Genomic DNA, 47,422 nt, shown 5'->3' with positions numbered 1-47,422 from the left:
AGCCTGATGGCCAACATCGTGATGGCGTGGAATACCTCACAGATGCAGGCGGTCCTGGATCGCTGGTCGAACCGCCGCCAGGTCATTCCACCGGAACTGATCGGGAAGATTGCGCCCACCAGGCTGGAGAGCATCAACTTGCGGGGTGTGTTTCGCTTCCCGGTTGACCGCTATGCTGACCAAATCCTGCCTTCGCGGCCAAATGCATCGATAACTGGCACCAATGGATGAAACCGACCACGGTTTGACGCCACGAATCGCAGATTTGAAAGTGAACAGGAAAGTCAATGAAATCAACGATCTACCAACACCACCTCCGCGCCAGTGCTAGCTTTTCGTACCGTCACTTATTGCACTGAAAACGAGGAGACCCCAACTACACCGAGCTGCAGCGGGCCTACGACCACTTCAACCAGGCGCTGTTCGAGGGCGCGCTGCCGGCATGCCTGATCACCCTGCAGCGAGAGAAGCGCACCTGCGGCTACTTCTCGCACCAGCGCTTCGCGGATCTGGACGGCCGCACCACCGACGAGATCGCGCTCAACCCGGCCTACTTCGCCGTGGTCCCTCTGGTCGAAACCATGCAGACCCTGGTCCATGAAATGGTCCACCTGTGGCAAGCCCACTTCGGCAAGCCTGGTCGCGGCAGGTACCACAACGGCCAGTGGGCCGAGAAGATGGAGGCCATCGGTCTAATGCCCTCCTCCACCGGCAAGCCAGGTGGCCAACGGACCGGCGACTGCATGGCCGACTACGCCATCGAGGGCGGGCGCTTCCTGCGGGCTTGTGAGGAACTGGTGACGGCGGATTTTCGGATCAGCTGGTACGACCGGTTTCCGGCGCCCGAGGTGGTGGCCGCTGGCCAGCAGTGCGAAGCGATGCAGTTGAGTGCGGCCGTCGGCGGCGGCTCGACGCCGGCGCAGGCATTGTCGGTGGCCACCAGCCTGGTGGTGCGGCCGACCGTGACCAACGGTGTGGTCGCCGCGTCGGCCGCGAACAAGTCGAACCGCGTAAAGTTCACCTGCGACTGCGGACAGAACATATGGGGGAAACCATCTCTCCGTGTCCAGTGCTTGGAATGCAACGCCGCGTTCACGAGGGTCGGCAGGGATTCATGTAAAAAACCGCAGAACTGGGCCTAATCACATGATTTCATTGAGAAAATCGCGGATCAGCATCGGCCTCCTTCGCCAGTAACACCAGCCAGCGGTCAGTCGTACCGGGCGCACAGGGCAGAACGGGTCAAAACCGGCCTCACACTGAATAACGCCCAATTATCAAATGTGACAAACCCAAGATTCATCGACCCGCATGAAGCGACCGTGGTATGTAATGGCGTATTACGTAAGACGGTACGACTCCCACCCGTAGGTGCTTGGCGATGCGTTTCAAACAGCTTGGGCGGTTGCCAGTGGCAAGAACAGGGTTCTCGGTGAATCGGGCAGAGTGACGAAGCCATGATGCCGGTAGAAATTTGCTGCCGCATCGTCTTTGGCATCCACCATCAAGGCGTAGGCGGCAACCTCGGAGCGGGCGGCCCGGCCGAGAGCATCTGCGAGTAGTGCACTGCCCAGCCCTTGCCCCTTGAAACCTTGATCGACAGCCAGGCGGCCCATGCGAACCGCTGGCACGGTCGGATAGCGTGGCAGCTTCTTCCCCGTGCTGGCTGGAAGCTCGGCCAGCAGCAGGCTGGCCGATGCCAAGGTGTAGTAACCAGCGATGCGCTTCCCATCGGTCGTGGCCACAAAACAGGCGGCTACGCGACGGCGAACGTCTTGGGTAACTTGCTCACGCAAGTACCGATCCAACGGCGCCGAACCACTGTTGAAAGTGGTCCGATCATGAGCACCATTGAGCAGCGCGAGCTGAAACGGTGCGCGACTCATTCAGCGCGCAGCAGCTGGCTGCGGCGGGCGAACGCACGCTTCAAGGCTGGGGACGGTTCTGGCGGCGACAGCAGCGCCTGAGCAAAGCACTCCTGATCGGCCAGCGACAACCGGATAACTTCTGCTCGCTCGATGGCCTGTTGCGCAGCGTCCTGAACGGCCGAAACCACGAAATCAGTCATGGTGCGCCCCTGGAGTTCTGCGGCGCGCTTGAGCATCGAATGCAGATCGGTGCTGATCCTGGCTTCTAGACGGGCTGTAGAGATGGCTGCGGGCATGGGTTGATCCTCCGGTATGTGATTTTACGGCAAACTGCCGTACAGAACAACAGCCACGAATATTCAATGCTGGCAGGGACTTAGGGCCATTCCTGCGGTTTTTTACATGAATCCCTGCCGACCCTCTTCACAGCCGTGACTTAGATGCCGAATCGCGTGTCTACTGATGTACCAGAGCGTCGAAATCCTAGGCCGATCATTGAGGAGTCACCAAAGCTATGAATGAAGGCGGGCTTCAGTTTATTCGTCCCAACACGCTGCGGCATTTGAAACCCGGCGGTGAAGATTTGGAGTTGCTTCTTCCATCATGGTATGGGGGCACTCACGTGCGCAATCTGAAATACAAGCGTTCAGATACGGCATGGCGCAACTACATCGCGTGGTACCTCTGTTCGTCAGGTCTTTCGACAGCGGACGTTGCGTCGCTCCTCACCCTGAGTGCGTCGCGTGTTCGCGCGGTGGTTCGGCAAACGAGGAAAAAGTGGTTTCAAGGCACGTCGGCTGAAACCATGGAGCTTCTAGCGAAGCACGATCAACTTGAAGACGCCGACCTCGCTGCGCATCTTCTGGTGGGGTACAAAAATGAAATGGCTGCGGCGGAGTATCTGATGACACGCGTACTTGGAACTGGCATCTTGGAGATCAGCTCCGCGTTGCATCTTGGCCGTGCAACGTATCTGAACAAAGTGGCCCGATTGAATGGAAGTCGCTGCAGCTGTCGCACCTGCAGGCTTTTCGGATCGCCTTCATGGGCCTACTGGGAAGATGAAGAAGGGTGAACGAGAAAACGCCCCTTGGTTCGATGGCTGTGCCCAGGGTAGGTGAACGTGTTGCCGATGTCTTGCAGCTTCAATGCTGCGGCCAAGTGGTGTTTGTAGTGCTACGATGACCGCGTGATCTGCCCTCGGGCACCACGCGGCACCTCAACTCCTGGAAGGTGCACGGTCTGACCCCCAAGGTCTGACCCGGAGTTTCTGTCCTTCGTAACCCAGATCGGGATGTTCTCGCTTCCCGATCTTGGCCTTACGGCTGGGCTCGGGTATGCGCGTTCTCCTGGTCTTCAACTGGAGTCCATCATGAATCCGAAACCCGTGACCATTGGTTCGGCCCTGTCCGAACCGCCCCTCTCGCCCCGCCAACCCGCCTCCAGCGCTTTCGCTGCCCGGTTCCAACTGGAGCAGCCGCACTGGAAAGCCGTTCTGGACCACGTCGATGAAGCGCCGACCGCGCTTCTGATCGTGGACCTGTTCGAGCGTCATCCGCACCTGCAGGCCGCGCACCCCGCCGTCTACCTGCGGGCGTGCAGGCGCAAGCTCCAGGTGCAGGCCACTCACCTGCGCCGGCAGAAGCTCCTGGGGGCCTGCCGCTGGAGTGCACAGCTGCCTGTTCGCATCGGTCGGGCTGGCACTGGGCTGGTGCGTGCTGGCCTGCGTTTGCTGAGTGGCAAGCGCGAGGCCGAGCTGCAGTGGCCAACCTTGATCGTTCAGGACACCTGATCGATCCCCCGTACCGCAGCACAAAGCCAACCGAGCAATCGGTTGGCTTTCTTTTTGGTGCCAGATTCCCCCTTGTCTGTCAAGCGAAAACCTGCCCTTTCTGCGGCAGGTTTTCTGATGCGAGGGAAGGGCCTTCTTCGTAGATTGGGACCATGGACCAGCCCGATCCTCACCTCCTTGCCCGCGTCACACCCGAGTCGCCTCCAGCGGCCGCGCAGGTGCGCGAGACCCGCGTTCTCTGGAGCGCCAGCGAGGGCCAGGTCAGCAATGCGGGCGTCTACCTCATCGCCGTTCTCATGTTCTGGCTCGTGCTGCCGGTCCTCTACGCCGGCTACCGCTACCTGCGCACGGCCCGCCACCGCTACAGCCTGACCGATCAGCGCTTCATCGAAGAAAGCGGCATCCTGGTCAAACACGTCGAGTCCGTCGAGCTGTACCGGGTCAAGGACATCTCGGTCAAAGGCACCCTGCTGCAGTCCGTCTTCGGCCGTGGGCAGGTCGTGATCCAGAGCACCGACGCCACCTGCCCCACCCTTCTCGTCAACGCCGTGGCCAACCCGGTTGTCGTCTCGGAACAGATTCGCCATGCCGTCGAGATTCGCCGCTCCGAGCGCGGTGTTCGGGCATTCGATTTCTGACGATCCCAGTTCCAGTTCATCCCCAGCTCACCACCATGAAAACGCTCCACACCTCCAAACTGACCAGATCGCTTCTGATGTCCGTGACGGGTCTTCTCATGGCCTGCTCCGCCCTCGCGCAGAACGCCGTCGCGGAACCCAAGGCCACTCAGTTGCGCGCCACCATCGAGCGCAACACCCAGGGCAAGGTCAAGCCTGGCGCCATTCGCAGCACCCCGATAGCCGGCATGTATGCGGTCGAAGTCGGCTCGGAGATCTTCTACGTGGATGAGTCGGGGCGGTACGGCTTCTCCGGCGCGGCCCTGATCGACATGCAGCAGCGCCAGGACCTCACGGCTGCTCACATGGAGCAGATGCACCGGGTGGGCTTCGGTGACCTTCCCCTGCAGCATGCGATCAAGGAGGTCAGAGGCAACGGCTCCAGAAAGCTCGCCGTCTTCGAGGACCCCAACTGCCCCATCTGCAAGGTGTTCACCAAGTTCGTGGACCAGCTGGACAACGTCACCGTCTACAAGTTCATGTTCCCAGTGATCTCGCCCGAGTCGGTTCCCCTGGCTCGCACCGCGTGGTGTGCGCCGGACCGAGGCGCTGCCTGGCGCGCCATCATGGCCGGCAGCAGACCCATGGGCGGCAAGCAGGACTGCGACACCTCTGGCCTGCTGGCCATCCTCAAGGCCGGTGAGAAATACAAGATCCAGAACACGCCCACAGTGTTCCTGGCCAACGGCAAGCGCCTGGTCGGAGCTACCCCCCCTGAGGTGTTCATGAGCGAACTGGAAGCCGCCAGCTCGCCTCAGTAGAGTGGCGGGTTTTCAGATCAATTCAGCCGGAGGAAACCATGCACCTGACCATCCCGTTCACGCTCCCGTTCGTTGCGCAACGCGGCCTGCGAGCCCTGTTGTCCCTGATGTTCGTCGCGGCCTTGCTCTCGGGCATAGCTCCCAGCGCACGCGCCCAGGGCTCCGAGGTGCGCGCTACGAGCACCGACCAGGTCAAGTTCCCGAACGGGTTGCGATGGGAGACGATGCGCGAGGTCGTGTATTGGTACACGCCAACAAAACAGAAGGAATCGCAAAGTCCGAAGGACGCAGCTCAAGCTGATGCCGTCTGGGCAGACGAAATTCGGAAGGCTGAGAGACAGAACCCAGCAGTGAACTTGTTCGTCTTGTTGGCCAATGCAACGACCTCGACTGGAGTGTCTCTGACCTTCTCGCTGTTGAATCTGCTTGACTTTGAGCGATGCGAGAGGCCGATGGGTGGGAGATCCTCGGTAGATCAGTACTCGAAGTGCCTTGCTCGGGTGGCTGTGAGTTCCCAACAGAAGTCGCATGTGGTTGAGTTCGTCGGGTTCTGCCACTTGAACATCGTGGGCAGTACAGACAATCCCAACGAAAAAAATCACACGGAATTCGCCTTCGACTCGCGAACGAACACCGGATACTTCCGGGTGATCCAGTATGGCAAAGAAGTGTCTGCATGCCGCCGTGCCATCCACCTGGAGGGCGTGTGATGGCAGCGCTCTTATATTGGGTTCGACAAGCGCTCATGGTGTCCACATCGGTGCTCGCCCTAGTGTCCTCCATTGTTTGCGCCCAAAGCAACACGCGGGTCACTGCTGACCAGGTCGCGGCTGCCATCATGGCCTCGCCCAATGCAAGCTCCCAGCTGAGAGGCTATGCCGACGCCATTGGCAGTCTGGCCATGTTCGAGAGTGGCGGTCGGCTCGATGTCTACAACGGCTCGTGCTGCTATGGCATCCTGCAAATGACAGGGACGAACATTCGCGATACGTTGCACATCTCCACCGAGCAGTTTCGCAACCTGCCCTTGCAGGACCAGGTCAACGCCTGGGCGACCGTGATGTCGCAGGCCTTGCGCACCTCGGCCCCCGCGCAACTGGCGGCGATGACCACCTTCGACGGCCGTCCGGTCACCCCGAGCATGGTCCTGGCTTGTGTGCAGCTGGGGGTGGGTAACTGCCTGACCATGATCCGCTCGGGCCGTTGCGAAGGATTCAACGACCGCAACGGCACCTCCATCTGTGAAATGGCCGACCGCATTGATGGTGTGACCCGACCGCCTGTGACCAACCCCTCGCCATCACCTACACCAGGCACCGGGTGGACCCTCACCCCGCAGACCCCGAACACCGCGCTGCAGAACTGCCTGACCGATGGCTACGGCAACTGCATGTCGATCTCTGCGGCCGTGGAAGCAGGCTTCGAGAACGGCTCGGGCGTTTCCATGTCGCAACTTCGGAACACCATCCAGATGCTGACCGTGGCCATCACCTTCCTGATCTGCGCCAGCATGCTGCTGGCGATGTGGAGACAGTACGCCGATGGGCGGATCGCCACGGCCGATTTGTGGATGGGCGTTCGCCAGGTCAGCATGGTTGCCTCCATCATCCTGATAGTTTTGACAGTGGCCTGAACGCTGCAACAACATGGATCGGGTAAGGTTCTGGGTTGCATCAGGGAGGAAACATGATTACTCGCAGACATTGCCTGCTGGGCGCTCCTGCGCTGCTGTCCGGCTGCGTCACCATTCACGGGGAAGACTCGGTCGTCCGGGTTGGCCAGGACATCACCCGGCAGGACTTCAAAGGCGACAAGCAGGTTCTTCGGTCTGACGGAACCTGGGCAAGCGCCGCCTTGCCAGAGGCCAACATCACCCGGCCCACCGTCTGGTACCTCACCGCACAGGAGTCCGGCTTCAAGGCATGGCGCTTCGGGTGGGAGCACGAGCAGAACGTGCGCTACGTGGACCCCCTCTCGCCCATTGTCGAAGTCGGCGGCTTCAGCGCCACCGGTTGGGCAACGTACCTGGTCAAGGGCAATGCCAGCCGCGACTACGTCGTGCGCCGCGTCAACTTCACCAGGTCTGGCCAACCAGAGACCATCGGGCATCTGGAGGGATTTCGGGGGGAGTGGCGATTCACGCCGATGGGTGGCCCGACGGTAGCCGCCTACGGCTACCACCTCACCTCGCGCGGCATCCTCCTTCTGCGCAGCAGCAGCGCATTCACGTATTTTCCGACCACGAACATCGCCTCAAGGCTGCTGCCTGCGGACTGGCACCTGGCATGGACGCAGCGAGGCGACATCGAGGCCTCCCGGCTGGTGGTCGTGCGTCGGCATTCACCTCAGACGTTGGACCCTGCACGCTTCGAGATCGGTTTCTACGACGTCGACAAAGCCCAGTTGCTGCCCACGCGGCTAGAGATGAGCCTGATCAAGGGTTCCGAAGAGCCGAACTTCCGCAACCGCTTCTACCTGTACGACACCCCCAAGGGTCCGATCACGGTGGTCAAGGAGGACGGCATCAAAAAGGTGGTGGTCCGCAACATTCGCACCGGTCAGCAGCGCGTGGCGTTCTCGCGCGATGCCGGCATTTCGCACATCAAGGCCGAACAGACCAACACCGGCCGCATCACGGTCAAAGCCGCCGTGGGGTTTTCCGACGAAACGATCTATGACGCAGAAGACTTTCTCTACAACGGGCGCCTGGTGCCGCCCTCGGCGCACTGACCCAGCCTCGGTCCTCTCCGGGATGATGGGGTGGGTAAAAAATTCCCTGGTTCGCCAACTCGACGAAGTTGCAGCGCGCCGGCACCGCAGTGCATTGCGGGCCGAGGGTGTACCCCTGGAGGTCGCATTGACCCTGGCCAAGGACTCGCGGCCGCGTCACTCCCCGTTTCAGCAGTCCCTGGGTCAGAGCGGGCACCGCGATTGGACCCAGTTGCGCGCTAGCAAGCGCTGGTTGGACGAGAACGACCAGGACAAGCTCGACCTGGTATTGACCAGTCTGGTGCGCACCACCCGCACCAAAGGCGCCGAGTTCGACATCCAGGAAGTCACCAACATCTTGCTCTCCAAAAGCGAGCTGTCGTCGTTCCCCTCGATTCAGGCTTTTGAACACCGCAGTCCCAACAACGAATACCGCCAAGGCAGTCGCGCCGATCTGCAACGCTGCCTGGCCCACGACCAGGTACGGTGCCTCAAAGGCACTCTGTGTGTGGGTGACTCCTTCACCTCGTTCGGCTGGGATGAGCGTTTGCTCCTGAACAATCAGGGCGGATCGCATCACTTGAGCACGGCCCGGCGCATTGCCAGAGAACTGGGCGTCAAGGTTCCCCTGCAGCTCGACCATGAGCACCATGTTCTGGATGCCAATGCGGTGCACTTCATCGAGCAGTCCGTGTCGCTGATCGTGGTCCCTTATCCAGACCTTTGGGATGAGCTGAAGTTCGCGTTGCGCCGCGAACAGATACCGGTCATTCCTGGCTGTTTTCGGGCACCGGCGTGCTACGGAGATGAGGCGATGGTGTTGCCACTGAGCCTTCGCTCGGACTCCGCCACCAGTGCTGCGGCCTACCTGCGGTCCTGCGGCTTCGTCGACCTGGTCGACCACCTGATCGAAGACCTGGGCGCCCAGCAGATGCGCAAAAAGCGCTTGAACTGAGCGCCTCGTTTGACCCGCTATCATCCCTCGGTTTTTTCATCAACAACATTCAGGAGGACATCATGGGCAAGACCCATTCACGCCGTCGCGTCATCGCTTTCTTGGCCATCTCGGCCACTGCCCTTGGACTGAGCGCCTGTGGAGGTGGCGGCGGCGGGTCGGACTCTGCAGATGGAGATCTGTACGCTGCCTTCGACAAGATCGACCAGGGCATGAGCTACGAACAGGTGCGCGACATCGTCGGTTTCGACTACAACGCCGGCAAGGACGATATTGAGGGGCGGCGTATCAACTACAAATGGGAGTCTGGACGTGGGTCGGCCCAGTACGTGCTACTGAGCGTCACCATCGAAAACGGGCGCACATCGGGCAAGATCGTCGGCGGCTACAAGGGCAACAACTCCAAGTTCTGGTAACTCGGTTCCACGTCCGACGAAGGAACGTCGAGCGCGCGCTGCAAGCCGGGCGTGTACAGGCGCCCGCGCGGGTGATGACGCTCGATCACCTCGTGCAGCCGAGGGCTTGGAGCCTGGGTGTACAAGGTGGTGGTGGCCAGGTGGGCGTGGCCCAGCAAACTCTGAATCGTGCGCAGGTCAGCTCCACCTTGATAGAGATGGGTGGCGAAAGCCCGTCGCAGCGTGTGCGCGGTCAGCAGCGGCATGTTGGCCCGCACCGCATATCCCTTGACGCGCAGCCGCAGGGTGCCGTAGCTCAGCGGGGCCGGTGCCCTTGTTGAGGGAAACACGCATTGATCTCCTTTGGCGGGAATCGCCGCGAGGCGGCGTCGCCGCAATAGCCTGGGGTGCACCACTTTGAGGTAGTACGCGAGCCACTCTGCGGCCGACTCGTTCATCACCACAAGGCGCTCCTTGTTCCCCTTGCCAACAACGGCCGCGCGGCGCTCCGAGGGCCACACCGTGTGCACCTGCATGCTCAGGAGTTCCTGCGAACGAACGCCGGTGGCGTACAGCAGTTCAAGCATGACCCGGTCCCGGATTCCTTCGAGCGTGAGGGTGTTGGGCAACTCCAGCATGCGCTGCAGTTGCACATACGAGGGCACGAACCAGGGTGACCGCTGTCGTGGGGATCTCGCCCGAGTCGTCAGGTTCATGGCGAGATTGGCCAGCGCCAGCCCTTCTCTTTGGAGCCAGGCGTACAAGGACTTGAGGTGCCAACGGACCACGCCGATGGTTGTGTCCGCCAAGTGGTGCCGCGCCTGAAGGAACCTGCTCAAATCTTGCGGAGTTGCTTCGAGCCAGGTCCTCTCCAAGGCATTTGCCCGAAGCGACTGCTCCCACGAACGCTGCACCGATGCTGCGGCACGTATTGATCTTGCGGCCAAGCCTCTTTCATGACGAAGAAAATACAGGTACGCCTCCAGCGCTTCACCTGGACCCATGCCCCCCTCCTGACCATCGACTGTCTTTGGTCTGGATTCTGCGCACAGGATCGCAGCCGCCGTGCGGATAAGCCTGTCAATTCATGAGGGTCCGATCCCCAATCGGGGTGTTCGTGCCTCCACTGCCATGGCCCTTGTGCAGAGACAATGACTACTTGAGTCACAAAACTGCATGGGAGTCCCCGTCATGAGAAAAGACTGGACCATCATCCGCCAGATCCTGCTTCGGCTGGAAGAGTCGGCAACGCCCAATACGGTGCTCCGGCCGGACCACTTTGAGAGCCTCCCCGCGCAGGAGGTCGCCTACAACATGCGCCTTCTGGCCGAAGCTGGATTCATTGAGGCGAACGTCCAGGAGCTGCGCGATGGCAGCGGGCAGATCGCAGCGGCTATCGCCCGGCGCCTGACGAATTCAGGCCATGACCTGCTGGACACCATCCGAAACGAGACGGTCTGGAAGAAGATCAAGGACACCTTCCGTGACAAGGGCCTGGACATGACCTTCGACCTGGTCCTCAGTGTTGGCAAGAAGATCGCCGAGCAGCTTCTTTTGAGCTGAGCCGGACTGGCGGGGAGTCCCGCCGCACACCCTTCACCGCCGCGCCGAGAGCCTCGTGTCCAGTGCGAAATCCTCCATCATGGCCAGCTCGAACATGCCGGCAGCCGCCGTGATATTGATCAGCAGGTTCCAGGAGTGCGTGCTGACCACGCTGGGCACAAGCACCAGCGGGTGCACGGCCAGCAAGGCGTCTCCGAATTTCTGCTGATTGCTGCTCACCGCGCCGGGGCGCAACCAGTTGGCATTGGGAACAGTCGCAGTGTCCAGCACATGCACCTTGTCCAACTGCGTGAGGCGAATGCTCAGCAGCTTGTGGGCCACGGCGTCCAAGGCGTCGAACCCCTTGTGCACCGCCACCTCCAGGATGGCGGTTGCAGGGTCCAGCGCGGTGTAAAGCACCCGCAGTCCTGGAGAACTCCAGCGTCCACCCACCTGAAAAGCACCCTCCCCTGTTGCCCAGGTCGAGGCGTACTTGGCGGCGTCCAGCCGCCAAACCACCAGATCGCCTGCTGCCTTCGCGCCGACCAGTGCCGGCGGCAAGGGCGTCAAGCGTAGACCCCGTATTCCATCCGGGTGAGGTGGTCCTTGACCAGATCGGCACCTGGGCGCGTGGAGACCAGTTCAATGGGACGACGTCCATCAAATGCCAGCGCTGGATGGTGGAGCCAGTCCTCTGCGGCCTCGCGGCTACCCAGCACTTCGATGGCCTTTTGCGTTACGGCTATGAGGTCCAGCACCGCGCCAGAGTGCTCGGTGCTCAGAACACCAGCCTTGCGCCGCTGCACGGTGCGGCTGCTCACTCCCACGGCCCCCAACACCTCGGCCTCTCCCAGGCGAACGAACGAGGCAACCACCTTGTCCAGCACCTCGGTCGGAACACCACCTTGCGCCAGCCCATGTTGATCGATGGCAGGCAGATCAATGGTCGTGGCCATCACGTCGTGCCACAAATCACCAGTCCTGGCCAAGGTAAGCCCGCTGGCAGCAAGTGCGCGGGTTTTGGCGGCTATCTGACGCTTGATCGCAACGGGTATATAGGCCTTGCCCGCCTTGCGCTTGGCCGCAGTAGAAACGCTTTTGGTCATGATCTGCACCCTTCTGTTTTGACAGTTGTCGTGATTTTATGTGCCAACTGTCAAAGAGCAAAGAAAAAGCCCGGACGGTGAGGTCCGGGCTGGGGTCAAAGAGGCATCACGCCTCGGCAAGCAGTTTCTTGGCCAGCGCCACTTCCAGGCTGTCGCCGCTGTCGTTGAGCACATCCAGACCGCTGTCGGGCATGTCGCCCGACGTGGATTGGGACACCGCGATCTTCTTGGCCATCAGCTTGAGGCACTCCATCTGCGAGCTGCCGGCATAGCCCAGGAAGTACACCTTGACCTCCTGCTTCTGCCCGATCCGCCACGACCGCCTTGCCGCCTGCTGGACGGTATAGACGTTGTAGCCGGACTGCATGAACGCGATGGTCGGGAACTCCAGCAAATCCAGACCGGTTTTGACCAGTTCGGGGTTGCAGATGAGCACGTCGATGCCGCGTTCGACCTGGTCGGCCACCCAGTCCTCACGCTTGGCGGCATCCACGCTGGCGCGCAGCACCGCCACCTTCAGACCATGGGCTTCGAGCTGGACCTTCAGGCGCGAGGTGGTGTCCCGCGTCCCGGAATACACCGTGTACGCAAGCACCCGACGGCCCAGGGCCTTCTCGTCCTTGCAGAGCTGCAGCAGGTGCGCTTCCTTGGGAGTGACCTCCCCGTCCGCGAACACCGCCGCCTGGCTGTACAGCAGCGCCTTCGTCCGTGGGTGGCGAACCACCTCCGGCCGAAAGCAGCAGTCTGGCCAGGCCAGCAGCACGTTCATCACCACGCCCAGAAGGGAGCTGTCCTTGAGGGCCAGCGCCTGTTTGAGCGTTTTGATGAGACTGCGCGACATGGCGTCGTATGCCGCCTGCTGTGCCGGCGTCATGGCGACGTCGACAAAGCGCTCTTCGTAGGGTGGTAGCACTTTCTGCCCGATGTCCTTGAGCTTCAGGAACACCGTGCAGGGAAGCACGTAGCGCATGATGCCAACCGGGCCGAAGCCTGGTGCCTTGCTGGTGCGCACCGTCAGGGCCTTGCCCTTGGCGGTGCGGTGCGACGAGTCGCTCGACTCCTTGTAGATGTCCTTCAGGACCCCGTGCTCGCGCAAGAAGCCCATCGTGGCATTGGCCATGGAGCCGGACTTGGACGGCTTGAACCCGTCTTCGATCATGGCGCCCGGGTTCAGGCGCCACAGCAAGTGGAACAGATCGTCGGCATAGCCGCCCATGAGCGTGCCCGTCAGCAGCACCGTTTTCTGGCACTGGCTGGCAAGCACACCCATGGCTTGGCCCTGGGCCGAACCCTCGTTCTTGTACTCGTGCCCTTCATCGACCACCAGCAACCCGAAATAGCCTCTCGGGAAGTAGCGTTTGATGAACTCGGTGGGCTGGTAGCCGCCCTCGCCGATGCTGAACTCGAAGTTGGCCAGGCTGCGCTCCATGCGCGAGGCCTGCCGATCAGAAAACACCAGGTCACCGTTCTCGTCCATGAGGTTCAGGAACTCATAGACGTTGTCTCCCAGCATGGCGCCCAGCATGTCCTCACCAAAAGCGTTCAACAGCCGTTGGGCCGTCTTCTCGCCAATGGTAGGCATTTGCTTCAAGGCGCCCAGCACCAGGTCGTGCATGGACTCAATGGCACGGCCCGAGCGAATCAGCGTCCAGAGGGCGCTGCCGCAGTGCTGACACTTCAGGCGCTTGTCCGACAGGATGGCGTTGGCCAGCGCTGCAGAGACCGGCATGGGGTGGCCATCGCCATCCTCTCGCGTGATCGGCCGCATGCAGTCCGGGCAAGCCGCCACCTCCAGGGCCTGACCATCGAACAAGGTCCGACGGGTCATGAAGGCGGCTTTCCAATGGAAACCCATGCGCATGCGCACACGGCCGAGGATGAAGAACTCAGGCTGGCTGGTCTTGAGGCCAATGGCCTTGCGCAACATCAGGAGCTTTCGCAGGGTGTCCGGGCCGTTGAGAATCCAGACCTTGGCACCAGGAACGGTTTCCAGGATCTCGCGCCGCCACTTGTAGACCAGGTGGGGCGGCGAGATGACGATGGTTCGAGGGTGGGTCTGCTGCAGCAGCGCGGCCGCGCAGATGGCCATCATGGTCTTGCCCGTGCCCATCTCCGCGTTGATCACGGCTGCGGGCTGGTTGTGTTCGACCAGGAGCTTGACGACGGCCTGAACGGCATCGGCCTGCGCCTGGAAAGGCTTGCGTTTGAGTGCGTCCATGAACACCTGCCGGCGCTGATAGACCTCGCCTTGTTTTTCCAGCTCGGGATCAAAGACCGCCGGGTTCTGGGACTTGACCTGGCTGAGCAGGCCGTCCCCGAACTCGTCGATGAACTGGCTGAGGCTGACCTGGGCACTGGTGGGACTGACGGCCGTCGATTCCTCGTCGGTATCGTCGAGGACGGCCAAATCAGCGTCAGAGGCGTTTTCAAGGGTGGTGGTGTCGCTCATGTGTTTCTCCATAGAAAAAGCTGCTGGAAGCCCTTCTGGGCGTTCCAGCGGTGGTTTGTGTTGAGGGGGATGCCGGCAGAGTCGGTGCCAGCGTGTTCGAGCTGCCCTGCGCACCCGAAGGTGGGCAAGGTGGTTTCAAGGACTCAGGGGGTCAGCAGGCCGCTGCGCACCCCGTCACCGACGAACTGAACGAAGTGATCGCTCAGGCTCACCCGTGTGGCTTCAATGCGCCCGATGGCCGGGTACACCGGGTCATCGAGCGTTTCAATGGCACGCTTCTCGCGGCACCAGGTCAGCAATGGCTCCCGCCAATGCTCCAGGAGTGCCACCGGACAGAGATCGAGCACGGTGCGCCAGAGTCGCTCCTCTCTCGGGTCTGCCTTATTGGCTTCTGACGAGTTGGCGCCCGCCGGCGGGCGCTGGTGCATCACCCAGGCAATGCGGTTGGCCCGGTCGGGCTTTTGCAGCGCTTTGTCGTAGAGCCACATGTGGCTCAACTGGCCGAACAGGTTCTGCCGTGGCAAGCGCACCGAGTGCTTGGCCAGGCGATCCGTGTTCTCGACTTCGGTGGGATGGCGCTGGCCAGCGCCCACCAGGTGGAAGCGATCGACACCGCGCTCCGTGCGTCCCAGCTCCAGGGCGGAGAGGAATTGCATGATGGAGCCGTCTCGGCCGTAGAGTGAGAGGAACATCAGCCGGCCGTCGCTGTTTCTGAGGCAGCCGTCGACCCAGATCTCGGGGAACTCTTCGACTTGGTACATGGTTTCTCCTGAAACCACGGGACACCCCCACGGGTGTGATCCCGTGAGGGTTGATGAAAAACGAACTCAGACCGGCGTGGCGCCGGCCTGGTCCAACTCAGCCGCAACGGTCTCGCTGGCCGTCTTGCCCTGGGCGTAGTGGCGCTCGATGGCCACCAGCACCCGGGACAGTTGAGCCAGCGCCGCCTGGTGCTGCGCCGTCACGATGGCCTCGGTCACCCGGGCCGGTTTGGAAAACGCCACCGTCTCCGAGAAGTCCCCGGAAGGACCGCCGAAAGCCATGGCGTGCCGCAGCACGCCGCCGGCATCGGCATTCCAGACCGTGGCGGAGGTGCGCAGTCCGGTGCCGCTGATCACCTTGCTGGTGGTGAGCTTGAGCACCCGGGTTGCGTTGACGTTGACCTCCGACTTGGCGTGCCAACCATCGCGGTCGCGGTAGGTATGGGTTTGAACTTGGGTTTGGGACTGAACTTCTTGCATGGTGGTACTCCTTTGAGATGAAAGAAAGGCGAACCACCGCCAAGGCGGGAGGCCCGCCGGGCTGGGAAGAAACGGAAATGCGCTCAGTCGCGCAGGGATTCAAGAACTACTGCAGGGCTCACATCAGGCCAAGGGCGGCCATGGATGCGCTTTCACCGTCTCCGACGATGATGTGATCAAGCACCCGAACGTCCACCAGAGCGAGGCTCGCTTTGATGGCATTCGTCAGCGCTTCATCTGCTCTGGACGGTTGACTGATACCGGAGGGGTGGTTGTGCGCCAAGATGACGGAGCCCGCGTTGAAGTGCAGCGCCCGCTTGACGATCTCCCGTGGGTAGACCGAGGTTTGCGTCAGGGTGCCGCGAAACAGCTCCTCGGCACGGATCAACCGCACCTGGGAATCCATGAAGAGAACCCAGAAGCTCTCGTAGGGCAAGCCTCCGATCTTCAACCGCAGAAAGTCCTGCACTTCACGAGGCTGTCCCAGCGTCGGCCGGCATTGGATGCTCTCGGCCAAGGCCCGACTCATCAGCTCACGGGCACACAGCAGCAGCTGATGGCCGCTGCCGTTTCTGTATCCCGTGTCATCACCGAGCTGCAGGCCGAAGGCCCTTGCCAAACTGGTGATACCCAAAGCGCCGTCTCCGACGACGCGGTGCAACAGTTCCCGGTCTGGGAGCCTGTGCAGTTCTGTGAACTCAACGTCCATGTGCTTCTCCTGAAGAAGTGAAGCACGGCCCCCGAAGGGACGCGATGCCCCACGGGGTTGGTGATGACGTGAACTCCAGCGGTTGCCCGCTGCGCGCAATTGCAGAGTTGATCGCGCGTCGAAACCAATCCTGGTTGTGGTCAGATGGTTTCCCCAAACACCCTGCCTGCAGGGCCGCTTGGGGAACCCGTCTGGGTTCCGCTGGCCGATGCGATCCGGCCTTGTTGTAGTACCGGCTCAGGCCGGAGTCACATGAAAATCCCAGTCGGGCGGGATGCCCTTGACGGGCAGTCCTGCGGCCTCCAGGGCCTCGAACTCCTCAGCACTGATGCCGTACTTGGACAGAGCGGCGCAGCGCGCCAGTTCTTCTGTGTCTTCACTGACCGTGCCGATGTGCTCCCCTTCGGCGTAGACGTTCCAATCTCTCACAGGCGACCTCCTTCTTGGCTCGGATCGTAGCCTTGCTTGACCAGTTCGTCGTACATGGTCTGGGCAACGATGGCTCTCTGCGCTTCTGTCAGGCTCCCCATCACATTGGTCAGGGCCTGCGCAGACGCGAAGGCCTTCGCCGCCTCAGGCCAGATGTGACGCAGTGCCTTGTCCTCTGCACTGAAAGCCAGTCGCTTGACGAGCTGGCCCAGTTCACCCCAACTGGGCGTCAGGTCGATGGTCATAGGCATGTGCATGCTCCTTCAACTGATGCGGATGATTCGGCCAAGGTCTGGACCAGGTGTGAACTCGATGGCCGTGATCACGGGCACGAAGCGGTCGATCATGGTGATCGTCTGGCTCACGTTGCCTTTCTCGTCGGTCTCCATGCTCACGCTGCGGTCCTTCTTCTTGAAGGTATCGCCCTTGATCAGCAACGCCCTGCCCGTCTTGGATCGCACCATCCCCGTCACCTGGCCAGCGGCCAGCGCAAGGGCAAGGTGCCATCGGCTGAGGTCCCGAAGCGGCCTGCGATGCGTCGCCTTGACCTGGTTGAAGTGTTGGCTGAACTGCGACCAAAGAAGGCTGCTGTCGAAGCGCTGCAGCTCTTCCTGCAACTGCTCGGCGTCGATCCGAACGGCCCGGAAGTCGAACTCTTCCGCCGGCGCGGCCGGCAGCAGGTAGGGCTGCTCCAACCACTCCACAGGAAGCACCTGCTCCGCCAGTTCGCCGGCTTGGGCTCGGGTCAGCTGTGCCAGGGTTTCCTTGTCGGGGTGTCCGGGCTTGACCTTAATGCCGAAGATGACGCACTGTTGAAACTGCTTCTCAGGGGCCATGAAGAACCGCACGTTGCGAAAGTTGCGCGCCAGGTAGGTTCTGATCTCCTCATCGAGCGCGTAGAACGGCACGATGTAGACCAGCACGCCACCGGGCATCAACGTGCCTACGGTTTTTTTCAGGAAGGTGCGCTCCAGCCGCTCCGCCTTTTCCTTCGCGTCGAGGTTGTTGCGATCCGGGTTCGCGGCATCGCTGACGCCAAAGCCGTACGGTGGGTTGAGAAACAGCAGGCTCACCGAACGCGGTTTGACGACCACATCGTGAATGTCGGCATGCAACACACGACCCAGGAGCTTCTTGGCCTCCCAGGCGCGTTCGCGGTCGAACTCGACACCCAGGGTTTCGACCTGGCTGCGGGACTGAGACATTTCCAGCACATCCTGCAGGCCCTTGGCAATGTCGGCCAAGGCTGCACCAGTGCCACAGCACGGGTCGAGCAGGCGCACCGTGCCGGTTTGGGCCGGAGGGGCCAGCGCCGAAATCACGCGCGTGAGCGTGTCCTCGTCGGTGGGGTAGTAACCGGCCTTGACGTAGTTGTTGGCCAGTCGAGAGAAAAGCAACGCCATGAGCGTCTCCTTGAACTTGAGGACAAGGGACGCCCGGACGGGGCGTCCCGTCCGGGGTGGGTTGAAAAGCTCAGGCAGAACGGGAGTTCTGACCCGAGACATAGGCTTCCATCAGGGCGTCGTGCAGCAGACCCGTCTCCAGGCTGTGCAAGGCCGACCCTTGTTCATCGAGGTCCATGTTCAGTCGCCGACTGGCGATGTCACGAATCCGTTTCTCGGCAGCGTGCTCCTCGGCCACGTCCACCACACGATGCAGAACATCGCGCAGGTCGATGTGTCCGAAAGCCACCGCTTCGAGGCTGGCCAGCGAGAGCGCTTCGAGGACCGCAGTCTTGCGGGACATCAACAGCGCGCGCGCAGCGTCCTTCCATTCCTGGCGGGTCACGCCCTTCATGGCGTCGATACGCTCCGAAGCCTGTTTGTTCTGGGATGCCGCTTTCACGGCACCCAGCAGCACTTGCTGCACTTCCTCGCCCAGGGTGGGCAAAGTGGGTTGAACGTCGTTCATGTTCATGGTGATCTCTCCTTGATCGAAAAAGGGGTGGGACCACCGCCCCCGAGGGATCGTGTGATCCCATCGGGGGTTGATGAACTATCGAATCAGGTCTTGGATGCGGTCTCCAGCTTCCAGTCCCGGATCATGTTTTCCCAACGACGGCTGCCGTCGTCGAAATAGTTGTGCACCTCCTGGACGCAGTGCCTTGCATCCATGCGGAGCGTGGCCATGCAGTCCTCAAAGAGCTTGCCGTCAATCGTCCGCAGGTCCGTCAGGTCGAAGGGGAAGCGCGTGCCGTTGTACAGCCCTGCCAGAAACCGCGCGATGACGCGGCACTGACCGGTGTCGCCCTGGGCAACGTCGTACAGCCGAAACAATGCTGCTTTTCCTTTGGCCATGACGTCCTCGCGCTTGGCATCCTCCGCGCGGATCTGTTGGTTGATGGGTGCTTCCTCATCGCTGAGGATCTGCATCCAGAGTCGGTGGAACTGGTCCTGCTTCTCGACAGGCACGTCCACCTCAATCGTTACGTTTCGAGGTTGCATCGGTAGTGTGGTGCTCATGATGATTTCTCTTGGTTGAACCTGCGACACTCTCGGCATGACCGATACATCGCAATGGGTGGTGATTGAAGGCGGCTACCGCGACCTGGAGGCCGAGGTTGCCCGTCTGCTGGAAGACCCGAACGGGCACGCTGCCTGGCAGGAACTCAAACGGCTCGGACGGCAAATCCGCCCTGCAGCCAATTCACCGCTTGCAGTCGTAGAGCCAGGTTTTTCGGCAGTTGCGGCCGAAGAACCGGATCGTCCAGACAATTGCTGACCAGCGTGAGCACCGAACGCGCACCCTGAGGAGGGTGCTTGTCCAGCAGCTCGTCGAGCTGATCGGTCTCCTCCGTCGAAGCCTGTGACAGCCACGCCAGGAAGATCGCATACAGCGAGCGCCGGTTTCCTTGGGAGAGTTGGGACATGTTGACTCCATAAAAAATGGAGACGCCCAGACCCCGGTGGGGACTTGAGAGTCCCCAGGGGGTTGATGAAAGACATGAACTCCAGCGGTTGCTCGCTGCGCACGATTCCAGAGTTGATCGCGCGTTGAAACCAATCTTGGGTTTGGTCAGATGGTTTCCCGAAACACCCTGTGGTCAGGGATGCTGCGGGAACCCATCTGGGCTCCGAGTTTGAACAGGATCATTCTACGTTCACCCCCTCGCGCATTGCCAGTGTGTCGGCAGGCACGGATCGCCGAAAGCTGGGGGTCCAGACGATCAAAAAAAGGCGCGGGAGTCTGGTCGGAGGTTTGCGTCCCCCCGTCCGCTCAAGCCGCAAAGCCGCTGCACATCAGGTTGCAGCCACCCAAGTTTGCCGTTCTCTTTCCCACCTGCAGACCGCAGGCGGTCGCAGGGATGGGCTGTTCGCTGGAGTCCACCGACCCCAGTGAACAGCCCACCGCAGTGGGCTGTCAGACGACATGGTTACGCTCCTGGATGAGTCCAGGTCTGTTGTTTCGAGTCGAAGGTGTATCCCCGTGCCTTCAAGCCCGCAGTTTGTTTGCGGAACAGCACGCGGTCCACCGTCGGGTCCAGCTTCACGGCCTGGCGGTTGTTGATCTGCGTGGCCAGCTCCTGGCCAAAGAGTTCAATGTCCCCGGTCGATTGGCCGGCTTGCGTATCAGCTTTGCCAGCGTCCTGCTCAGGCACCGATGTGGCCTCCTTGCCCAGCCGGTTGCCTTTCATGTCGGCCCAGTTGGTCCGCTTGGCGGGCTTCTGGGACGCTTTCGCGGGAACCTGAGGGGTCGGAACCTCGTCAATGGGATCGGGCTCGCTGTGCTCGTTGGAGCGCACCGGCTTGCGGTCTTCGGAGTCCACCTGCAGGTCATGCAACCGAGCGCGCAGCTCGGTCACCGCCTTGCCATACGAGATGTACTGAGACATGTAGATCTCGCTGATCCACACGGTCCCCTGGTATTCCCCTTCCTCGAACTGGTCGAGCATCGGGTCCTTGACCTTGAACTCACCGAAGTCGGTGGCCAGGTCCGCGATGCAGAACGCGCCGTTTCGGCTCTGGCGAATCTTCTTGATGCGAAGCGTGCCTTGGCACTTGATCATGGTGTGTGCTCCTGATGAGAAAACGCCAGGAGCACACACCAGCACCGTGCCGGGAGATGCATCCCGACAGGGTTGAAAAACAGTGAAGTGAGATCACAAGGAAACGGCCGACCCACAAGGGTGCGGGTCGGCGCCTCCGAGCTTCTTACAGAACTGACAGGCTTCCGACCTGGCAGCTTTGCTGGTCTGGCGTCGAGGTGTGCATCAGCGAGGCGACCAGTGAGGACAGAAACCCCGGTTCCCGAAGGAACGTCCACGCTTCAGGGGTTGACGTGGATCATGTGCCAGGCTTGCTGGCTCCGGCTCTTTGAAGCGATGCCGGTGAACGCTCGGAAAGTCTTGAGGATACCGCAATGCATCAATTTTGTGTGTCTCACAGCGCCAGACGGCGCCTGATCGCCCGAGTTGCCAGCGTGGTGCGAGAGCACCAGGCCCCCCTGCCCTGACGGCCTATGGGAGCCTGGTGCCCGCTAACCGATGGTGCCGTTCAACCGGTGGGCGCTGGCGCACTCACCGATCCAAACCGGCCCATGATCCCGAAGACGCTTGAAGCACTTGGCCAGCTCTTGAAACAACGCCCGAAACGGGGCACAGACAACACCCTGCCCCAACACCTCGTGGGCCGCTGTCGCCGACATCCCACTGATCAGCGCTTCTGGAACGCCCTTGATCCTTGCGTGCTCTGCAGGGGTCAGCTTGCGCATCAGCCGCGAATCGGTGGGGTGCCGGACAAACGGGTCGGTCGAGCCGCCCTTGTTGTACGCCTTTCGGATCGTTGGCACGCTGGTGGAGTTCGCGTCGACCAACTGCATGGCAAAGCCTTTGCCTTCGGCCAAGTCCCTGGCCTCTTTGCTCTTGAGGTACTCCATGGACGACCAGCACGGTGCGTCGGCATCCACGTCGTCGAGCAAGGCGCCAAGGGTGATGCCTGGTACCTGCCCGAGAGGAGAGACAGACTCGACCGCTGGCAATCCGTCGGTGGTGGCCACAAGGGCCCAACGCACCCGGTTCTCCAGCGACCCGAAGTCACGGGCACGCAGGATGTGCTCGCACACCTGGTAGCCCATGTCCCGCAGCTGTGACCGCAGGATCTGCGCGGAGGCACTGGCCCGGTAGTCTTCGACGTTCTCCAGCACAATGGCTGCTGGTTGGAGCTTCTGGATCAGCGCGAGGGCGGCATAGATCAAATGCCCGACCTCAGGGTGGTCTTCCATCATGGACAGGCCACGCTTGGATTTCCCGGCCCGCGACGCGCCGGAACAAGGCAAGCCCATCTCCAGCACCTCCACCCGTGGCACCTGTCGCATCAGCCATTCGTCCTGCACCAGCTCCTGAATGGGCGCGCACAGGGGCACAGCTTTTGCACTCACCGGATTGCAGTTCAAAGACTGTTCCACGTAGCCCGCGTCGATTTCGCAGAGCACTTTCAAGTCCAGCTCGATCCCCGCATCCGAGAAGCCGGTGTGCGCAGCGTTCGACAACACACCAGCGCCGTGGGCAATGCTTGCACTGGAAAGCAGCTCGCCGGTGGCGAGCTTGGCACGCAATCGCTCGATCCTCTCGACTTTGGCCTGCTCCGAGGCAACTCGCAAGACGAAGATGCCATCAAGCCTCACCACCACACGGACCACCCGCTGTTCACCAAGAGGCGCCAGCACCTCCCGACTGTTGATGTCGATGACCGGCAGCTGTCGGCCATTGCGCTCCTTGCTGCACACCCCGTACTGACCGTGTGCGTTCGGCACCAGCTTGATGCCATGTTCCAGTGCCACCACATCGAATCGACTGCCCGGAAGAAGGCCAGCCGACCCCAGACGATTTGTTTCAAACCAAAGGCGCGGCGAGCCGCGATGCAAACCCAGTTTCTTGAGCCAGTAGCCCAGGTGAGGCGTGAGAGTTTTCATTTCTGATGTCCAAAAAAAGAAACCCCACGGCCTCGCGGCACGTGGGGTTGGTTGAAGAAGCGTCGTTCAGACGAGAGTGATGATCTGCAGGGCCTCGCGCGCGCCTCGCATGAGTTGCTCGCGCGTTTGCCAGTCCAGGGTGCTGTGGAAGATCACATGGCGCATCGTGTCCTCGATGCGCTCGATGTGCTCCAGGTCAGTCACCCCAGTTGCCTCTTGGATCAACGCCTGATACCCGGTGAGCTTGCCGTTGACTGCTTGGGTCATGGCCAGTTCTTCTGGGTCCAGGTGTCGTTCGTCAAAGCCTCCAGCGCAAGCGCTTCGCTGGGCCAGTATTCCTGGCTTTCACGGGCACACGGCAGACCGTCTTCGTTCACGGTGCCGATGTACCAGCCCGCATGGGACTTCAGGACCTGCAGCTCGGCGCGGCGTGCGCACCCAGCGTAGGTCAGGTAGCCGTAGCGGCGAAAGTCGAGAACACCGTCGTCGCGGTCAATGTTGGTAGCCATGGGATATCTCCAAATGAAAGCGCGTTCGGAGACACCCCGCCCTGCGCGGTATCTCGACACCGCGCGGGTTTGCAAAAACAAAAGGCCATGAAAAAACCCTCGGCCGCAGGTGCGGTGCGAGGGTTTCGACGGAGCACCTCCAGCCAGTTGGCCAGGGTGCGGGTGACGTGGTCGGGACTTACATCAGGTCAGGCAGCTTGCCCTGCTCCATCAGTTTGCGATCCGATTCCACCAGAGGGTTGCCGTACTTGATGTTCATGTACCCGATCCAAAGACCGATGGCCACCAAGAGGGCGATTGCAATAAAGAAACCGGTCATGGTTGACCCCTTTCAACATTGATGTTGGTCACGATCATAAAGAACAGACCCAGCAGGAGCAACGCCCACCAGTAGTGGGCCCTGCCGTCAGTGAGGACAGGTACAACGATTCCGTTGCCAATGAGCAAGGCCGCCAAGGTGCGAAACACCGTGGCAAAGCCTGCCCTGTCGATTTTTAGTCGCAGTTTCATGAGATGCACTCCGAGCAATGCGCGGCTCCACACCTCACGCCCTGCGTGGAAGTGCGTTCCACGCGGGTTGAAAGGAAAAACCCCCGACCGCCGAAGCGGTACGAGGGTTTCAGAGTGCAATCAGCTTACGCTGCTGCAGTTTCACGGGCGGCCATGCGGGGCCGCGAGAAAGAAGGCCGAGGTGCATTGACGGGAGCCGGTGCCTGGGTGCGTTGAACAGGGCGGGCCTGTTCTGCACGCGCTGGCGCGGGTTCATCCTGCGATTGCTCGCCGCCGTCCACTCCGCTGTCGTCCGAGCCTTGCGGCGGGATGTCATCGGCATGGTCGCCGGCACCAGGCTCTGCTTGCGCATCGGCCTGACGCTCGTACACACGGGTTCCGTCGACGGTGATGGTGTTGATCAGAAGCAGGCGACCTTTGATGAGGCACGCCATTTCCTTCTCACCGGTCTTGCGACCGTCCACCTTCGCATCGCGTTCGTACAAGTGCGGGTAGATGTCCCCGACCTTGAACGAGATCACCACCTTGCGGTTTTGATCGACATCTTCCATGCACTTCTCGACGAGTTCGGCCGCTTCCTGGCCAGAGACCCGCAGGTCGAAGTAGGTGTAGTCCGGTGCTTCCGCATTGCCACGCAGCGCCGAGACGCTGCAGGCCAGAAACGGTTGAGCGCTGCGACCACGTTGCTTCGGTTGCACCCAGCGGACACGGTTGAGGTAACCGATGCCAGAGACGTGCAGATTGAAGTGGGAAGCTTGGGTAGAAGAAGAGGCGTTCATTTCAAAGATCTCCAAAAAGTTGAAGACCAGGAGAACGCGCATACCCAAGCCCAGCCGTAAGGCCAAGATCGGGAAGCGAGAACATCCCGATCTGGGTTACGAAGGACAGAAACTCCAGGTCAGACCTTGGGGGTCAGACCGTGCACCTTCCAGGAGTTGAGGTGCCGCGTGGTGCCCGAGGGCAGATCACGAAGAAAGATTAACAGCGCAGATTTCGGCTGTCAACACCAACACCAACACCTATCGCTCACGCACACGTGGATGCCACACTGCGATCTTGGCTGCGCCGGCCCGAGCTGCAAGGTCATCGCCGAACAGGGTCCCAGGAAAGATGATCACCCCATCGGGCTGGTAGTCCACGATCATTCTTCGATTGCGTTCGACAGCCGCCAGCTCCTGATGGTGCACCCAGTCTGCTGCGCAGCAGACTGCTTCAAGACCCAGATCAGCGGCCCACTGTGCCGCGAACAGTTCTGGGCCTGGCGTGCCCCCGTGGATGACTCTGGAGATCCGCTTGTGCCGGTGCGCCTTTTCCAGCACGGCAAGGACCGGCGCACGGCGCACAAAGGTGCGTGGACCTACCACCACCACAGAGAGGTCGCCGACCTTGGATGTACGCGGAGCCATGATGCTAAAGGAAGCAAGGAGGGATACTGTTCAAATAAACAGCCCTGTTTGTACAATCCTCGCAACGACCTGACAAGGAGTTTGAATGCTTGAGATCTATGCGTGGTTGACCAGCCGGTACGATGACTCCCACCACATGCGCGAGTCGGCCCGTGGTTGGATCACTTTCGGTGGGGGCCTCGCCATCCTGGCCGGTGGCCCGCTGCTGATCGCACTCGCGCTCTCGTCTGGCCGAGCCGGCAACTACTACCAGGCCATCCTTCCGGTGGTACCGCCATGGGCCGCACTCCTTGCCTATGCGGCTCTGGTGGCGGGCGTCTATGCGTTGATTTTCGGCGTGGTGTTATCGCGCGCAGCCAAGTGGGCTCGTCGGTGCTATCACTTCTGAAAGCCCGACAAGTTCATGCGGGCGCCCTACCAGATGAGGGCCGCTTCTCACTACCGAGGTGGCCCTTCGTGGAACCAAGCAAATGAGTAAATGACTATCGGATATTCGGTTTCATCTTTTCCCGATGCGGTCGCGATCAAAGTCCACCCCTTTGCGATCAACTCGTTTGCTGCTTGTGCATGAGATGCACTCGTCACCTGTTTTGCTTTTGTCAAATCAAGGTTTGCTGTCATTTGCTTTTCCTCTTAGCGCTGGCGACCGGCCAGAAGCGGGCGCCAACCTGGCGCGAAAACAATGTGCACACACGAAAACTGAGGATCGGCAGTATGCCCGCACCACCCCGGCCAAGAACGTCCCGGACAGACGAATCGCGCTGCATGGCGTTAAACTGAGTTTGAGGTCATTGAGCCTCCCCGTCTTCTCCTCCCTAGGCGGGCCGGCCACGTTGCCGGTTACCCGGCCCGGTGGTCTTGCGATCATCGGGCGTTTTTTTGTCTTCAGACAGGAAGGACTGACACATGCTTGGTTGGTGGTTCACCGTGCGACTTCACACCACAGAGGGCGCGCTTCAGAATAGCGAAGCGCACCACTTGGCAAGCTGGGAAACCGGAGTCTCCGGGCTGCGGTGGATCGAAGACCTGGTGGCTCAAGGCGTTGCGCAGAAGCTCTCTGGCGGAGGCTATCCCAACCGGTACCTTGTCCCCGCCGGACCGGTTCTTCGCCAGTTGCACGACAACATGAAAAACCCCTCGGTGCCACCGAAGTTCTCCAGCGATTGGCGGGACGGCAAGTTCGTCCCTGCCGCCATCAATGCATGCCCTGAAAACGCGCAACTGATGATCGAGGCCTGGGACCAGAGCTGAACCAGTGTGCATGCCCCTCGGCATTCATCGAATGCCGGTGGCGTACTTCTCAAAGTCAACCCTGTTGCGCTCGTCCGAGTAGATGCCCCTGGGGGATGGTCGCCCGCCGGCATGACAGACTGCGATGACGTTCGACAAGGCCTGTCCCTTGCGCAGCACCTCTGTACTGCAGCGGCCATACACGCTCTCCATGGTGTCCAGCAAGTGGCGCGCGTAGGGCGAGGCCAGGCGCGAGTCCAGAATCAGGTTGGCCAACAAGACCCCCTCGGGCTGCAACGTCTTCTGGGTGGCCTGCCAGAACTCCCGTGTCACCAGATGGCTGGGAATGGCCGCACGATCACTGAACACGTCCACAACAACCGCATCGAACCGGCGCGTGGTCTCAAGCACATACTGCCGCGCATCCTGTGCAACGAATTCACCTTGAACCGGTCCGCGCAGAAAATGATCCTCAGCGATCTCACGGATCGCAGGATCGATGTCCACGTAGGTGTAACGGTTCAAGGGCTCCTTCTGTGACAGCGTGAAGCCACCAGCGCCCAAGACCAGGACCTCCCGCTCCCGAAACCCAAGGTCATCCAGAAGCGTCCGACGGATGTGGCTGATGTAGGGATGGACCTTGGGCGGCGTGCTGTCGTCCATCTGGGACGACAGCGAGTTGTTGGACATGAACATGCGGGCGCGAACATGCCCGACCGAATCCAGCGGCATGACCTGGTAGTCGGCATAGGCCGTGTCGGCCGCGGCGATGGGCGTCAGGTTCACCACGATCACCCCCACCCCGACCGCCACAGGCAGCATCGTCCGGCCAAGCGGCCGAGGTTGGAGCAGCAAGGCACCTGCGAGTAGCCCAAAGGTGCAGGCCAGCACCGCCGTGGACACGCCGAAGAACTGCATCACGATCACCGACAGTGAAACCGAACCGAGGAACGAGCCCAGCGTGGACCAGTACAGCGCCGTGCCGCTGGCCTGGCCCACATGGTCGTGCTTCATCAAATTGCTCAGAATCGGCACGGTCTGCCCGAGCAACCAGGCGATGGGACACAACACGCCTCCAATGAACAACAAGTAGGCCAACCACACCGGCTGCAGTTGCGCAAAGAGTGCATTGACCACCGGCCCGGCCAGACCCACGCCGATGATGACGCCGGAGAGCAGGAAGTTTCGGGTCACGCGGGCCATATGTCCCTGCGTGACCTTGCCTCCTGCAGCGTACCCGAGCGCCAACGCGAGCAAAAAGAAGCCGATGGTGGGCGCCGTGACCACGATGGCGCTGCCCACATGAGGCACCAGGCGGCGCAGGGCCACGATTTCAGCACCCAGCGAGCAAAAGCCCTCAATGAAGATGATCAGCGGAATCAGGGCAGACGCGCGGATTTGGCTCTTGTGGTTCATGACGTGTCCAGCAACAGGTTGCGCTCTATTTGCGAGGACAAGCGAACACGCTGCCCACCACCGTGCTCTTGACCGCTCCACTGCTGTTGGGGTGGGTCGAGTGCAGTGCGTCCTGTGCGTGGACCACGTTGCCGCCCATGGCCGCGGCCTTGTTGCGCAGATCGTTGCGGGCACCGATCAACAGGTTCTCGTCGGTGGTGAAGTCACCGCTGAACACGTTGCCCTGACTGCCGACCACCTCACCGATCAGGCGACAGCCTGTGGGCTTCTGGGTCACGATCTCGACGGCAGCGCCCTGCTGTGAGACTTGCGTGGCTGCGCATCCGGCCAGCGCCAATACGGATACTGCCGCGAGCGCAGCCCATGTGACAGATCGAGCTTTCATGAAATCCTCCTGAACGGCCGTTTGAGTGAACCTGCACGCGCTGGCCAGGCAACGCACAAGCCTGAAAAAGTGGTTGGTCAGCCGACCGCTCAAGCGGCCTCCAACAGCAGTGCAGCATTGGCCGCGTCGACCGCGCTGGCCAGTTCACCAGGCAGAGCAGCCCTGACCGACTCGACCACGTCGTCCTCAGTCTCCTGCTTGCTCTGCAGCAGCCTCCACACGCCGTCATCGAGCGTGTTCTCGATGAGCGGCACGATCACCATCACGTCCCGCAGTTGTCCCAGCCGATAGGCCCGGTCTTCCGCCTGACGCATCAACGCCGGGGTCCACGGCAATGAGGCGAACGCCACATAGTTCGCGGCCGTGAGCGTGATGCCCACCCCCGCTGCCGAGGTGGTGCCGATGAACACAGTCACCGCAGGGTCGTTCTGGAAGGCATCGATGGCCGCCTGGCGGCGCTTGGCCGAGTCGGAGCCCACCAGGGTCACGCACTGGATGCCAGCCGCGCTGAAAGCGGCTTTCATGGCCTGCACCGTGGCCATGTACTCGCAGAAGATGATGATCTTGTCGCCCTCCCCCAATCCCTCGACCGTCTCGATCAGGAACTGGGTCTTCAAGGCCTCCAGCGCCTGGCGCAGCTTGACGATCTTGGGCATGACGTAGAGCGACATGTCCGCGTAGATCTCGTTGTAGGCACCCAGGCCCTCCGGCGGCGAGATGTAGCGCACCTGGCGCGACTTGGTGCCCAGGTCCTTGAGCACGTCCTTGCGCCGACGCAGCATCCAGCCCTTGAGCGCTGCGGCCAGTTCGGCACGCCGCTCCTTCGAGCCGGAGTAGGCTTTGCGGAAGTCGCGCAACGACATGCTGCCCAGGCGGTGCCCGGTCATGCGCAGCAGGGTGTGCAGCTCGACCTCTCGGTTGAGCAGCGGCGTGCCTGTCACCACGTAGCGTCTCGGTATTCGCGTGGCCAGCACGAAGGCATTGCGCGTGCGCCCGGCCTGGTGTTCCTTGAGGTAGTGCGCCTCATCAATGGCCATGACCTCGAAGGCCAGCTCGGGATCGCGCACCAAGCCACCGAGCCGCTCGTAGTTGGCGATCACCCAGTCGCAGCCATACAGGGTGGCGTGCCGGTCCTCGCCGACGATGCCAACCACCGCCTGCGGGTAGACCGCGTGGATCTCGCGCTCCCAGTTGATGCGCAGACTGGCCGGGCACAGGATGAGCACCCTGCCCTCCCCCGCGATCAGGCGCGTAGCCACAACGGTCTGACGGCTCTTGCCGAGGCCCATGTCGTCCCCGAGGCAAGCGCCCGATTGGGACACCAGGTGGTGAACACCCACCTCCTGGTAGTCGCGCAGGCCTGCGGCGGCGCACGCCTGGCTCATGAGCACACCGTCAACCTCGAACCGGCTGGCCTCTTCCAGCTCGGCCGAGAGGAACCCTGAACCCTCTTGGTCTTCGCTCCCCGCGCCCATGCCGCGCTCCGGGGTCGCCGCCGGCACCGAGATCGGCGACTCGGTGCCGGAAGACGCCACCAGGTCCTCCAGAACCACAGGGTTCTCATGGACAAAGACATGGACATCCTCGACCAACGCCACCTCTTTGAGCGTGTCCAGGATGTCCTCGACGTCACCGTGCACCTGCCAGGCCTTGGCGGCAGGGTGGTACTGACCGCGCAAGGCGTGCATGGCCTTGACGCAGAGTGGATCGAAGTAGAAGCTGACCGCGTAGCGTCCTTTGCCCGGATCGGCCTTGGCCAGCGGGAACACCTGCACATCCAGGCGTTGCGTGAAGTAGTCGGGCTGCGGTGACCGGATGGCGGCAGTGATGATGGCCAAGCCCGAATCCACGTCGACGTGCTCACCACGGTAGAGACGTTTGAGCCAGGCCAGGGCCGAAGCGTCCGAGCTTTGTTCGCTCACCCACAGGCGCCCAGGCGCGAACCAGCATGCGCGCGCCCTGGACAGCTCTTTGCCCATGCCTTCGACGTAGTGCAACTGCAAGCCCAGGCGCTTGCCATCGAACACCGCCTTGACCACCAGCTCGGGTGGCCGCAGCGCCACAGGCGCTGGCAGGATCGCCGCGCTCAAGCGTGGCTCACTGTCTGGGATTCGATTCGGTGAACGGCCTCGAAATACTGCCGTCCAGATCGGTTGTGCCGGCGTACCAGGCCATCAACCGTCAACTGCAACAGCGCCATGCGCGTCTGGTCTTCCCCCCAGCCGGTGGCGTGCACCAGGCCGCTGAGGTGATCGGGTTCCACCTGGATCAGTTTGAGCAGGGCGTCTTTGCGCTCCTGGCTCACCGGTGGTTCTGCCCTGGTTCCCTGTGTCTGTGTTGTTGTATTTGGCTTGACTGACATGTTGGGCCTCCGTGTCGTGATGAAAGGTACTGGCGACGCTTCTCATTGTTGGGATCGTCACGACGGCGGTGCCTGCGTATTTCAGGCTGGAACTTCTTCCTTGGCGCGCGAGGGCTGAAACACAATCGACTCGATGCGCGAGAGCTGCAGGGCCACATCGTCCGCAACGATCTTGATCACCTGCACCTGTTCGCCCGTTTCCTTGTCGGTGGCCATGAAGTCGCGTTCCTCGCCCATCACCAGAACGCGGGCACCCTTCTTCAGGTGGCGTGCGCAGGCCTCGGCCTTGTCACCGTAGATTTCCACCTCACGCCAGAAGCCACCCACCTGTTCCAGGTCGCCCTGTTCATTCTGACCCCAGCGGGCAAACATCACCCGCATCGAGGCCACAACGAATTCCCCGTTCTTGCCGTCAATGCGCTTGAGTTCAACGGGGCCACCAAGGTTGCCCCTGCCAATAAATATGTTCTGCATTGCAGTTCTCCGTGGTGCGTGTAGATCGGCTGCGCAGGTGCACCAGTCCTGCGAGGCCAGGAAACTCATCGTCGGACCAGACCGCCCGCATCGAACATGACGGGCAGTGCCATCACAGCCTTCAGGCGCTGGCTCATGTCTGCCTTGACGTAGATGCCGGTGGTGGCGATGGATGCGTGCCCGAGCAACTGCTGGGTCACAGGAAGATCACCACCGCTGGCCCGCAGCACCGCATGCGCGAAGGTGTGGCGCATCCAGTGCGCGCTGGCCGCGCGGAACTCCGCAGCCAAACGCGCATCCGCACAGCCCTTGGCTGCACGCTCGCACAGCGCCTTGATCACCCGGTGAATGCCCGCTACCGACAGCCCGCCGTTGTCCTTGGCCAGGTCCGGCCCCACCGGCTTGGCCACCACAGAAATCAGCGGCGTTTTGCTCAGGTCCAGGGCCGGCAGCACGCCTTGCTGCTCCAGCGCCCTGCGGTCGTCCAGGTGGCGCTGCAGCACCTGCACAACGGAGGGCTTCAAGGGAAGCAGCCTCTCCTTGCCACCTTTGCCGATCACACGCAGACACTGGGCATCCCCTGTGGCATCGCACTCCTCCCAGTCCGTCCGGGTGGTGATGACATCGCCCCAGGTGCCGCCCAGCTCGCCAATCCGCACACCAGTGGACGCCATGAGCATCAACAGCGCCCGCGCACGACGTCGGGCAGGCCCGGGCGGCATGGCGTGCACGACGCTGACGAGCATCTGCAGGTGGTAGGACCGGAACGAGCGGTTCGTGTCGATCTGCGGTGCTCTGCCGCGCCCAGAGGCCCTGCGGATGCGCGAGAACGGGTTGGCCACCAGGAAACCTGTTTCGACCAGGAAGCCATACAGGTGCCCGATGGCGGCCAGGGCGCGTGCCGCGCTGGCACCCGAGAGCGGTCCACGCATCGGGCGCCATGCAGCGTCTGCCCTTCGTGTCGGCAGCTCGCACAACCAGTGTGCCGGCGGATCGACCAGAAACCGGGCGTGATCGGCCGCGTCCGTGACGGTCAGGGTGGACAACGTCTTGCCGCGTTCATGCGCCCAGAACAGCAGGCGCTGCGCGTCCCGAGCGTAGGCGGTGCGGGTGTGAGGAGATTTGAAGCTCAGCGTGTCCAGCCAGGCCTTGACGGCGTCGAGGTCGGACTGCACGCCCAAGGCGTTGGGCCCCATCGAACGCAGCGAGTCACCCCCGCCTGCAGGGAGCGAACCCTCGGCCAGCGCTGCTGTGCCGGGCTGCTCGACCAGGCTCTGTCCCAGCGCCGGGGATGGTATGGAAAACCATACGGTATGTTTTTCCATACGGTCCAACGTGTCTTCGGCATGGCTGTCCCAGCGGCTGCGTGAAGCGATTTTCAGTTCCAGGAAGGGCTCATGCTGCACCAGCCACCCGACGAGCCGCCTGGCGCGGTCCAGGCCCACGCCGGGGACGTGCTTGTACCAGTGGCGCCCGTGCCGGTTCACGAAGTGCACCAGATCCTGCAGAAGCACGATCTGGGCGTCCACCAGCCTGGTGGTCAGGCTCAGGCTGAACCACAGGCGCACCGGGTCTGTGGGCTTGGGCAACACCACGCCACGCGACTGAACGATGCTCAAGGCCCTCAGCACCGCGTCGAGGTCGACCGCTGCAGCCTCAGCAGCGGGTGCTGGTGTCGCCGCCAGCTGCTCCCCATACCGTTCCTGGTACAGCTCCAGGATCTCGCGCTCGCTGAAGTCCTCTGCGCCGATCTCTTCGGCGAACTCGTCGAGACTGGGAATGCTTGGCAGCGGCCGCGCGATGGAAGATTTTTCGCAAGCTGTTGAATTCACTTGCGATTTCGGAAACCCGGTGTAGCCCGACAGGGCTTTGGCAGCCGCCTGGTCCTCGATGCCGTCCAGGATGTCGGCCGCGATCTGCAACACCTGCCGCAGGTGGGCGCTGGCCACCCGCTCATCCACCAGCGACTCGGGCAGGTAGCGCTGCGCGGCCGCGGCCGGCGCCAAGCCCTGCACCACGGCCCGTGCAAACGAAAGATCGTGCAGACGCAGACCCGCCTCGCGTTCGACACGGGCCTTTCCCGAGGGCCGGCCACGCCGCGTCAATTTTTCGGCGACTTCCGCTATCAAGATAAGTCTCCATTATCTTGATAATGGAAAAAATACCCTAAATCGGCTTGGACAAAAGTACGAGGTCCGTAACTGGGTGTTTTTTCCTTACGAATCAAGGAGTTGGCAGAAAAGGCGGGAAGGTACCCCGTGGTAGATTGGCGGCGTGGGGTCATCGCTCTTGCAGGAGCTGCCCACGCCGTCCGTCCACTCAAACCACATTCAAGGAGTACCTTCCCATGAACACACCCGCGACCATCCAAGACCCTTCGCAGCCGGTTACCCAGGCCCAGTTGGCCTGGACGCAGCACCTGATCGCAGACAGCCTGCGCTCGCTGGTGAGCTACGTCGAAACCCGGAACGACGAACGTTTCGCGCATCACGCGGCCGACCTGATGGAGAAGCTGCACGAACATGCTGGAAGGCTGGAATCGGCGGCGCTCAGGCCCGAACCGAATCCTTCGATGGACTGGTGACGCCCAGCACCCCACCATAAATCGGGTGCTCAGCCAGCGCCCGATCATGGGCTTGCTGGAGCATCAAAGCGCCAGAAGACGTCGCCGTAATGGCCAACATCTTCTGGCCATGCGATGCAATCAATGCCGCTTTGTCCAGCTCAGCTTGAACGCCGGCCACGAATCCCAAGCAATTATCCTTGATGACCGGGTCTTCGACATGGGAGTTGACCCAGTCGATGTATTCGTCGGCACGCGTCAGCAAGAAGGCTGCGATAGCCTGATCCCGCAACTCGGTTGCAACGGGTTTGACACGCATGTAATTTGCAATAGGAGAATGGGAAGAAGTCATGATGCTCCTTTAGTCTGGCAATCAGGTTGTATTGAATTTCCGGCGACAAATACGATCGGGTTAGCTTTCTTCATACAAGACAGGTGTTCCAATCAGCGTCACATAGAGAAATGTCCCATTGGAGAACTCCTGCGACGTGGTGGATACCTGAATACCGACCACTGCATTCGCCTCAGCCGGCACCTGACTGTTCAGAGCATCAAAAGCTTCTTGGTATTCATTGCCTGCGCCTTGCAGCACTTTCTTGAGCAGACCCTTGCTTGAAATCTCAACTTGAGATACCGACCAGATCATGGGAAATGATTTGACCAGCTTCAAGTGAGCGGGCAAAGACGTTGTGAGCATCAGCATAGTCGATCCTTATTCAGGTGGAAGCGAAAATTGAAACTGACAGTTTCTCTGCCATCATCGGCTCTTGATAAAAGACTCGATCAAATCCGTTGCAAGGTTGGTTTTCCCAGTGCGGGTTTCCCCAAGCACCATGGTATGCCCTTGCTTGGATGCTGATTCTTGAAACGGGCGGGTCATACCCTCGCGCGTTGTCCCAATAATAATTCGATGCCCGGTATCGCGATTCGAGCCGGGGATTCGCTCTGTGTCACTCATGATTCGCCTTTCGATGGTTTGAAATCAAACTGCTGCGTCAAAGGACCGACAGCCAGTTCATCAAGGTGAGAAATCCACGCAGGGCAAACATAGACCATGCCTGCGCCTGAAGTTTTGGGGGCCAGTGCCACAACGCAATGCGCTGAACGCAACCCAAGGCACATCGACCGGAACGAAACAGTGCCAGAAGCGAATGCCCGAAGCACATTCCAGCGATGCGCCAACCGGAAGCGCTGCGATCTTGATTGCCACACAGCCAATCGACCTGGCGACCCGAAATCGCCCTCATCTGGATCAAACGCACTATTCACGCTCGCTCCACGCAAGACGGCTATCATTGATTCGGCGCGCGTCCACAGCTCCATCAACACTCGATAGGGCATCCCAACGATGCGGTCGCGCGCCACCCATTCGCACTGGTTGTTGGGCCGCGCTATTGGCGAGCACCACGCACCAAGCATCAAAGCCACCAGTGATCAGCTCGGCAAAGTCCTCACGGCTCAGGCCCAGCGTGAAGTCTTCGGCTTGCCTCACCGGCATCTCGTCCCTGGACTTCACGACAGCGCTCCCCCCAAGGTCACCGGGCGAGCGAAAACCTTTGGGGCACCCTTGAGTACCACTTTGCGGGCCGTAGCAATCGCGCGGCGCAGCTCCTTGTGGCGTTCGTTGAGGTGCACCGCCTGGCTGGAAGCCAGTCCATACCAGTCCCGCGTTCTAGGGGCAAACTCGGCAAAGCGCTGCTGAGCCTCCGGCCAGGGCACATGCCGGCATGCACCACTCCTCTCGCGCCAGCGCAGGAACGTCAGGCCGGTCGAGTTCTTGACATGCAGCACCAGGTGCATCTGCCCATCCTGCACCCCCTTGGTCGCCTCGGCCAGTTGCTTCATGGCTTCCACGGTCCGATCCAGCTCTGTCAACAGTTGGCGCAGCTCCAACAATTTGCCCCTACCCGTAAAGGCCTTTGTGTCAGCCTGTTTTTGACAGGCCTGATCAACCACAGCCTGCCTTGCCCACTGGGCTGGATTGACAACAGGCTTGAGCCGGTTCTGATTCGTCACTGGAGCCCTTTCCACCACAGCCCTTTCATCACCAACCCTTTCCATCAAAGGGTTCGATTGCGGCAGGTTCATGAACATTGCTTCAGACCAGCTTTGCGGCAATCTCTTGCGCGGCTGCCTCATCCAGCGCACCCGCGTCGGCCTCGCGCTCGCGACGCAGCATCTCGTCGCTGACCACCTGCAGCAGCTTGCGTTCGGCTTGCGAGATCTGGATGCGGCGGCGTGAATGGCGCGGCTGCAGCTTTCCGGAATACACCTCGGCAGGGCAAGGTCCAAACACCTCGGCGGCGAACTGAACCCGCTTGGCGCCCTCGGGGTCGCCATCGGGAACGAAGTCGGCCCGACACAGGCCCTTCATTTCCTCGCGCATGAGCCAGCGGTCGAACCGGGCGGTCTCATTGAACACGCGACGGATGACCCGCGTGGTCTCGGTGATGATCTGCCGCACCTGCGCATCCGAACGCAGGTTCTTGCGCTCCAGGGTTTTCTGCAACCGGACGAAAAAATCGAAGTCGGTGACCAACTGGGCCACCGCATAGCCGTAGGGCGATTTGAAGCCCAGGTTCAGGACCTGAGGACTTGAGGACTGAAGCACGGAGAACGTCAGCCCGCGCGCCTTCTGCTGGTCCAGCGCCGCCTGTGCGTCGGCGATGTGCTTCGCCAGCAGCTTGCCCACCTCCTTGATGGTCTGTTCGTGCCGCAGCAGTCCCCAGTCCGCGTAGGGGTTGTCGTTACCGGTCAGCACCCACAAGGCGCGCAATGCCGCAGCAACGCGCTTGCCACCAATGATGGGTTCGAGTTTCTTCTCCGGGTCACGCGAGCGCCCCATGAACATCCTGAACGCTTCCTTGGTGTGCAGTGCCATCTGATCCACACCGTCATCGACCAGCGAACCCAGGAAGTTCATGGCCACCGCCTCCTTGTGCTCGACCAGCGGGTCGGCACCTTTGGAGGACTGGTACTGCGCCTTCATCCGGTCCAGCTGGTCTTCCCGGTCGATCAGCTCGATATGGCGGTCGTACAGAGGGTCGTTTTCGTCATGCTGGCGGCTGGGGTCAGCGAGGAAGTCGGCCAACACTTCGCGCTCCTTGGCGATGCTGTAGCCGTCGGAAAACGGAGAGTTCGGCTCGGTCTCGAACATCATGCTCTTGGCAGCAGGAATGAAAACGGTGCTGCTGGCCATAGGGGCGGTGGCAGCGGTAGCACCTTTGCCGGCCTTCTTGCCAGTGCTGGGGGATGTGGTGGTCGTGGCCATGGTGGGTTGCTCCTGTTGATGGCTTTCAGAGGGTGCTTCGATCAGGCGTCAGGACTTGGGGGCGCGTCAGGTGGAGACCTGTCGGCCTTCCAGCTTTGAAGAAACGGGTACTGCAGGTCATCCATGCCCGGCAGATGCTCGGGCAGCGGTTGCGACAGCAGCGCTCGGACCTGTTCGGCGTTGACCTTGAAATAGGTCTTCGTGTTTGCGTGGACCCGAACAGAGATCAGGTCGAACTCGACCAAGTCCCGAATCGCTTTTTCAACCTGTCGCTGAGAAATTTGATTGCCCAGGTACCGGTGCGATAGAACCAGCGCACTGCATGCGTACTCTTTTTCATCTGCCTGAACCTCCAAGAGAAACATCAGCACCGAGGTGTTTCTGAGGCTCTTCAGGCGGTACATCAGATTGACAAAAAGCTCTGTGTTGTCGGTCATGTTGGTTTGCCTTACCTTGTTCTACCGTTTGGGGAAACCTGGTACCCGTTACCAAGTTCACCCGTTTGGTGGAACCGGATATCGAGCACCGTGTTTCTTGATGAGCAGCTAGCACCGAACGGCGCTACCCCCGAGATTGAAAGAACGACGCTCGGCCTCACGACGCATCTCCGCGTTTGGCCACGAACGCCGCGCGCAGCTCCTGAAGTCGCTGGCGGTGTTCACGTCGAACCTCTGAGTCGTGGTCCACGCCGGCTGATTCAGGCTCAGCCTCGCGAGAGGGGTCCAGGTCGGGCTGTGCTGTTGTGCCTGCATTGGCCAGCCGTTCTTCATGACGCTGGCGCCGCTGCCGCAGTTCAGCAATCTGGGGCGCCAGCGCCAGCGCCACGAAACCGCTCTGGTGCTTGCGGATGAGACCGTGCAGCCAGCCGGTGGGGTTGTGGATGACCTTGTTGGGGATGGCCAGGTGGCCGGCCAGCTCGTCCAGGAAGGCCTGTTGCAGGTCTTGCGGTGCCTGACCCACGGTAGCCAGCACCCCGGCGTGGTGACTGTGGTCCAACCGCTCGGGCAGGATCAGTTCTGCGGCCTGTGAACGGATTTCGCCTGCCGGCTTGTCGGATCGAATTTCCGGGCCTACAGGCGATTTTTCTGCATCGGTGCTACCCACCCCTTGGCTAGCCATCAAATCGGCTGCGTGACCGCAATTTACCCCGTTGCCGTCGATTTTCTGATCAACGGCTGTTTCGGATTTCTGGATTTCGGAATTTTCAACCCGACGACGACCGGGTTTGCCGCCGGCCGAGTTATCCACAGGCGCTGTAGTAGTCGTTTGTAAATACCTTGAAATACCTTGTTCTTTATAGTTTTTAAAAAAGGGCAAATTCACATCCAAAAAAGGGCAAATTGGGTTCTCAAAAAGGGCAAATTCAGCAGAAGCTGACAGGCGCGCTGTGGATAACTTTTGCGCCGAGTCGCCCGCCAAAGGAGCTGCCGCAGATTCAGGATGGAAGCCGTCGCGCGCAACCAGACTGGGTGCGAACAGCGACCTGATCAGCTGCTCGGCCTGTGCAGTTGGCGCAGGAGTTGCTCCGTCGGTGGCTGGCGCAGACTCAGCCGTGGTGGATCGAGGGCCAAGCGGCAGCGGCCGTGCCAAACCCACTGGGGAGAACAGGGTCAGTTGCTGCTGGGGCAGTGCTGAGCGGCTCAGGCCGGTCACCGATCCCTTGACTGGCTTGCCCTGCTTGGGCGCGGGAACGGCTGGTACCGCTGCCAGGGTTGCAGGCGCAGCCTGCTTGCGCGTTGAGCGCTTGCGCACCGGCTTGTCCTGCGCCTGAAGGCACGAGGCAATCGCCGCCAGGTTCACGCGCGTGGCCACGACCTCGTTGGTGGCGCGGCCCTCGCGGATGAACCCAGCGGCCTTGAGCTTCTCGCGCGCGTTGCGCTGTGCCTTGATCCCAAGACACAGGGCGATGCGTGCCTGTTCGGGCCGGTAGCTGAACTCACCGGGGAACAGTTCCACTGCAGCGGTGTCGGCCAGCGGATTTCGCAGGGCGAAAGACTGTCGCTGCAGGAGGTAGGACAGGTACAGCCCAGCCGAAACACCACCACAGATGTCCGACAGCGGCTTGTAGAAGCGAATGCAGGAGCGGAACAGCTCGCCCATGGACGCCCATGTGAGTTGTTCCAGACCCAGAAAGCTGGCGGTGGCCTGCAGGTTGACCCGGTAGTGAAGGATGGCGGGACGACCGGCCAGGGCTTCTTCCAGCAACCCGCGCCGGGCCAGCTCGCCTCGCACCGAGGTTTGTTCGTGCGTGCTCAGACCGGTGGCCTCGCGCCACTGGGCTGCACTCATGAAGAACCAGCCTCGGCGGTGAGGTTGAGCCTGCGCCAGGTAGCGCGACCAGTACAAGGCGTGTCCCAGGAAGATGGCTGCCTTGAAGCTGTCCAGCCGCTGCGCCAGCAGAGGGTGAAACTGGATGAATCCTCTCGCATTGAGGTGACCCAGCGCCACGTCGTGGGCGCGCAGGTCTCCCATGTCGACAGGAGCGCCTGGTGGCACTCCTTCTGTCGGGGTGTCCGATTGCGCCAGCTCTTGTAGCGTTGGCTGACGCAGTGAAGCAGTGGATTGGAACAAGACGGCTGCCCGGTTCTTCTGATGGACGGTGTGCGGCTCAGGCTCTGCGGCGCGACGCACGGGCCTGCGCACGGCGCTCCAGACTGGCCACGTCCACTTCGGTCGCCAACGAGGTTTGCTGGATCAACTCGGCCAGACCCGCGCTGTGTGTCAGGAGTCGCTGAGTCAGTGCATTCATGTCCAGGGCGAACATGGAAACGTTCTGACCAGATTGCTTGCCCTCATCTGCGAGCAATTGGCACTCGATCAGCTGCCGCTGGGCTTTGCGCTGTTCCCGATAGGTCAAACCGGTTTGCGCTTCGCACTGGCTCGCTGAGAGCGCAAAACGGAAGATGCCTTGCGCATCCACCAGCTTCTTGCCCTGACTGTCCAGCAGCGACAGGACCAGGGAGAGCCACACAGCGGCGGTAACGCTGCCGCAGACATCCACATAGACGCGATGGAATGCGACTGGTTGGCTGCCCAGCCAGTCAAGCAACACAGCCTGGCTCAGGTGGTGATTGCTCAAGCCGGTGGTCGCCAGGGATGCCGCAGCCTTGTCTGTCGTGCCCGGTGCGGTCATCGGTACAGCGATGGGCGCCATGGGCAACGGGGGAAGCTCCTGAGCAGGCGCCTGGGTGACCACCAGGGTCAGCTCAGGCTTGACCATGCTGCGACGCCGGGCGCGGCGGTTCTTGAGCACCAGCCGAGGTTGGCGGTACGCCGACTCGGGCACGGGGATGTTCAGGGTTTGCGGCATGGTCAGCTCCTTGTGGTTGAGTGAGCGTGGGGTTACGAGAGGTATTGGGATTCGACAGGCGCCACCTGAGGTCCAAGCTCCTGCACTGGAGCCGGTGTGGTGGATTTCGAGTCGTCGAATTCCGTGATGACGCGGTGCAGGGCGGCAATGGAGAACGCACTGAACTCCTTGTGAAGCGCCGAGAGGCGGTCGCGCTCATGGCTGTTCGGGGCCGATTGCCCGATGTCGTGCCATTTCTGGTGAATCTTGTCGCGGATGGACGCTGGGGGCATGCGAGGCCGACCGTTCGGCCCGGCCTTGCTCAGATCAAGCTCGGTGCGCAGGCGCTGCAGCTCTTGCTTGGAGAGCGTGAACAGACTGCGCAGCAGCTCGATGGACGCGCCATGGCGAATGAAGTATTCCTTGAGCGTCTCGGTGTGCTTGGCAATGTCGCGGCGCCATAGGCAGGCTTCGAGGTTCTTGATGTCGATTTGCACCGACATGGCCAGGCCCCCGTTGCGCGCGGCGTAGAAGAAATCGCGCAGCGGCCGCTGCCTGAGATCGTCGACCAGTTCGGGCCGGAAGCCGCTGGCCAGCAACTGGTCCAGGCCTCCGGCCTCGGCCTGTTCGACCACATGCTCCAGAAGCATCTTGGTCAGTGTCGGATCGCTGATGTTGATCATCATGTTGGTTATCCCCTGGGTTGGTTGAAGAAAAAGGCTCAGTCGGGCAGGTCTGGATCGGGTGTGACAGTCCGAACGAAGCGTTCGGGGTGATCCAGACGCAGTTGCTCCATGGCGCGAAGCAACTGCACGGTGAGGTAGCCCAGCTCGGGCTGGTTGAACATGAGGTAGACCTCCGCGAGCAGCATCGCGGGGTCGCCGGTTTCTGCGGTGCAAGCCCGCAGCGAGCCGGAGTAGCTCTGACGGAACACGTCAGGACCCTGCACTGCTGCGCTGGCCCAACGCGACTGCTCGGGATCGGCAAGGGTGAACCATTGCGGGTCCACCTGGCCGCTGAGCGAGGCCAGGAACTTCCACGCGGCCGCGCGCAACTGCGGGTAAGGCAAGGTCTTGTCCCCCACGTTCTCCAGCGATGCAGGAAGGTCCATGAGGTAGCCAAAGGGCATTTCTGGGACGTGGAGGATGCAGTCGTGCAGCACGACCAGATCGCTGATGTCCAGCACCAGGCTAAGCACGTGGGCGGTGGGATCGCCCTCTTTGACCTGGTCGGGCAGACGCGGATTGCGTTTGGCTGCCGACACGACCGGCTGCATTGGCGGCGGCTGGACAGGTGTCGGAGCGCCAGCCTGTGCAGGAGACTGGCTCGGTGCAGGTGTGACCCCATGGCCCGCAGGCGCGGCTGATGCCGTCGGCGCGGCAGCAGGAGCCGGCGCGCGCGGCACGCCAGCGAGCATACCGGCCAGGGCGCGCTGCTGAGGCGCAGGTGCTGGAGCGTGCACTGAGGCGCCTTCGTCGGTCACAGCAGCGGTGGGCTTACGGATCTGGATGGCCCGCAGCTCGTCTGCTGTGATCCGGCTGTTGGATTCCACCGCGCTGATCATCAAGGGCACCACCTCGGGCGAGACACCCACCGCTGTGGCCAGGGCCTGATGCAGATCGGTCACCAGTTCGGCCGCGTCGAGTTCGACCGGCTTGGTTTCAGCGTCGGCGGTGTCCTTGGGTCCGCTGCCCGCTGCCATGCCTGCGAGCAGTTGGTCCCGGTGCTTGAGCAACACGGGCTCGAACAGGTCAGCAGTGTTGCGCACACCAAAGTACGTCGCCACGGTCATCGCACCGGCCAGGCCCGGTCGGATGATCTCGTTGACCTCCTTGGCCATGAGCCACTGGCCCAGCGGCTTGAGGTGCTCGACCGCGAAGGCAAAGTTCTGGATGACCTTGACACCGAAGTTGATGCCGTGGGACTTGAGTTCACGCGCCAGTTCCCCTGTGCTGAGCACCGAGCTGTGCTCGGCCTCGAACTGAGCCTTGAAGTCGGCCACGCCTTGGGCGCGCTCCCAGAACGAGATTTCGCCACGGTTCTCGTTTTCGGCAAGGTGCGCCGAAATCACATTTGCGTGACCCGGCCACGCCTTGACGATCACCTTGAGGTGGCTGAAGCGGTTGTCACCCGACTCGTACAGCTCCTTGGCGATGGCCAGCCGCGTGTTTCCCCCGCCATACGGGTGAAACTTGGCCTCATGGTGCGGCCGCGTGACCGTGATGGGATTGGTGATGCCGTCAGCAATGATGCTGGCCTTGAGGTCGTCGTACCGTGGGTTCTTGCCCGTGCGGGGGTTGTGACCGTAGGCCTCCAGCTCGTTGATGGGCAGCATCGAGAACGAATCGTCCGGGTCCGCTTTCGGATCGAGCGATGGCGTGGGAACCGCCGGGCGAGATGGCCGCGCCACCTGGTTCAAGTTCGCACTGACCAAGGCGTTGTAGGCCGCGTTCCTGGCATCGGCCCGAGCGGTCGGCGGCGGCTTGTTGGGAGTCACGCTCAGCGCCGGCAGCTGAGCGCCCTGACGGACCAGCGCAGCGGCTCGCTCCACTGCCGTGAGCGTCTCCGGGGTTTTCCTGGTCGCCATGCTCAGGCTCCCTGGATCAGATCGGTGTCGGGGTCGAGCGCGCTGTGCTCGGTGGGGGCCTGCAGTTCGCCCTTGTGATTGGGAGTGAACTTGCCTTCCAGCGAAGCGATCAGCTCCCACATCAATCGATGCATGATGTCGCTCGACTTGCCCGGATCAATCCAGTGAACCGGCACTTGGGCAGTTGCTGCCTTGGGGAAGGCAGCAATGGCCGGAATCATCGCGTCCATCACCGTGACCTTGCCGCTGAGCTGGATGAACTGATCGCGGATGTGCTGCGTGATGGTCTTTGAATCAACCGTGTTCTGGTAGTGATTGATCACGGCCCGCATCGGCGGGATCGTGTAGCCCATGTTGCCGGCCGATTCGTGGCGGTCAATCAAGAGTTGCGACCCGCTGATGAACTCCCGTGCGGAGACGATGTCCGGCTTCGCCGGAATGAGCAGCATGTCGGCCGCGTTGACGGCCGCATCCTGCAGGTGACCCACGGCACCTTGGGTGTCGATGATCACCACATCGTATTTGGAGGAGACGGCCTCGTTTTTGATGGCCAGGCGGATGCGAACCAGCTTGTCCAAGCGGCTCGACAGCCAATCCTGCAGCGCGCTGTCATAGGTGAACACCCCACGCTCTTCGTCAAACCGCTGGGTGTCGGAGCGCACCAAGTGCAGAAAACCTCCGCGCACGTTCAGAACCGAGGTGTCCCCACGGAAATTGTCAGGAGGGAGGCACACATGGCTGATGCAGTCATCGGCCAGCACACCTCTCTGGATCATGGTCGTCAGGCCATGTTCTGCGACGTGGGAGAGCTGGAAATGTCGGGTCAGTGCGGGCTGGATGTCCGCGTCAATGAGCAGGACACGGTATCCCATGTCTGCCAGAAAGCCACCAATGTTGGCACAGAGAGTGGTTTTGCCGACGCCGCCCTTGGTGGCGACAACTGAGAGAGTGAGCATTTGATCCTCGCTGAACTGGGTTGAACCGGTTCAGAGAAAACCAACGTGCCTGCCTGCGAATTTCGGTCAAATACCCGATTAACTCGGTCATTTGACCCTATAGTTGCTCTAACTGTCGCCATTTATTGGCGGCAATATACATTGTGGAATTAAAGAGTAGTATAGACGAGAGTTGCTTTATGCGGTCCACATATGCAACATCACAGTAAAACTGTGTAGTAAATCTGTTGCTTTTCATGCTCTTAAGACAAACACCACTTGGACCAACTCTGGTCGACGAGAACTCCGTGCCCAGGTTCTGGGCAAGCACTTGGTCGATGTTCGAAGGCACAGATCTAGCGCCTTCAACCTTGAGTCAAAAACTGGCTCATATCAACGCCCTGTACGTACACGTCGAGGAGCTGGGCGGGAGCCTTGACGATGTCCTCAGTGACATGGACTTGGACAAGCTCGGCAACCTCCTGGAGTCCTTCTTCATCAAGCTGAGGAACGTTCCAAACCCGAACGGATCGACACTGAACCGCTGGAATACTGCATTTCATTTCGTGAGAGCCACTTTGATGCGGCTCGAAAAAAACCCCGCCAAAGGCAAACCCCTGGAGGTGGTCTTAGGTCGGATCAATCGTCTTGACAACCTCTATTTGGGCCTTCGCCCGTACCGACCAAAGAAGGCCTTCAGGCCTAAAGCTCTACCGCGATGCGTGGTTTTGGAGTTGTTGGACGCTCTGCAACCGGGCTCACCGACCAATCCTTTTCGGTCGGAAACAACCCAGTGGCGAATGCTTGCGCTCGTATCACTCATGCTCTATCAAGGGCTGCGACGTGGCGAGGCGTTACTGCTCCCTGCTAATTTCCTGAAAACTGAGAGAGAGCCTCGGACTGGAGAATTTCGCTTCAGGCTTTCGGTCGGGACCATTGAAACTGAAGATGACCCACGTGCAAATGTCCCAGGCATCAAGACGGACACGTCTATTCGCACGATCCCTGTTGCTCCACAAACCGCTGCGGTGTTCCAGACATATTCAGAAAACTACAGAGGACGGGTAGACCATGGGTTCTATCTGAGCAGCATCCGAGGCATGCCGCTCTCGCTCGCCGGTGTCAACAAGGCTTTTGACCCACTCACAGAGGCGTTGTCATCGGGTGCACGTGCTGAGCTCCTGGACATCACTGGATCCGACCGATTGCGCCCGCACTCGCTTCGACACACCTGCGCAGTGGTTCGCTTGCGACAAATGCAAGCGGCGGGTGTTCCTATGGACAAGGCAATGATGAACCTCCGCAGCTTCTTTGGCTGGTCGAAGGACTCAGTCATGCCACTTCACTACGCCAAAGCGGCACTCGACGAACAGCTCAACGAGAGCTGGAACGACAAACTCGATGACCGGCTTGCCCTTCTTCGGAGCTTGCCCCAATGAGCAACCCGTTTCCGACACCCCATCTGTGGAACGCTGATGAGCACTTCTCCGCGGAGGTAGCTCGGCTTCCCTTGCCGCCCCGCGTCATCGTGTACGAGGACGACTACTCAGAAAAGATGTGTTCGGTGAACACCGACGAAGCCCAAGCAAGCATGAAGCTGGCTGATGCAGGAGACCAAGTCGGCCTGAATTTCATGGCCTTCGGAGAACTGGTTCGCCCACTGGTCCGTCTTTTCCTGCTGACTTCGCTTGTCGACTACGCGCCTGCGACAGTGCACACCTATTACAAGGGCTTGAGGGTTATCCCCGAAAGATCACTTGTAGCCATAGCCGTGTCAGAACCAGCCACGCTGCGTTCCAAATGGCCGGCATTGGCCACAGGGCTCTCGCACGAAGCAACAACGGTCTTCAAGCGATTTGTCTCTTTTTTGTGCCTGGTCGGCTTTGGACATTGGGATCACCGGCATCAAACACTCGTGTCAGGGCTTCCGGCTCCTCGTAGAGACAGCTACGCGGCCGTCCGATCAGGAGATTGCTTCCTGGAAATTGAGGAGGAGGCCGCATTGGTTCGCTGGATAGACCAGGCCACAGCCTCGTTCAGCTCAATGAGTAAGTCTGACCTTCGAGTTGCGGCGCTAGTGGTCTGCTCATATCAATTCGGTATGCGTCCAAAGCAACTGGGAACCTTGCGCAAGCGCGATTGCGAGATTCGGATCAGCAAGGAAGATGGCATGCCATCGGTCTACCTGACATTTCGAACGCTCAAGCAACAAGACGTCCAAGCTTCGCGTCTTCCTCTGTTGCGAAAGGTGAAAAGGGAGTGGGCGCCTTTGATCGCAGCCACTTACGGACTTCTGTCGGATGCACCCAGCTCGGCCTACTTCTTCGGGTTCGGGAACAGAAAGGTGCTCAGTGCCGCGCTCATCTCAAAGTTGGACGAAATACTGCCTGGCCGCGGACGTGTTGCATACGATCTACGTCACTCCATGGTCCAGCGCATGGTCGATGCCGGCGCTAGTCAAGAAGAAGTTGCAGCAGCCCTTGGACATACCCACCTCAAGACAGGTCTTGTGTACTTCCGTGCTTCAGCGAACCAGGCGGAGCTGGTCAACAAGGCGCTGGGGCTGTCCGAGACCTACCAAACGGTGGCAAAGATTGCATCTGAGCGCTTCATCTCAGAACACGAGCTGTCGGCACTCAAAGGCGAGCAGCAGATTGCAGGCGTACCCCACGGCATTCCGATTGCTGGCATCGGTGGCTGCAAGACTGGCCAACCCTCGTGCCCCAATAACCCAGTAACTGCCTGCTACGGATGCCCGAAGTTCATGCCTGTGCGAGATCTTGCTCTGCATGAACAGGTACTCAATGACTTCCGCGGAGTCGTGAACGAGTTCAGGGTAAGCGGTACCGGAGACCAGGAATCCCCCGCATATCTGCAGTTACGAAGAACTATCGCGGAAGTTCAAAGCGTCATCGCCCAGCTGGAGGGCGGCGATGACAACTAACGTCTTCCCCCTTCATCACCCCACCCTGCCCGACCCAGGAAGGAACCAAAACTTCGACACCTTCGTGGGTTCGATGAAAGAGCTGGCGGCCCAGAACGCCATTGACTGGGACATCGCCCTTGATAGCCGGGGTATCGCTCTCTCAGGCACTGCCTGGGATCTTCGCAAGATTGCCAAAGACGGTCGGCCCAAGTCTGCTGTTCTACGAACCTTCAGTTTGTCCTCCGACGCACTCGACGACATAGCAGCCCGCAATCCAGGTTTGCCTCGCCGTTCCGATGGTCCTATTGGCGTTGAGTGGCAGGACTTCTTGAAATCTGTGGTGCTCGAATACTTGCTGGTTCGCAGAAAGAGTATTCCGTTCGTCGCAGCCGCATCTACGGCCATCCGGTTTATGGCAGCAGTCGCAAATAAAGAACCCTGGCAGGTGACTGCAGAAGACGTGCAACTGACGTGCGAGTTGGCCGACGCCCGGCAGCCTTCAAAGGGGACGTCCATCGTCCTCCAAGGGATCATGACTACAGTTGTGGACCGGCTGCATCTCGCAGACGCCTGTCCGTTGATGAGCTTGGTCAAGCGATCCAAAAACAGCGCTGACAAGCGATCGAAACTCTACTTGGCACAAGACAAGCTGGCCAAGACGCTCTCGGAACGCAAAGCCGAGCAAAAGCTGCCGGAGCAAAGGGCGTTCTGGGAGCTGGTTCGCATCGTGTTCACAGAGAAGCCAAAAACCTTGAACGATGCGATTCGCTTTGTCATGGTCAAGGTGCTGCTCTTCACCGGTATGCGAGTTGGCGAGGTCGCCCTGCTTCCTCTGGACTGGAAACGAAGGCGGACTTACTTGGACAGAAAGGGACGTCCTGCCGGGGAAAGCGGGGTGAGCGTCCAGTCAACCCATCTTGACCGGCCGCAAGCGGCTCATTTGGACTGCTACTTTGCACCGATGTAGGCCACGCACTCCACGAGGTTGAGGCAGGCCAGCAGCAGGTACTTCTCGG

At 61.0% G+C, this 47,422-nt stretch carries 59 protein-coding genes; 18 read left to right on the top strand and 41 right to left on the bottom strand.

Annotation, left to right across the window (positions count from 1 at the left end; all coding sequences use genetic code 11):
• Together L0977_RS22980 and L0977_RS22975 are read left to right on the top strand one after the other, a co-directional pair.
• On the top strand, positions 1 to 231 hold a 231-nt coding region (locus L0977_RS22980; protein ID WP_234267254.1), incomplete at its 5' end, for a Tn3 family transposase.
• A gap of 155 nt (positions 232 to 386) precedes the next feature.
• Complete coding sequence (locus L0977_RS22975; protein ID WP_234267256.1) at positions 387 to 1,142, top strand: SprT-like domain-containing protein; 756 nt, start codon at positions 387 to 389, stop codon at positions 1,140 to 1,142.
• Positions 1,143 to 1,388: 246 nt separating this feature from the next.
• Here L0977_RS22975 and L0977_RS22970 read toward each other — a convergent pair whose 3' ends face one another.
• Positions 1,389 to 1,886, bottom strand: coding sequence for a GNAT family N-acetyltransferase (locus L0977_RS22970; RefSeq protein ID WP_234267253.1), 498 nt, complete (start codon positions 1,884 to 1,886; stop codon positions 1,389 to 1,391).
• Positions 1,883 to 2,164 carry a type II toxin-antitoxin system TacA family antitoxin gene (locus tag L0977_RS22965; RefSeq protein ID WP_234267251.1) on the bottom strand — a complete coding sequence of 94 codons (282 nt, stop codon included), beginning with the start codon at positions 2,162 to 2,164 and terminating at the stop codon, positions 1,883 to 1,885. Before L0977_RS22965 ends, L0977_RS22970 begins: the two co-directional genes overlap by 4 nt.
• Before the next feature lie 218 nt (positions 2,165 to 2,382).
• Between L0977_RS22965 and L0977_RS22960 the strand changes: the two genes are divergently transcribed.
• From L0977_RS22960 to L0977_RS22920, 9 genes are all read left to right on the top strand, one after another.
• Entirely contained in the window at positions 2,383 to 2,943 is a 561-nt protein-coding gene (locus tag L0977_RS22960; RefSeq protein WP_234267249.1) for a hypothetical protein, read from the top strand.
• 297 nt (positions 2,944 to 3,240) lie between these two features.
• A complete protein-coding gene (locus tag L0977_RS22955; protein WP_234267248.1) occupies positions 3,241 to 3,660 on the top strand; it encodes a hypothetical protein in 420 nt (139 codons plus the stop codon).
• 152 nt (positions 3,661 to 3,812) lie between these two features.
• Positions 3,813 to 4,298, top strand: coding sequence for a PH domain-containing protein (locus L0977_RS22950; RefSeq protein ID WP_234267247.1), 486 nt, complete (start codon positions 3,813 to 3,815; stop codon positions 4,296 to 4,298).
• A gap of 98 nt (positions 4,299 to 4,396) precedes the next feature.
• Positions 4,397 to 5,098, top strand: a complete 702-nt coding sequence (locus L0977_RS22945) for a DsbC family protein (protein WP_234267246.1) — start codon at positions 4,397 to 4,399, stop codon at positions 5,096 to 5,098.
• Positions 5,099 to 5,136: 38 nt separating this feature from the next.
• Positions 5,137 to 5,808, top strand: coding sequence for a hypothetical protein (locus tag L0977_RS22940; RefSeq protein ID WP_234267245.1), 672 nt, complete (start codon positions 5,137 to 5,139; stop codon positions 5,806 to 5,808).
• Positions 5,808 to 6,731 (top strand): DUF3262 family protein, encoded by a 924-nt coding sequence (locus L0977_RS22935; protein WP_234267244.1) that lies wholly within the window; start codon positions 5,808 to 5,810, stop codon positions 6,729 to 6,731. Before L0977_RS22940 ends, L0977_RS22935 begins: the two co-directional genes overlap by 1 nt.
• A 53-nt stretch (positions 6,732 to 6,784) precedes the next feature.
• Positions 6,785 to 7,828 carry a hypothetical protein gene (locus tag L0977_RS22930; protein ID WP_234267243.1) on the top strand — a complete coding sequence of 348 codons (1,044 nt, stop codon included), beginning with the start codon at positions 6,785 to 6,787 and terminating at the stop codon, positions 7,826 to 7,828.
• Entirely contained in the window at positions 7,773 to 8,762 is a 990-nt protein-coding gene (locus L0977_RS22925; protein WP_234267242.1) for a DUF6685 family protein, read from the top strand. Before L0977_RS22930 ends, L0977_RS22925 begins: the two co-directional genes overlap by 56 nt.
• A gap of 62 nt (positions 8,763 to 8,824) precedes the next feature.
• Positions 8,825 to 9,178, top strand: a complete 354-nt coding sequence (locus tag L0977_RS22920) for a hypothetical protein (RefSeq protein ID WP_234267241.1) — start codon at positions 8,825 to 8,827, stop codon at positions 9,176 to 9,178.
• On the opposite strand, the gene L0977_RS22915 is transcribed toward L0977_RS22920, so the two are convergent.
• On the bottom strand, positions 9,148 to 10,161 hold the full coding sequence (locus L0977_RS22915; protein ID WP_234267240.1) for a tyrosine-type recombinase/integrase: 1,014 nt from the start codon (positions 10,159 to 10,161) through the stop codon (positions 9,148 to 9,150). The two genes, L0977_RS22920 and L0977_RS22915, sit on opposite strands and share 31 nt — an antisense overlap.
• 187 nt (positions 10,162 to 10,348) lie before the next feature.
• On the opposite strand from L0977_RS22915, the gene L0977_RS22910 reads away from it, so the two are divergent.
• Positions 10,349 to 10,720 (top strand): DUF2513 domain-containing protein, encoded by a 372-nt coding sequence (locus L0977_RS22910; RefSeq protein WP_234267238.1) that lies wholly within the window; start codon positions 10,349 to 10,351, stop codon positions 10,718 to 10,720.
• A gap of 33 nt (positions 10,721 to 10,753) precedes the next feature.
• On the opposite strand, the gene L0977_RS22905 is transcribed toward L0977_RS22910, so the two are convergent.
• From L0977_RS22905 to L0977_RS22810, 20 genes are all read right to left on the bottom strand, one after another.
• Positions 10,754 to 11,260 (bottom strand): RES family NAD+ phosphorylase, encoded by a 507-nt coding sequence (locus L0977_RS22905; RefSeq protein ID WP_234267237.1) that lies wholly within the window; start codon positions 11,258 to 11,260, stop codon positions 10,754 to 10,756.
• Positions 11,261 to 11,265: 5 nt separating this feature from the next.
• Positions 11,266 to 11,805 (bottom strand): type II RES/Xre toxin-antitoxin system antitoxin, encoded by a 540-nt coding sequence (gene parS / locus L0977_RS22900; RefSeq protein WP_234267236.1) that lies wholly within the window; start codon positions 11,803 to 11,805, stop codon positions 11,266 to 11,268.
• 106 nt (positions 11,806 to 11,911) lie between these two features.
• A complete protein-coding gene (locus L0977_RS22895) occupies positions 11,912 to 14,254 on the bottom strand; it encodes a DEAD/DEAH box helicase (protein ID WP_234267235.1) in 2,343 nt (780 codons plus the stop codon).
• 143 nt (positions 14,255 to 14,397) lie between these two features.
• Complete coding sequence (locus L0977_RS22890) at positions 14,398 to 15,015, bottom strand: hypothetical protein (RefSeq protein WP_234267234.1); 618 nt, start codon at positions 15,013 to 15,015, stop codon at positions 14,398 to 14,400.
• Between the two features lie 66 nt (positions 15,016 to 15,081).
• On the bottom strand, positions 15,082 to 15,495 hold the full coding sequence (locus L0977_RS22885; RefSeq protein WP_234267233.1) for a hypothetical protein: 414 nt from the start codon (positions 15,493 to 15,495) through the stop codon (positions 15,082 to 15,084).
• Positions 15,496 to 15,613: 118 nt separating this feature from the next.
• Positions 15,614 to 16,204 carry a JAB domain-containing protein gene (locus tag L0977_RS22880; protein ID WP_442786663.1) on the bottom strand — a complete coding sequence of 197 codons (591 nt, stop codon included), beginning with the start codon at positions 16,202 to 16,204 and terminating at the stop codon, positions 15,614 to 15,616.
• Between the two features lie 237 nt (positions 16,205 to 16,441).
• Positions 16,442 to 16,633 (bottom strand): hypothetical protein, encoded by a 192-nt coding sequence (locus L0977_RS22875; RefSeq protein WP_234267232.1) that lies wholly within the window; start codon positions 16,631 to 16,633, stop codon positions 16,442 to 16,444.
• Positions 16,630 to 16,878 carry a hypothetical protein gene (locus L0977_RS22870; protein ID WP_234267231.1) on the bottom strand — a complete coding sequence of 83 codons (249 nt, stop codon included), beginning with the start codon at positions 16,876 to 16,878 and terminating at the stop codon, positions 16,630 to 16,632. Before L0977_RS22870 ends, L0977_RS22875 begins: the two co-directional genes overlap by 4 nt.
• An 18-nt stretch (positions 16,879 to 16,896) precedes the next feature.
• Positions 16,897 to 18,036 carry a DUF6094 domain-containing protein gene (locus L0977_RS22865; RefSeq protein ID WP_234267230.1) on the bottom strand — a complete coding sequence of 380 codons (1,140 nt, stop codon included), beginning with the start codon at positions 18,034 to 18,036 and terminating at the stop codon, positions 16,897 to 16,899.
• 70 nt (positions 18,037 to 18,106) lie between these two features.
• On the bottom strand, positions 18,107 to 18,550 hold the full coding sequence (locus L0977_RS22860; protein ID WP_234267229.1) for a hypothetical protein: 444 nt from the start codon (positions 18,548 to 18,550) through the stop codon (positions 18,107 to 18,109).
• Positions 18,551 to 18,636: 86 nt separating this feature from the next.
• Complete coding sequence (locus L0977_RS22855; RefSeq protein WP_234267227.1) at positions 18,637 to 19,095, bottom strand: DUF7673 family protein; 459 nt, start codon at positions 19,093 to 19,095, stop codon at positions 18,637 to 18,639.
• 146 nt (positions 19,096 to 19,241) lie between these two features.
• On the bottom strand, positions 19,242 to 19,502 hold the full coding sequence (locus L0977_RS22850) for a hypothetical protein (protein WP_234267226.1): 261 nt from the start codon (positions 19,500 to 19,502) through the stop codon (positions 19,242 to 19,244).
• Positions 19,503 to 20,006: 504 nt separating this feature from the next.
• Entirely contained in the window at positions 20,007 to 20,639 is a 633-nt protein-coding gene (locus tag L0977_RS22845) for a DUF3275 family protein (protein ID WP_234267225.1), read from the bottom strand.
• A gap of 470 nt (positions 20,640 to 21,109) precedes the next feature.
• Positions 21,110 to 22,543, bottom strand: coding sequence for a DNA cytosine methyltransferase (locus L0977_RS22840; protein WP_234267224.1), 1,434 nt, complete (start codon positions 22,541 to 22,543; stop codon positions 21,110 to 21,112).
• Positions 22,544 to 22,609: 66 nt separating this feature from the next.
• Entirely contained in the window at positions 22,610 to 22,810 is a 201-nt protein-coding gene (locus L0977_RS22835) for a hypothetical protein (RefSeq protein ID WP_234267223.1), read from the bottom strand.
• Positions 22,807 to 23,052, bottom strand: a complete 246-nt coding sequence (locus L0977_RS22830; protein ID WP_234267222.1) for a hypothetical protein — start codon at positions 23,050 to 23,052, stop codon at positions 22,807 to 22,809. The genes L0977_RS22835 and L0977_RS22830 overlap by 4 nt, the downstream gene beginning before the upstream one ends.
• Before the next feature lie 178 nt (positions 23,053 to 23,230).
• A complete protein-coding gene (locus L0977_RS22825; RefSeq protein ID WP_234267220.1) occupies positions 23,231 to 23,371 on the bottom strand; it encodes a hypothetical protein in 141 nt (46 codons plus the stop codon).
• Positions 23,368 to 23,562, bottom strand: a complete 195-nt coding sequence (locus tag L0977_RS22820) for a hypothetical protein (RefSeq protein ID WP_234267219.1) — start codon at positions 23,560 to 23,562, stop codon at positions 23,368 to 23,370. The genes L0977_RS22825 and L0977_RS22820 overlap by 4 nt, the downstream gene beginning before the upstream one ends.
• Before the next feature lie 125 nt (positions 23,563 to 23,687).
• Positions 23,688 to 24,383 carry a DUF3577 domain-containing protein gene (locus L0977_RS22815; protein WP_234267218.1) on the bottom strand — a complete coding sequence of 232 codons (696 nt, stop codon included), beginning with the start codon at positions 24,381 to 24,383 and terminating at the stop codon, positions 23,688 to 23,690.
• A gap of 198 nt (positions 24,384 to 24,581) precedes the next feature.
• A complete protein-coding gene (locus tag L0977_RS22810; RefSeq protein ID WP_234267216.1) occupies positions 24,582 to 24,968 on the bottom strand; it encodes an SLOG family protein in 387 nt (128 codons plus the stop codon).
• A gap of 85 nt (positions 24,969 to 25,053) precedes the next feature.
• Here L0977_RS22810 and L0977_RS22805 point away from each other — a divergent pair, with 85 nt between their 5' ends.
• Both L0977_RS22805 and L0977_RS22800 read left to right on the top strand, forming a co-directional pair.
• Positions 25,054 to 25,356: a hypothetical protein gene (locus tag L0977_RS22805; protein ID WP_234267215.1), complete on the top strand. Its 303-nt coding sequence runs from the start codon at positions 25,054 to 25,056 to the stop codon at positions 25,354 to 25,356.
• A 518-nt stretch (positions 25,357 to 25,874) separates the two neighbouring features.
• Positions 25,875 to 26,219, top strand: coding sequence for a hypothetical protein (locus L0977_RS22800; RefSeq protein ID WP_234267214.1), 345 nt, complete (start codon positions 25,875 to 25,877; stop codon positions 26,217 to 26,219).
• A 24-nt stretch (positions 26,220 to 26,243) separates the two neighbouring features.
• Here the strand turns inward: L0977_RS22800 and L0977_RS22795 are convergent, their stop codons facing one another.
• From L0977_RS22795 to L0977_RS22770, 6 genes are all read right to left on the bottom strand, one after another.
• Positions 26,244 to 27,614, bottom strand: a complete 1,371-nt coding sequence (locus tag L0977_RS22795) for a fused MFS/spermidine synthase (RefSeq protein ID WP_234267213.1) — start codon at positions 27,612 to 27,614, stop codon at positions 26,244 to 26,246.
• A 25-nt stretch (positions 27,615 to 27,639) separates the two neighbouring features.
• Positions 27,640 to 27,999, bottom strand: a complete 360-nt coding sequence (locus L0977_RS22790) for a DUF4156 domain-containing protein (RefSeq protein ID WP_234267212.1) — start codon at positions 27,997 to 27,999, stop codon at positions 27,640 to 27,642.
• Between the two features lie 89 nt (positions 28,000 to 28,088).
• Positions 28,089 to 30,089 carry a DEAD/DEAH box helicase gene (locus tag L0977_RS22785; RefSeq protein ID WP_234267211.1) on the bottom strand — a complete coding sequence of 667 codons (2,001 nt, stop codon included), beginning with the start codon at positions 30,087 to 30,089 and terminating at the stop codon, positions 28,089 to 28,091.
• A complete protein-coding gene (locus tag L0977_RS22780) occupies positions 30,086 to 30,304 on the bottom strand; it encodes a hypothetical protein (RefSeq protein ID WP_234267210.1) in 219 nt (72 codons plus the stop codon). Before L0977_RS22780 ends, L0977_RS22785 begins: the two co-directional genes overlap by 4 nt.
• 138 nt (positions 30,305 to 30,442) lie before the next feature.
• Positions 30,443 to 30,835 carry a single-stranded DNA-binding protein gene (locus L0977_RS22775; RefSeq protein ID WP_234267209.1) on the bottom strand — a complete coding sequence of 131 codons (393 nt, stop codon included), beginning with the start codon at positions 30,833 to 30,835 and terminating at the stop codon, positions 30,443 to 30,445.
• Positions 30,836 to 30,900: 65 nt separating this feature from the next.
• Complete coding sequence (locus tag L0977_RS22770; protein ID WP_234267208.1) at positions 30,901 to 32,964, bottom strand: phage integrase family protein; 2,064 nt, start codon at positions 32,962 to 32,964, stop codon at positions 30,901 to 30,903.
• A gap of 218 nt (positions 32,965 to 33,182) precedes the next feature.
• Here L0977_RS22770 and L0977_RS22765 point away from each other — a divergent pair, with 218 nt between their 5' ends.
• On the top strand, positions 33,183 to 33,419 hold the full coding sequence (locus L0977_RS22765; protein WP_234267207.1) for a hypothetical protein: 237 nt from the start codon (positions 33,183 to 33,185) through the stop codon (positions 33,417 to 33,419).
• On the opposite strand, the gene L0977_RS22760 is transcribed toward L0977_RS22765, so the two are convergent.
• The 12 genes from L0977_RS22760 to L0977_RS22705 all read right to left on the bottom strand — a co-directional run bounded on the left by L0977_RS22760 (position 33,385) and on the right by L0977_RS22705 (position 43,501).
• A complete protein-coding gene (locus tag L0977_RS22760; protein ID WP_234267206.1) occupies positions 33,385 to 33,750 on the bottom strand; it encodes a hypothetical protein in 366 nt (121 codons plus the stop codon). The genes L0977_RS22765 and L0977_RS22760 overlap by 35 nt on opposite strands.
• Before the next feature lie 60 nt (positions 33,751 to 33,810).
• Entirely contained in the window at positions 33,811 to 34,101 is a 291-nt protein-coding gene (locus L0977_RS22755) for a hypothetical protein (protein WP_234267205.1), read from the bottom strand.
• Positions 34,102 to 34,155: 54 nt separating this feature from the next.
• Positions 34,156 to 34,356, bottom strand: coding sequence for a hypothetical protein (locus L0977_RS22750; protein ID WP_234267203.1), 201 nt, complete (start codon positions 34,354 to 34,356; stop codon positions 34,156 to 34,158).
• Positions 34,353 to 34,826, bottom strand: a complete 474-nt coding sequence (locus L0977_RS22745) for a hypothetical protein (protein WP_234267202.1) — start codon at positions 34,824 to 34,826, stop codon at positions 34,353 to 34,355. Before L0977_RS22745 ends, L0977_RS22750 begins: the two co-directional genes overlap by 4 nt.
• An 84-nt stretch (positions 34,827 to 34,910) precedes the next feature.
• Positions 34,911 to 35,486, bottom strand: a complete 576-nt coding sequence (locus L0977_RS22740) for a hypothetical protein (protein ID WP_234267201.1) — start codon at positions 35,484 to 35,486, stop codon at positions 34,911 to 34,913.
• A gap of 10 nt (positions 35,487 to 35,496) precedes the next feature.
• Positions 35,497 to 36,669: a PFL_4669 family integrating conjugative element protein gene (locus L0977_RS22735; protein WP_234267200.1), complete on the bottom strand. Its 1,173-nt coding sequence runs from the start codon at positions 36,667 to 36,669 to the stop codon at positions 35,497 to 35,499.
• A 41-nt stretch (positions 36,670 to 36,710) separates the two neighbouring features.
• Positions 36,711 to 37,106, bottom strand: a complete 396-nt coding sequence (locus L0977_RS22730; RefSeq protein ID WP_234267199.1) for a hypothetical protein — start codon at positions 37,104 to 37,106, stop codon at positions 36,711 to 36,713.
• A 157-nt stretch (positions 37,107 to 37,263) separates the two neighbouring features.
• Positions 37,264 to 39,240 (bottom strand): hypothetical protein, encoded by a 1,977-nt coding sequence (locus L0977_RS22725; RefSeq protein ID WP_234267198.1) that lies wholly within the window; start codon positions 39,238 to 39,240, stop codon positions 37,264 to 37,266.
• A 37-nt stretch (positions 39,241 to 39,277) separates the two neighbouring features.
• Positions 39,278 to 39,979, bottom strand: coding sequence for a hypothetical protein (locus L0977_RS22720; protein ID WP_234267197.1), 702 nt, complete (start codon positions 39,977 to 39,979; stop codon positions 39,278 to 39,280).
• Between the two features lie 32 nt (positions 39,980 to 40,011).
• A complete protein-coding gene (locus tag L0977_RS22715) occupies positions 40,012 to 40,644 on the bottom strand; it encodes an STY4526/YPO1902 family pathogenicity island replication protein (protein ID WP_234267196.1) in 633 nt (210 codons plus the stop codon).
• Positions 40,645 to 40,679: 35 nt separating this feature from the next.
• A complete protein-coding gene (locus L0977_RS22710) occupies positions 40,680 to 42,545 on the bottom strand; it encodes a ParB/RepB/Spo0J family partition protein (protein WP_234267195.1) in 1,866 nt (621 codons plus the stop codon).
• A gap of 2 nt (positions 42,546 to 42,547) precedes the next feature.
• Positions 42,548 to 43,501, bottom strand: coding sequence for a ParA family protein (locus L0977_RS22705; protein WP_234267194.1), 954 nt, complete (start codon positions 43,499 to 43,501; stop codon positions 42,548 to 42,550).
• 317 nt (positions 43,502 to 43,818) lie between these two features.
• Here L0977_RS22705 and L0977_RS22700 point away from each other — a divergent pair, with 317 nt between their 5' ends.
• Genes L0977_RS22700 through L0977_RS22690 form a run of 3 tightly spaced genes read left to right on the top strand, consistent with a single transcriptional unit; the run spans position 43,819 to position 47,373 of the window.
• Positions 43,819 to 44,919, top strand: a complete 1,101-nt coding sequence (locus tag L0977_RS22700; RefSeq protein WP_234267193.1) for a tyrosine-type recombinase/integrase — start codon at positions 43,819 to 43,821, stop codon at positions 44,917 to 44,919.
• A complete protein-coding gene (locus L0977_RS22695; protein ID WP_234267192.1) occupies positions 44,916 to 46,424 on the top strand; it encodes a site-specific integrase in 1,509 nt (502 codons plus the stop codon). The genes L0977_RS22700 and L0977_RS22695 overlap by 4 nt, the downstream gene beginning before the upstream one ends.
• Entirely contained in the window at positions 46,414 to 47,373 is a 960-nt protein-coding gene (locus tag L0977_RS22690) for a hypothetical protein (RefSeq protein WP_234267191.1), read from the top strand. Before L0977_RS22695 ends, L0977_RS22690 begins: the two co-directional genes overlap by 11 nt.
• Positions 47,374 to 47,422: the final 49 nt, after the last annotated feature.

The sequence above is a fragment of the Hydrogenophaga sp. NFH-34 genome (assembly GCF_021401345.1).
In the GTDB taxonomy this organism is placed as follows: Bacteria; Pseudomonadota; Gammaproteobacteria; order Burkholderiales; family Burkholderiaceae_C; genus Hydrogenophaga; species Hydrogenophaga electricum.
Note: the sequence above shows the minus strand (reverse complement) of the source record. Positions and strands in the feature narration are given on the sequence as shown.

Excerpts from the sequence above, each read along its gene's own strand:
- L0977_RS22885 (WP_234267233.1), bottom strand. The coding sequence starts at position 15,495 with ATGCAAGAAGTTCAGTCCCAAACCCAAGTTCAAACCCATACCTACCGC.
- L0977_RS22760 (WP_234267206.1), bottom strand. The coding sequence starts at position 33,750 with ATGACTTCTTCCCATTCTCCTATTGCAAATTACATGCGTGTCAAACCC.
- L0977_RS22840 (WP_234267224.1), bottom strand. The coding sequence starts at position 22,543 with ATGAAAACTCTCACGCCTCACCTGGGCTACTGGCTCAAGAAACTGGGT.
- L0977_RS22860 (WP_234267229.1), bottom strand. The coding sequence starts at position 18,550 with ATGAACATGAACGACGTTCAACCCACTTTGCCCACCCTGGGCGAGGAA.
- L0977_RS22895 (WP_234267235.1), bottom strand. The coding sequence starts at position 14,254 with ATGAGCGACACCACCACCCTTGAAAACGCCTCTGACGCTGATTTGGCC.
- L0977_RS22795 (WP_234267213.1), bottom strand. The coding sequence starts at position 27,614 with ATGAACCACAAGAGCCAAATCCGCGCGTCTGCCCTGATTCCGCTGATC.
- L0977_RS22830 (WP_234267222.1), bottom strand. The coding sequence starts at position 23,052 with ATGGCTACCAACATTGACCGCGACGACGGTGTTCTCGACTTTCGCCGC.
- L0977_RS22955 (WP_234267248.1), top strand. The coding sequence starts at position 3,241 with ATGAATCCGAAACCCGTGACCATTGGTTCGGCCCTGTCCGAACCGCCC.
- L0977_RS22945 (WP_234267246.1), top strand. The coding sequence starts at position 4,397 with ATGGCCTGCTCCGCCCTCGCGCAGAACGCCGTCGCGGAACCCAAGGCC.
- L0977_RS22940 (WP_234267245.1), top strand. The coding sequence starts at position 5,137 with ATGCACCTGACCATCCCGTTCACGCTCCCGTTCGTTGCGCAACGCGGC.
- L0977_RS22825 (WP_234267220.1), bottom strand. The coding sequence starts at position 23,371 with ATGACCGGTTTCTTTATTGCAATCGCCCTCTTGGTGGCCATCGGTCTT.
- L0977_RS22965 (WP_234267251.1), bottom strand. The coding sequence starts at position 2,164 with ATGCCCGCAGCCATCTCTACAGCCCGTCTAGAAGCCAGGATCAGCACC.
- L0977_RS22910 (WP_234267238.1), top strand. The coding sequence starts at position 10,349 with ATGAGAAAAGACTGGACCATCATCCGCCAGATCCTGCTTCGGCTGGAA.
- L0977_RS22695 (WP_234267192.1), top strand. The coding sequence starts at position 44,916 with ATGAGCAACCCGTTTCCGACACCCCATCTGTGGAACGCTGATGAGCAC.
- L0977_RS22790 (WP_234267212.1), bottom strand. The coding sequence starts at position 27,999 with ATGAAAGCTCGATCTGTCACATGGGCTGCGCTCGCGGCAGTATCCGTA.
- L0977_RS22930 (WP_234267243.1), top strand. The coding sequence starts at position 6,785 with ATGATTACTCGCAGACATTGCCTGCTGGGCGCTCCTGCGCTGCTGTCC.
- L0977_RS22820 (WP_234267219.1), bottom strand. The coding sequence starts at position 23,562 with ATGAAACTGCGACTAAAAATCGACAGGGCAGGCTTTGCCACGGTGTTT.
- L0977_RS22815 (WP_234267218.1), bottom strand. The coding sequence starts at position 24,383 with ATGCGCGTTCTCCTGGTCTTCAACTTTTTGGAGATCTTTGAAATGAAC.
- L0977_RS22800 (WP_234267214.1), top strand. The coding sequence starts at position 25,875 with ATGCTTGGTTGGTGGTTCACCGTGCGACTTCACACCACAGAGGGCGCG.
- L0977_RS22705 (WP_234267194.1), bottom strand. The coding sequence starts at position 43,501 with ATGCTCACTCTCTCAGTTGTCGCCACCAAGGGCGGCGTCGGCAAAACC.
- L0977_RS22720 (WP_234267197.1), bottom strand. The coding sequence starts at position 39,979 with ATGCCGCAAACCCTGAACATCCCCGTGCCCGAGTCGGCGTACCGCCAA.
- L0977_RS22765 (WP_234267207.1), top strand. The coding sequence starts at position 33,183 with ATGAACACACCCGCGACCATCCAAGACCCTTCGCAGCCGGTTACCCAG.
- L0977_RS22890 (WP_234267234.1), bottom strand. The coding sequence starts at position 15,015 with ATGTACCAAGTCGAAGAGTTCCCCGAGATCTGGGTCGACGGCTGCCTC.
- L0977_RS22835 (WP_234267223.1), bottom strand. The coding sequence starts at position 22,810 with ATGACCCAAGCAGTCAACGGCAAGCTCACCGGGTATCAGGCGTTGATC.
- L0977_RS22810 (WP_234267216.1), bottom strand. The coding sequence starts at position 24,968 with ATGGCTCCGCGTACATCCAAGGTCGGCGACCTCTCTGTGGTGGTGGTA.
- L0977_RS22730 (WP_234267199.1), bottom strand. The coding sequence starts at position 37,106 with ATGACCGACAACACAGAGCTTTTTGTCAATCTGATGTACCGCCTGAAG.
- L0977_RS22925 (WP_234267242.1), top strand. The coding sequence starts at position 7,773 with ATGACGCAGAAGACTTTCTCTACAACGGGCGCCTGGTGCCGCCCTCGG.
- L0977_RS22775 (WP_234267209.1), bottom strand. The coding sequence starts at position 30,835 with ATGCAGAACATATTTATTGGCAGGGGCAACCTTGGTGGCCCCGTTGAA.
- L0977_RS22920 (WP_234267241.1), top strand. The coding sequence starts at position 8,825 with ATGGGCAAGACCCATTCACGCCGTCGCGTCATCGCTTTCTTGGCCATC.
- L0977_RS22735 (WP_234267200.1), bottom strand. The coding sequence starts at position 36,669 with ATGGCCACGACCACCACATCCCCCAGCACTGGCAAGAAGGCCGGCAAA.
- L0977_RS22950 (WP_234267247.1), top strand. The coding sequence starts at position 3,813 with ATGGACCAGCCCGATCCTCACCTCCTTGCCCGCGTCACACCCGAGTCG.
- L0977_RS22865 (WP_234267230.1), bottom strand. The coding sequence starts at position 18,036 with ATGGCGTTGCTTTTCTCTCGACTGGCCAACAACTACGTCAAGGCCGGT.
- L0977_RS22935 (WP_234267244.1), top strand. The coding sequence starts at position 5,808 with ATGGCAGCGCTCTTATATTGGGTTCGACAAGCGCTCATGGTGTCCACA.
- L0977_RS22845 (WP_234267225.1), bottom strand. The coding sequence starts at position 20,639 with ATGATCAAGTGCCAAGGCACGCTTCGCATCAAGAAGATTCGCCAGAGC.
- L0977_RS22850 (WP_234267226.1), bottom strand. The coding sequence starts at position 19,502 with ATGTCCCAACTCTCCCAAGGAAACCGGCGCTCGCTGTATGCGATCTTC.
- parS (WP_234267236.1), bottom strand. The coding sequence starts at position 11,805 with ATGACCAAAAGCGTTTCTACTGCGGCCAAGCGCAAGGCGGGCAAGGCC.
- L0977_RS22915 (WP_234267240.1), bottom strand. The coding sequence starts at position 10,161 with ATGGGTCCAGGTGAAGCGCTGGAGGCGTACCTGTATTTTCTTCGTCAT.
- L0977_RS22740 (WP_234267201.1), bottom strand. The coding sequence starts at position 35,486 with ATGAACCTGCCGCAATCGAACCCTTTGATGGAAAGGGTTGGTGATGAA.
- L0977_RS22715 (WP_234267196.1), bottom strand. The coding sequence starts at position 40,644 with ATGATGATCAACATCAGCGATCCGACACTGACCAAGATGCTTCTGGAG.
- L0977_RS22710 (WP_234267195.1), bottom strand. The coding sequence starts at position 42,545 with ATGGCGACCAGGAAAACCCCGGAGACGCTCACGGCAGTGGAGCGAGCC.
- L0977_RS22855 (WP_234267227.1), bottom strand. The coding sequence starts at position 19,095 with ATGAGCACCACACTACCGATGCAACCTCGAAACGTAACGATTGAGGTG.
- L0977_RS22960 (WP_234267249.1), top strand. The coding sequence starts at position 2,383 with ATGAATGAAGGCGGGCTTCAGTTTATTCGTCCCAACACGCTGCGGCAT.
- L0977_RS22970 (WP_234267253.1), bottom strand. The coding sequence starts at position 1,886 with ATGAGTCGCGCACCGTTTCAGCTCGCGCTGCTCAATGGTGCTCATGAT.
- L0977_RS22870 (WP_234267231.1), bottom strand. The coding sequence starts at position 16,878 with ATGACCATCGACCTGACGCCCAGTTGGGGTGAACTGGGCCAGCTCGTC.
- L0977_RS22755 (WP_234267205.1), bottom strand. The coding sequence starts at position 34,101 with ATGCTGATGCTCACAACGTCTTTGCCCGCTCACTTGAAGCTGGTCAAA.
- L0977_RS22700 (WP_234267193.1), top strand. The coding sequence starts at position 43,819 with ATGTTCGAAGGCACAGATCTAGCGCCTTCAACCTTGAGTCAAAAACTG.
- L0977_RS22750 (WP_234267203.1), bottom strand. The coding sequence starts at position 34,356 with ATGAGTGACACAGAGCGAATCCCCGGCTCGAATCGCGATACCGGGCAT.
- L0977_RS22805 (WP_234267215.1), top strand. The coding sequence starts at position 25,054 with ATGCTTGAGATCTATGCGTGGTTGACCAGCCGGTACGATGACTCCCAC.
- L0977_RS22690 (WP_234267191.1), top strand. The coding sequence starts at position 46,414 with ATGACAACTAACGTCTTCCCCCTTCATCACCCCACCCTGCCCGACCCA.
- L0977_RS22880 (WP_442786663.1), bottom strand. The coding sequence starts at position 16,204 with ATGGACGTTGAGTTCACAGAACTGCACAGGCTCCCAGACCGGGAACTG.